At 42.2% G+C, this 53,854-nt stretch carries 43 protein-coding genes and 6 pseudogenes; 29 read left to right on the forward strand and 20 right to left on the reverse strand.

The features are described from left to right. Positions 1-615: pseudogene (locus AACQ83_RS16895) on the forward strand (IS630 family transposase); the annotation flags it as partial. Here AACQ83_RS16895 and AACQ83_RS16900 read toward each other — a convergent pair. Further along, positions 565-1,590, reverse strand: a pseudogene (locus AACQ83_RS16900) (IS630 family transposase). The pseudogenes AACQ83_RS16895 and AACQ83_RS16900 sit on opposite strands and share 51 nt — an antisense overlap. Before the next feature lie 762 nt (positions 1,591-2,352). Here AACQ83_RS16900 and AACQ83_RS16905 point away from each other — a divergent pair. From AACQ83_RS16905 to AACQ83_RS16915, 3 genes are all read left to right on the forward strand, one after another. Next, a complete protein-coding gene (locus AACQ83_RS16905) occupies positions 2,353-3,216 on the forward strand; it encodes a hypothetical protein (RefSeq protein ID WP_112878770.1) in 864 nt (287 codons plus the stop codon). Between the two features lie 59 nt (positions 3,217-3,275). Then, positions 3,276-3,617 carry a hypothetical protein gene (locus tag AACQ83_RS16910; RefSeq protein WP_112878771.1) on the forward strand — a complete coding sequence of 114 codons (342 nt, stop codon included), beginning with the start codon at positions 3,276-3,278 and terminating at the stop codon, positions 3,615-3,617. A gap of 110 nt (positions 3,618-3,727) precedes the next feature. Next, positions 3,728-4,057 (forward strand): hypothetical protein, encoded by a 330-nt coding sequence (locus tag AACQ83_RS16915; protein WP_112878772.1) that lies wholly within the window; start codon positions 3,728-3,730, stop codon positions 4,055-4,057. 273 nt (positions 4,058-4,330) lie between these two features. Here AACQ83_RS16915 and AACQ83_RS16920 read toward each other — a convergent pair whose 3' ends face one another. The 12 genes and pseudogenes from AACQ83_RS16920 to AACQ83_RS16970 form a co-directional block, all read right to left on the reverse strand. Beyond that, the gene (locus tag AACQ83_RS16920; RefSeq protein ID WP_112878773.1) at positions 4,331-5,506 is read right to left on the reverse strand and encodes a hypothetical protein; all 1,176 of its coding nucleotides are present in this window, start codon (positions 5,504-5,506) and stop codon (positions 4,331-4,333) included. A gap of 424 nt (positions 5,507-5,930) precedes the next feature. Then, complete coding sequence (locus AACQ83_RS16925; protein ID WP_192881040.1) at positions 5,931-6,500, reverse strand: hypothetical protein; 570 nt, start codon at positions 6,498-6,500, stop codon at positions 5,931-5,933. Between the two features lie 131 nt (positions 6,501-6,631). Further along, a pseudogene (locus tag AACQ83_RS24700) lies at positions 6,632-6,737 on the reverse strand (IS982 family transposase); the annotation flags it as partial. A 58-nt stretch (positions 6,738-6,795) separates the two neighbouring features. Next, a complete protein-coding gene (gene fecE / locus AACQ83_RS16930) occupies positions 6,796-7,563 on the reverse strand; it encodes a Fe(3+) dicitrate ABC transporter ATP-binding protein FecE (RefSeq protein ID WP_112878774.1) in 768 nt (255 codons plus the stop codon). Next, complete coding sequence (fecD, locus tag AACQ83_RS16935; protein ID WP_112878775.1) at positions 7,564-8,520, reverse strand: Fe(3+) dicitrate ABC transporter permease subunit FecD; 957 nt, start codon at positions 8,518-8,520, stop codon at positions 7,564-7,566. It abuts the gene before it with no gap. Beyond that, on the reverse strand, positions 8,517-9,515 hold the full coding sequence (gene fecC, locus AACQ83_RS16940) for an iron-dicitrate ABC transporter permease FecC (RefSeq protein WP_112878776.1): 999 nt from the start codon (positions 9,513-9,515) through the stop codon (positions 8,517-8,519). Before fecC ends, fecD begins: the two co-directional genes overlap by 4 nt. After that, positions 9,512-10,420, reverse strand: a complete 909-nt coding sequence (locus AACQ83_RS16945) for a Fe(3+) dicitrate ABC transporter substrate-binding protein FecB (protein WP_112878777.1) — start codon at positions 10,418-10,420, stop codon at positions 9,512-9,514. The genes fecC and AACQ83_RS16945 overlap by 4 nt, the downstream gene beginning before the upstream one ends. Before the next feature lie 59 nt (positions 10,421-10,479). Next, positions 10,480-12,840: a TonB-dependent Fe(3+) dicitrate receptor FecA gene (gene fecA / locus AACQ83_RS16950; RefSeq protein ID WP_112878778.1), complete on the reverse strand. Its 2,361-nt coding sequence runs from the start codon at positions 12,838-12,840 to the stop codon at positions 10,480-10,482. An 85-nt stretch (positions 12,841-12,925) separates the two neighbouring features. Further along, positions 12,926-13,891, reverse strand: a complete 966-nt coding sequence (fecR, locus tag AACQ83_RS16955) for a ferric citrate uptake sigma factor regulator FecR (RefSeq protein ID WP_112878779.1) — start codon at positions 13,889-13,891, stop codon at positions 12,926-12,928. A 1-nt stretch (position 13,892) separates the two neighbouring features. Further along, positions 13,893-14,414, reverse strand: coding sequence for a ferric citrate uptake sigma factor FecI (gene fecI / locus AACQ83_RS16960; protein ID WP_112878780.1), 522 nt, complete (start codon positions 14,412-14,414; stop codon positions 13,893-13,895). Positions 14,415-14,958: 544 nt separating this feature from the next. After that, on the reverse strand, positions 14,959-15,348 hold the full coding sequence (locus AACQ83_RS16965; protein WP_158537791.1) for a hypothetical protein: 390 nt from the start codon (positions 15,346-15,348) through the stop codon (positions 14,959-14,961). Between the two features lie 1,473 nt (positions 15,349-16,821). Continuing rightward, positions 16,822-16,997 (reverse strand): annotated as a pseudogene (locus AACQ83_RS16970) (IS256 family transposase); the annotation flags it as partial. Between the two features lie 172 nt (positions 16,998-17,169). On the opposite strand from AACQ83_RS16970, the gene AACQ83_RS16975 reads away from it, so the two are divergent. After that, complete coding sequence (locus AACQ83_RS16975; protein WP_112878782.1) at positions 17,170-17,646, forward strand: very short patch repair endonuclease; 477 nt, start codon at positions 17,170-17,172, stop codon at positions 17,644-17,646. 246 nt (positions 17,647-17,892) lie between these two features. After that, positions 17,893-18,993: a DNA (cytosine-5-)-methyltransferase gene (gene dcm, locus AACQ83_RS16980; RefSeq protein ID WP_074524953.1), complete on the forward strand. Its 1,101-nt coding sequence runs from the start codon at positions 17,893-17,895 to the stop codon at positions 18,991-18,993. 186 nt (positions 18,994-19,179) lie between these two features. Here dcm and AACQ83_RS16985 read toward each other — a convergent pair whose 3' ends face one another. Both AACQ83_RS16985 and AACQ83_RS16990 read right to left on the reverse strand, forming a co-directional pair. Continuing rightward, positions 19,180-20,187, reverse strand: coding sequence for a restriction endonuclease (locus tag AACQ83_RS16985; RefSeq protein WP_112878783.1), 1,008 nt, complete (start codon positions 20,185-20,187; stop codon positions 19,180-19,182). Between the two features lie 107 nt (positions 20,188-20,294). Beyond that, positions 20,295-20,420: pseudogene (locus AACQ83_RS16990) on the reverse strand (IS1595 family transposase); the annotation flags it as partial. 249 nt (positions 20,421-20,669) lie between these two features. Here AACQ83_RS16990 and AACQ83_RS16995 point away from each other — a divergent pair. The 4 genes from AACQ83_RS16995 (at position 20,670) to AACQ83_RS17010 (ending at position 26,359) form a co-directional block, all read left to right on the forward strand. Further along, positions 20,670-21,422 (forward strand): sulfite exporter TauE/SafE family protein, encoded by a 753-nt coding sequence (locus AACQ83_RS16995; RefSeq protein ID WP_112878784.1) that lies wholly within the window; start codon positions 20,670-20,672, stop codon positions 21,420-21,422. A gap of 108 nt (positions 21,423-21,530) precedes the next feature. Next, positions 21,531-22,703, forward strand: a complete 1,173-nt coding sequence (locus tag AACQ83_RS17000) for an MFS transporter (protein WP_112878785.1) — start codon at positions 21,531-21,533, stop codon at positions 22,701-22,703. Between the two features lie 388 nt (positions 22,704-23,091). Continuing rightward, positions 23,092-24,438: an NCS2 family permease gene (locus AACQ83_RS17005; protein WP_112878786.1), complete on the forward strand. Its 1,347-nt coding sequence runs from the start codon at positions 23,092-23,094 to the stop codon at positions 24,436-24,438. 271 nt (positions 24,439-24,709) lie between these two features. Beyond that, the gene (locus AACQ83_RS17010; RefSeq protein ID WP_112878787.1) at positions 24,710-26,359 is read left to right on the forward strand and encodes a Na+/H+ antiporter; all 1,650 of its coding nucleotides are present in this window, start codon (positions 24,710-24,712) and stop codon (positions 26,357-26,359) included. 199 nt (positions 26,360-26,558) lie between these two features. On the opposite strand, the gene metR is transcribed toward AACQ83_RS17010, so the two are convergent. Further along, entirely contained in the window at positions 26,559-27,512 is a 954-nt protein-coding gene (gene metR / locus AACQ83_RS17015; RefSeq protein ID WP_112878788.1) for an HTH-type transcriptional regulator MetR, read from the reverse strand. Positions 27,513-27,620: 108 nt separating this feature from the next. Here metR and metE point away from each other — a divergent pair, with 108 nt between their 5' ends. Next, positions 27,621-29,897 carry a 5-methyltetrahydropteroyltriglutamate--homocysteine S-methyltransferase gene (gene metE / locus AACQ83_RS17020; RefSeq protein ID WP_112878789.1) on the forward strand — a complete coding sequence of 759 codons (2,277 nt, stop codon included), beginning with the start codon at positions 27,621-27,623 and terminating at the stop codon, positions 29,895-29,897. A 266-nt stretch (positions 29,898-30,163) separates the two neighbouring features. Next, positions 30,164-30,997 (forward strand): intradiol ring-cleavage dioxygenase, encoded by an 834-nt coding sequence (locus AACQ83_RS17025; protein ID WP_112878790.1) that lies wholly within the window; start codon positions 30,164-30,166, stop codon positions 30,995-30,997. Between the two features lie 244 nt (positions 30,998-31,241). On the opposite strand, the gene pcp is transcribed toward AACQ83_RS17025, so the two are convergent. Beyond that, positions 31,242-31,898: a pyroglutamyl-peptidase I gene (gene pcp, locus AACQ83_RS17030; protein ID WP_112878791.1), complete on the reverse strand. Its 657-nt coding sequence runs from the start codon at positions 31,896-31,898 to the stop codon at positions 31,242-31,244. A gap of 705 nt (positions 31,899-32,603) precedes the next feature. On the opposite strand from pcp, the gene udp reads away from it, so the two are divergent. From udp to hemB, 11 genes and pseudogenes are all read left to right on the forward strand, one after another. Beyond that, a complete protein-coding gene (gene udp, locus AACQ83_RS17035) occupies positions 32,604-33,359 on the forward strand; it encodes a uridine phosphorylase (RefSeq protein WP_088371272.1) in 756 nt (251 codons plus the stop codon). A gap of 94 nt (positions 33,360-33,453) precedes the next feature. Beyond that, on the forward strand, positions 33,454-34,236 hold the full coding sequence (locus AACQ83_RS17040) for a tyrosine-protein phosphatase (RefSeq protein ID WP_112878792.1): 783 nt from the start codon (positions 33,454-33,456) through the stop codon (positions 34,234-34,236). A 138-nt stretch (positions 34,237-34,374) separates the two neighbouring features. Then, positions 34,375-34,911, forward strand: a complete 537-nt coding sequence (locus AACQ83_RS17045) for a DedA family protein (RefSeq protein WP_370446070.1) — start codon at positions 34,375-34,377, stop codon at positions 34,909-34,911. Between the two features lie 129 nt (positions 34,912-35,040). After that, positions 35,041-36,372: a DNA recombination protein RmuC gene (rmuC, locus tag AACQ83_RS17050; protein WP_240000841.1), complete on the forward strand. Its 1,332-nt coding sequence runs from the start codon at positions 35,041-35,043 to the stop codon at positions 36,370-36,372. A gap of 72 nt (positions 36,373-36,444) precedes the next feature. After that, positions 36,445-37,200, forward strand: a complete 756-nt coding sequence (gene ubiE, locus AACQ83_RS17055) for a bifunctional demethylmenaquinone methyltransferase/2-methoxy-6-polyprenyl-1,4-benzoquinol methylase UbiE (RefSeq protein ID WP_112878794.1) — start codon at positions 36,445-36,447, stop codon at positions 37,198-37,200. A gap of 1 nt (position 37,201) precedes the next feature. Continuing rightward, positions 37,202-37,852: a ubiquinone biosynthesis protein UbiJ gene (gene ubiJ, locus AACQ83_RS17060; RefSeq protein WP_112878795.1), complete on the forward strand. Its 651-nt coding sequence runs from the start codon at positions 37,202-37,204 to the stop codon at positions 37,850-37,852. Further along, positions 37,839-39,479, forward strand: coding sequence for a ubiquinone biosynthesis regulatory protein kinase UbiB (ubiB, locus tag AACQ83_RS17065; RefSeq protein ID WP_112878796.1), 1,641 nt, complete (start codon positions 37,839-37,841; stop codon positions 39,477-39,479). Before ubiJ ends, ubiB begins: the two co-directional genes overlap by 14 nt. A 224-nt stretch (positions 39,480-39,703) precedes the next feature. Further along, complete coding sequence (gene tatA, locus AACQ83_RS17070; RefSeq protein ID WP_011148500.1) at positions 39,704-39,964, forward strand: Sec-independent protein translocase subunit TatA; 261 nt, start codon at positions 39,704-39,706, stop codon at positions 39,962-39,964. A 3-nt stretch (positions 39,965-39,967) separates the two neighbouring features. Further along, positions 39,968-40,259 (forward strand): annotated as a pseudogene (gene tatB / locus AACQ83_RS17075) (Sec-independent protein translocase protein TatB); the annotation flags it as partial. A gap of 134 nt (positions 40,260-40,393) precedes the next feature. After that, entirely contained in the window at positions 40,394-41,176 is a 783-nt protein-coding gene (gene tatC, locus AACQ83_RS17080; protein WP_011148498.1) for a Sec-independent protein translocase subunit TatC, read from the forward strand. Between the two features lie 109 nt (positions 41,177-41,285). Continuing rightward, positions 41,286-42,299: a porphobilinogen synthase gene (gene hemB, locus AACQ83_RS17085; RefSeq protein WP_112878798.1), complete on the forward strand. Its 1,014-nt coding sequence runs from the start codon at positions 41,286-41,288 to the stop codon at positions 42,297-42,299. 49 nt (positions 42,300-42,348) lie between these two features. Here the strand turns inward: hemB and rfaH are convergent, their stop codons facing one another. Continuing rightward, positions 42,349-42,837: a transcription/translation regulatory transformer protein RfaH gene (gene rfaH, locus AACQ83_RS17090; protein WP_112878799.1), complete on the reverse strand. Its 489-nt coding sequence runs from the start codon at positions 42,835-42,837 to the stop codon at positions 42,349-42,351. A 736-nt stretch (positions 42,838-43,573) separates the two neighbouring features. Here rfaH and ubiD point away from each other — a divergent pair. Both ubiD and fre read left to right on the forward strand, forming a co-directional pair. Next, on the forward strand, positions 43,574-45,046 hold the full coding sequence (ubiD, locus tag AACQ83_RS17095; protein WP_112878800.1) for a 4-hydroxy-3-polyprenylbenzoate decarboxylase: 1,473 nt from the start codon (positions 43,574-43,576) through the stop codon (positions 45,044-45,046). Between the two features lie 10 nt (positions 45,047-45,056). After that, on the forward strand, positions 45,057-45,758 hold the full coding sequence (fre, locus tag AACQ83_RS17100) for an NAD(P)H-flavin reductase (RefSeq protein WP_112878801.1): 702 nt from the start codon (positions 45,057-45,059) through the stop codon (positions 45,756-45,758). 83 nt (positions 45,759-45,841) lie between these two features. Here the strand turns inward: fre and fadA are convergent, their stop codons facing one another. Together fadA and fadB are read right to left on the reverse strand one after the other, a co-directional pair. Beyond that, on the reverse strand, positions 45,842-47,008 hold the full coding sequence (gene fadA / locus AACQ83_RS17105) for an acetyl-CoA C-acyltransferase FadA (protein WP_112878802.1): 1,167 nt from the start codon (positions 47,006-47,008) through the stop codon (positions 45,842-45,844). A gap of 11 nt (positions 47,009-47,019) precedes the next feature. After that, positions 47,020-49,206 (reverse strand): fatty acid oxidation complex subunit alpha FadB, encoded by a 2,187-nt coding sequence (gene fadB, locus AACQ83_RS17110; protein ID WP_112878803.1) that lies wholly within the window; start codon positions 49,204-49,206, stop codon positions 47,020-47,022. 273 nt (positions 49,207-49,479) lie between these two features. Between fadB and pepQ the strand changes: the two genes are divergently transcribed. From pepQ to hemG, 4 genes are read left to right on the forward strand one after another with little or no spacing between them, the layout of a single operon-like run. Next, positions 49,480-50,814: a Xaa-Pro dipeptidase gene (pepQ, locus tag AACQ83_RS17115; RefSeq protein WP_112878804.1), complete on the forward strand. Its 1,335-nt coding sequence runs from the start codon at positions 49,480-49,482 to the stop codon at positions 50,812-50,814. Then, a complete protein-coding gene (locus tag AACQ83_RS17120; RefSeq protein WP_112878805.1) occupies positions 50,814-51,425 on the forward strand; it encodes an IMPACT family protein in 612 nt (203 codons plus the stop codon). The genes pepQ and AACQ83_RS17120 overlap by 1 nt, the downstream gene beginning before the upstream one ends. A 37-nt stretch (positions 51,426-51,462) precedes the next feature. After that, entirely contained in the window at positions 51,463-52,914 is a 1,452-nt protein-coding gene (gene trkH / locus AACQ83_RS17125; protein WP_112878806.1) for a Trk system potassium transporter TrkH, read from the forward strand. A 23-nt stretch (positions 52,915-52,937) separates the two neighbouring features. Further along, positions 52,938-53,474 carry a menaquinone-dependent protoporphyrinogen IX dehydrogenase gene (hemG, locus tag AACQ83_RS17130; RefSeq protein ID WP_112878807.1) on the forward strand — a complete coding sequence of 179 codons (537 nt, stop codon included), beginning with the start codon at positions 52,938-52,940 and terminating at the stop codon, positions 53,472-53,474. The last annotated feature ends 380 nt before the right edge of the window (positions 53,475-53,854 follow it).

A 53,854-nucleotide genomic window follows, 5' to 3' on the forward strand; every position in this document is an offset into this window, starting at 1 on the left:
ATGAAAATCTTAAAGTTACAGCGAAAGACGACCCCATCCTCTTTCTTGACGCGGTTCACCCGGCTCAAGGTACTAAACTCGGTTATGGCTGGATGCGAAAAGGCGAGAAAAAAACAGTCAAAACAACAGGAAGCCGAACTCGCCTGAATCTATTGGGCGCACTCAACCTGAATGCCATTGGTCGTACGGTGTTCCAGGAATATCAAACCCTCAATGACTACAACATTTGCTGTTTTTTCAATGAAATAAGAAAGTCTTATCCTGACTACCATCAAAAAATTCATCTTATTGTGGATGGGGCGGGTTACAACAAAGCTCATCTTGTGAAGGATTGGGCTTATGTTAACAATATTGAGTGACATTACCTTCCTCCATACAGCCCAAATTTAAACCCTATAGAGCGATTATGGAAGGTCATGAATGAACATGTTCGAAATAACCGTTCTTTCGCTGATAAACATGAATTTCGAGACAAAGTCTTCAAATTTTTCACCACAACGTTACCTGATATAGCGGACATCGCTGATGTCTAGAATTAACGACCATTTTCAGGTGCTAAAAACTTCAAGATGCAGGGTTCAGAATCTGGAAGTTGTCATTAATACGGCACGATAGCCTCCCGGCCAGTTCCGGTAATATTTCCGTAAAAAAGTGATGTATCGCCTGCCTGAACAAGGCCATCGAGGCGAAATAACGATTATTTCTGACTTTTTCATTCATCACTTTCCACAGCCTTTCTATCGGGTTTAGATTCGGGCTGTAGGGCGGTAAGTAATGAAGCTCAATATTTATCACATAAGCCCAGTCTTTCACCAACTCACTCCGGTGATAACCGGCGCCGTCTAGGATAATATGCACCTTCTGGCTGACCGGATAGGTTTCACGGAGGGCAATGAAAAATTCTGCGATGTGATAACTGTCGATACGATCATATTCGCGTACAACTGTTTTGCTGATATCAGCCAGATTCAGGGCATCCATCAGGTTCAGACGGGTACTGGCTTCCCGTTGTTTTCACCGCGGTTTTCTGGCCCTGGCGCACCAGCCATAAGCGAGTTTCGTCCCCTACATGGGATGAATGCCATCAATGAACAGGATGGGCTCATTGTCTCCGGCTTCCTGTTTCAGTTTCCCGTAGGTTTCCATAAAGGCCCGTTGCTGTTCCGCGTTGAACTTGTGTGGCACGCCGGTCGGTTTTTTATCACTGAACCCATTGTGGTGCAGCCATTTATTTATGCCGGGAACGGTGTAACTGATATCCCACTATTCTTCGACAAGGCGGATAACCGCCTGTGTGGTAGGTAGAAGATTCGCGGTCAGATAAGCGATAAATTCCTGAGTCTGTGTTTCGCGGAGGTGGCTCTGAAAGCCGCCATTTTCGGGCTTCAGTTTGCGGTGATTAAGGTAATCGCTGATATGACGATTAACCGTCGTTTCATGCAGGCGCAGGGCCTGAGCGATCATGACAGAACTCCAACCCTCAGAAGCCAGCAGAACTGCTTTAATGCGATCACACTCCCTCTTATCACGGCAGGTGTGATGAAGGTGTTCGAGTTCGGCTTTCTGTTCATCGGTAATGAATATTTTCATGACGGATACCATGAGCCTTATTTTGGAGAAAATCAAGCATGTTCAATAATCACGGGTATATTGTTGGTAACGTGAATAATACCTATACCCGTTATCTTTCAAGTTGCCTCTTTGTTGGCTGCACTCGCTCACCCCGGTCACATAGTTTGCTATGCTCCCGGGGATTCACTCCCTTGCCGTCGCGATGCATCTTGAAATCCATTGGGTATATATTACAACTCCTTCACTATTTCAATCTGGGTTTATTAAGATTTAATTTTCTAGGATGTTGATATGTACTAATAATTAAGTATAGATGATAAGCGACTATTTCACCTGATGTTTGACTCGTTTTGAAAAATAAATTATCAAATCCTACGGCTGTTTTAGAACAGCATATAAATCGAAGTCCTTGATGACAAAGTCTAATGCCTATATTCAGCTTGTTATAATCATGGTACGCAGAACTGGATACGCTTTTCTGTTTTTCAGCATATAAAGTATGATTTCGATATTTTTTCTAACATCAAATATCAATATGTGAATTATATTCTATATGGTTGTTCAAAATATTCATTAGATAGTGGAACTTAGAAATATGTATTATGAATGTAATTTATCACTATTTATAAAATATTTAATTAAGAAAGGGAAGTAAGAATTTACTCCGATTGTTTGCTTAGTGGTTAAGTGTTTTTATACGGTATCTGGAGTAATAGAAAAACTGAAATTTCATTGCTAATGCATTCGTAGAAAAATCCCTTAGTTAAGGAGTTCTTAATTATGATAACACATAAATTAGCTATATTTATACTGTGTTTATCTCCAGCCGTATGCTTTTCACAGCCTGATAAATTATCTCCAGGCTCATATGAGTTAATTATTGGAGCAAGACCTTCGATGCCTTATTCACCGATTCAGAATTATAATCAAGACTTAACACGGCAAGGTACTGGGCGTGAATTTACTGTTCCTGTGTCTCGTCATCACATAATCCCATTCAATCTATTAAGAGGCTTTTATAACCGTGTTGTTGAAAATAACCGGCTACGTAATATAAGTAGCTTTCTCACAGTATACTCAAATAATTTACGGTTTTATGCTAGTCGTGGCGGTGTTGATTGTAATCAATTAGGTAGCGATATTATTAATGCATCAAATTTAGGTTTGGCCCAAGGTAGTGGATGGATAAGAGGTGGTAGTAATAGATTTACTCCAGGTTTTAGTACATTCGAGCAATTTTATGCGTGGTTACCGGGCAACCTTTTCATTGGGCCAAATAATCGCTCCGATGATCCAGGTCCAGGATTTGAGAGTAACGCAGCGGTTGTTATTGGCGAGGCTAACTTTGACTTAGTTTCCAGGTTGTACAGAAATATGATGAATTATATGTCAACAAATGATGAAAGTTTATTAAATGGAATTGCAGCAGATTTATCAAGGCTAGCTCAAATAAGGGGAGTTTATTCATTACGGCCACAAGATTGGGAATATGTGAATGGTCAATATAGATTAAGGAGAGGGGGGAGAGAAGGTTTCATAGGTGTAGACAATAGTTATGATGATTATCTGGAATCAACGTGCAATGATTTACGTCCCACACTCGATAAAATTAAAGGAAGGTATGCGATTGTAATAGATAATTAAATATAAGAATTAGCTAAATTTTGCAACTATAAAAAGTCTAATGTCTAATAGGATAAAAAATGAAACCGATAAATCTACTTGTTATTACTTCTATTATATCATTTTTACTATGTGCAAAATCTTTTGCTGCGGAAGATCTAGAATGTGGTAGATATCCTAGTAACTATTTAAATAGCGGAACCCTTACAGGAAAACTTGTTAAGTTGATAGATAAGAAGGATTGGACAACCACAAATTATATAATACAAACTGATAGCGGTCAGAGATATTGTGTCCGAGTTGAAGATAGAAAAGATATAATACGAAATACAATTATTTCTAGCGCATACTTATTGGGATTAAGAGTAACTATATCACTTACTAAGGAGCATACTATAACGGGGATAGCAGTCCATAATTAGGAATGTTAAATGTAAATTAAGGAAGGGATTTAAAGAGAGCTTCATAGATACAACCTAAGAGTTAACCAAATTTTACAACTATCAAAAAGCTAGTGCTTAATGGGATAAAAATGAAACCAATAAATCTACTTGTTATTGTTTCTGCTATATCACTTTTACTATGTTCAAAATCTTTTGCTTCGGACGATCTAGAATGTGGTAAAGTGTCTGTAGATAGCGGAACCCTTACAGGGAAATTAGTTAAGTTAATAAGTAAAGATGGCTGGATAACAACAAATTATACATTACAAACTGACAACGGAGAAAAATATTGTGTCCGCGATGATACTCTAGATAATCCGATACGAAATAAAATTGTCTCTGATGCATTTTTCTTAGAATCAAGAATAACCGTATCACTCACTAAATATCATGCCATAACTGGGATAGCGATCCATTAGTAGGTTAGGTATTTCTATATTCACCCTTAAGGATATGATTCCCGCTGAAAAAGATTGCGGTTTTTAACCGTAATCTCAGATTATTGACAAAGTGCTGGTTTTTTATCTGGCATTTTGTTTTAACGAAGCTCCGTTCACCAGACGGAGCTTGCCGCCATGTTGAGAACATTGCCTCCTCAAACTTTCCCACTAGAAACGCTCTCGCTTGACGAACTGATTTAAATTATATTTTTTGTCAATAGCGAGGATTTAAAATCCTCGCAAATAATTACATTAAGATATTTTAGACGGTATGATATTAAATTCTTTCAACTCTTCTTTTAAGAACGGATGACAAATTTTTGCTTTTTTTCTCAACTCTGAATTTAGTTTCTCATCATAACTTCTATCAGCAGGGATGAATTGCAGACTATTTTTATAAGCTTCCAATACATCAACTGGGCATACTAATTTTATATCTCCGAATGCGTACAAAGTTACTCCATCAATCAGGAAGAAGCCATTTTTCTCTAGGGCCCTTATGTTCCATTGTTTATTATTAAAAACTTCTAATGGATAATCGTCTTCATTAATGAGATATGAATGTTCGTTATAATCACTAATGCCGGAAATTTTCATGGTTGCATTTACAATGAAAACGGGAATGGAGGTTATTATCCATGACAATGAAAATAAAGAAAAAATAACTGCATATCCTGTTATGTATACATTTTTTACAATTCCTTCGGATTTATCGCGACTTAGATAAACGGAACCAGGTATAAGAGAAAAAATAACAGTGATTAGAGATGTTGCTACAACATATAACATCAGCACATTATCGCTTACTTCTCCTTTATTAGGTATTTTATTTATAATAAGAGATAATGGATATGAGTAGAAGAGGGTCATAAGAAAAATGGAAGCAGGTATAATAATGTGAAATAAACATGAAAGTTTAATTCTTGTGCGTTTATTTTTATATTGCAGTACGTCTGAAATTAGGTTTCTATTAATTAAATAAGAAACTAGCATGCTGGAACTCAAAACAAAGAATACTGAAATTATAATAATAGTTGCTTCCATATATTCAAATTTATCGGCCAGCCATGCTGAGAAAATTAAAATACCAACCGCAAGTAAAGATATAATAAATGCAATTGTAACGAAATTTTCTCTTATTTTTTTATAGTTATGAAAGTGATTACTTTCTTTCTTAATAATAGAGATGAGTAAAATTGATGGTATAAACATCAAAATTGAAATAAGTATTATGCTGAATAAAAAAGTTGATGCAATGACTATGAAAATATCTTTAAATGTTACGGAGCTAATAAATATATCTAACCGGCCTAACCGGTTAAGGTAAAACCAAATAACAAACAACGCAATGAACCCCATGATGACTGTAGGTGTAATAACTCGTTTGACTAAATTTATTACTTCATTACCTATGTCGTTGCTGCCCATCTTGCATATCCTTCCAGTTAAATAAATAGTAAGTTTTATTGTGGTCACTCAGCTACCACATGGTTATAGTTGAGAGAAATAGATGTGTAAAATATGATTAGACTCTCAATTTTCTTACGGCACTAGTAACACCGAAGAAAGTTTATTACTTCCATATCTTTTCCAAGTCTACATCTTCACTATCCGGTTGCTTTGATCTTTCTAAGACGTCAACTTGCAACACTATTGGCAGGTTAAACGATGTACCAGTTGCGACACAGCAACCTTTAGCCAAGTTAGGGATCATGCTCTTTGACATATTGTCAAGTGTGCTTATTGTATTATCAATCAGCAGGAGGTCACGATCGTTGACCAGTCGATGAATAAAGAAATTATGTATCTGTGATACAATTGTTGGTGAAATATCTGCTGGTCGCTGACTGGATTAAGTCAAAAATACTCCGAATTTACGACCTTCCTTAATGATTTCCTCAAACATCTCAGGGCGATAATCTTTCCAGCTTTCACTTTCGCGACTTGATTGCTGAGAAAGGATGTTATGGGCCTCATCAATAATTAGATGAATTGTTCTGTCTGGAGGGTTAGCAACTTTATCTCTATGAGGATGATAGTAATGTTTGGCAATCAGAAGTGGCAGGGTTTTCTTGATTTCCGGATTGCATTTTCTCAGGGAAATTACCGTTACCGGTTTCGTAATTATTTGATTCTCAGTAATAGTAATAACCTTACGTAAAGCGTTTAATGATGATTCAGTTCGTTTCAATAAAGGTTGTATGAACTCATATTGAACATAACCGTATATTAAATCACATATTAACTGAATATTGCACCGAATTTTAAATTCTTCAAAAGCATCAATCTCAGGTCGTGTTATATTATCAATAATTGAACTTAAAACAGATTGGTAGTTGTTACCTTCAGCATTAAAGTAGCGATCATTAGACTCATTAGTAGTGTTTATATAAAAGCAATTATGTTTTGTATGCCATGTCACTTTCTTAAGTAGATGATATAAATTATCAAGCCTAATTAGCTTGGTGACTTCTCTAATTAAGTCAAGTGAATCGGGTTTGGGCTGAGCACAAGTAAATATAAGTTCATAAGTTTTTTTAATGTAATTTAACCTCAGCTTTGCTTAAGAACAGCAATTATTAGAATCACATAAATTCAAGCTCGGCTTTTTGGGTTGGGCGGTATAAGCAATGAATCCCAACACAACCTCTAACAAAAAGCAGAACATATTAAGCCGTACTGGAGAAGAGAACCAACACGTTACATTAGATTCCTGCTTAACACACCACACACATTGGTTTACCTGAAACTGGTTCGGGGTGAATTTCTGCTTCAATGCTGAATACCCGCTGTAATAATTTCGGTGTCATAACCTCTTCGGGTGAGCCTTGGGCGACAACCTGCCCCTGAGAAAGTAGTACCAGGTGGTCACAGTACCGGCTAGCCTGATTGAGGTCATGAAGTACGGTCACGACCGTTTTTCCTTCGTTGTTCAGCTCACGTAGCAGCTTCATCAATTCCACCTGATGGTTGATGTCAAGATACGTAGTAGGTTCGTCGAGTAGCACCAACGGCGTATCTTGGGCCAAAACCATCGCCAGAAAAGCACGCTGGCGCTGCCCGCCTGAAAGGTCGGCAACGCGTTTATCGGCAAGATGGCTAATCTGCGTTTTTTCCATTGCTTGTTGTACAAGATGACGATCATGAGATGCTAAACGCCCCCAGAACGTAAGCCAGGGGCTGCGTCCGTATGCAACCAGTTCATGGACGGCGATCCCTTCTGGTGTGAGAGGGTGTTGCGGTAAAAGCGCCAGATGTCTGGCGAGCTTGCGTGAGGAAAAGTGCGCTAAAGGTTCACTATCTATTGTTATCTTTCCAGATAATGGTGTTAATAGCCGCGAAAAGCATTTCAGTAATGTTGATTTCCCACAGCCGTTAGGGCCGAGCAACGCCGTGATTTTCCCGGTCGGGAGGGTGAGCGACAGGTCATTCAGAATGCGTTTCTCCTCGTAGCCCGCAGATAACTTTTCCGTAGCCAGTTCCATTTAACGTGTCCTCACTAAAAGCCAGAAGAAATAAGGGGCGCCAATGATGGCGGTCAGTACGCCAGCAGGCAATTCCATTGGTGGAGCTATGGTCCTTGCTAGCAAGTCGGCTAGCAGCAGAACCTGTGCCCCCATAAGCATGGATGCGGGTATAAGCCAGCGATGCCGTCCTCCCACAAGTCTGCGAACGAGATGGGGTACCACGAGGCTAATAAAACCAATCGGCCCGCAAACGGCGACGCCTGTTGCGGCAAGCGCTACTGCCAGCATTAATCCCCAGGATTGTACGTGTAGGAGCGAAACGCCCAGTGTGCTGGCGCTGTCATCACCGAGTGCCAGCAAATCTAAATCGCGACAAAAGCGTAGGCTGAGCGGTATCAGTATCATCAATACCGGCAGGGCTATAGCCACAAACTGCCAGTCGCGTCCCCACAGACTGCCCGTCAGCCACAAAAGCGCATTGTTGATATCTTGTGGGCGTGAGAGCATGAGGTAATCGGTGATGCTTGTCCAGGTAGCTGAAAGTGCCACGCCAACCAGTGCAAGGCGCAGTGGCGAAGAGGGACCGGCAATCGCCCGCAGTAGGATTAGCGCGGCCATTCCACCGCAAAAAGCGAGTAACGGAAGCCACTGTACCGACAGAGAAGGGAAAAGGAGCAGCGTGCTTACCGACGCCAGGCTTGCTGCATGATTTACCCCCAGTACATCGGGGGAGGCCAGTGGATTACGAACAATCCCTTGGACCAAAACGCCGGAAAGCGCCAGTGCAGCGCCTACAGTGATGGCTAGTAAAATACGCGGTAGGCGGTACTGCGTTAGCATAAAGTGGTGTTTGTCACTGGGTTGCCAGCCGCTTATTAACGCGTCCCAGGGAAGTGGTTGCGCCCCCATGCGTAGCGCTAGCACCAGCGTAATTGCCAGCAACATGACCAACAGTGAGATAACCTGACGATTCATGTTCGCCTCCTTGCCAGCCAGACAAAGCAGGGTGCGCCAATCAGCGCCAGTATCGCGCCTGCCGGGAGTTCCCCAGGCCAGGCCAGTGCACGGGCCAGTAAATCGGCAAGTAGCATAAATACTGCTCCCAGCAACATGCACATTGGCAGTGTGCGGCGTAGATCATAGCCAACCCAGAAACGCGCCAGATGGGGCATTAGCAGGCCAATAAACACGATCGGCCCCGCCACACTGACGCAAGCCCCCACCAGAATCAGCACCGCTAGACTGATGAAGATACGTAGGCGCGTTAGATTCACGCCAAGTGTATGGGCACTGACATCGCCAGCGTTGAGCAGATTAAGTGATTTCGCCAGCAACAAAACTACAGGTACAGTGACCACCACGAAAGGGAATAGTTGCCAGAATTCAGGCCAGCGGACATGGGAGACCCCTCCCGCCAGCCAATAGAAAATGCCGTAAGCATGATCTTCGGCAAGCAGTAGCGTAATACGTGTTAGTGCCATACATAAGGCCGATAAGGCAATGCCCGCCAGAATTAGCTGGTTGCGATCGTATTTTTGCTGCCAGCTACCACTTGCGGCCATCACTATCATCCAGCTAATTCCACCGCCACAAGCTGCCACCAAAGAAATAGAATATCCGGCCAGCGCTGCCGGACTGAAAGCGCTGACCAGCGCCATTGCCAGTGCTGCGCCACTGTTAATGCCCAATAAGGAGGGGGAGGCCAGCGGATTATGGGTGAGCGTCTGGAGTAGTGCGCCGGCCAATGCCAGAGCTGCGCCGAGCAGAATAGCAACCAGACTGCGTGGTAGCCGCAGATTGATAACCAGCGCCTCAGGCAATGTCGGTGTATGACCTGGCACCAGCGCCTTAAGTGCGCTAATGGCGGGAATGGGAATAGCGGAGTAGCAAAACAGGCTTAGCCAGAACGCACTCAACAGGGCAACCAGCGGCAATCCCCAGCGCCAGACCGCATGGTGATGGCGTCTCATGGTGTTTCATTAACTGGTTGATGATGGAAGATTTTTACCGCATCACTGCCGATGCGTTCAGCGGCAAATATCCCGCGCATACGAGCCCAAGTATTGCTATCTACCGCTGCTATCTGATGCTTGTGCTGTGCTGTCATCATCTGCCACAGCGTATCTTGCTGCCAGCGCTTCACGATGCTTTCCTGGCGATAGTGGGCGACGATAAGCCAGTCAGGATTGAGTGCCAGTAACTGCTCTAAGTTGAGAGAAGCCATTGCTGCATGATTAACTGGCGCCGGAACTTTCAGCCCTAATGCCGTTAAGACGCTGCCGGTATAGGTATCGCTGGAGTGCAGGTTAAATTGCTGTTCGCGCGAGGTGCCAAAAACCACACTGACGCTTTGTGGCAACTGACTGGCATAGCCTTTCATGCGTTCACGGTGTTCTGCCAGCCGTTGTTGCATCTCACTCTCTTTCCCCATCACTTTGCCGATGATCGCGGCAGATTGCAGGTTTTCTTCGTAGGTTTCGTTGCGGGACTTTAGCAGTAGGACGGGAGCGATGCCCTTGAGTGCCCGATAGATCCCCGCGTGGCGTTGACTGTCTGCAATGATGAGATCAGGTTTTAGCGCGCTGATGGCTTCAAGGCTTGGCTGAGCGCGAGTACCCGTTGATTGCCAGGGTTTAATACGCTGGCGAACATCCGTGAGGATGCGCTGCGGATCATTATCATCGGCAATACCTACCGGGCTGATATTGATGGCGGCCAACGCATCAACAAACGATAATTCCAGCACAACTACGCGCTGGGGAACGGTATTGAGGGTAAAACTGCCCTGCTCATCCTGTACCGTGACCGCAATGGCATGGGGCAGGCTGGCGAAGAAGAGCAAAACGATAAACATTACGTGAATCGGTGCAAGCATAACTTAGCTCCAGAAATAGCAAAGCCGGGCAATGGCCCGGCGAACGGATTAATGTAACGTCAGAATTTTACAGAACCTTGCATATAGAACGTACGTGGCTGCCCGGCGTAGAGGCCTTTGTTATTGTCATCATAGGAGCGGGTGTAATACTCGTGGTCGAAAATGTTTTTCACCCCAAAGGCTAGACTCAGATTGGCCATTTGTGGACCGAAGTCATACGCCACGCGCGTATCCCACAGCATAAAGCCCGGAATGCGGCCGGTGCTTCCATTGGCGCTTTCCTGCACGGTATTAGCGTTATCAGCAAACTGACTGGATTGGGATGTGCTGTTGAGGTTGAAGGTCCAGTTACCCGGTTTGTAATCTATGCCAAATGCACCTTTATGTTTCGGTGAGAACGGCACTTGATTCCCGTAGGTGTTGCCTTCTTCACGAATTTCTGCGTTGACATACGTGTAACTGGCGTAAACCGAAACGTTCTTCAGCTTGGGCGTAAGTTCCGAAAGATCGTAACGTGCCTGAGTTTCCAGCCCTGTGTGTCGGGTTTTCCCACGTGCCGTAACAGTATCATTAGTCTGGTTGGAGTCGTACTGATTGTTGAAGTTAATCAGGAACAGCCCCATTTCCGCTGCCAATGCGCCGTCATCGTAGCGAGTTCCGACTTCCCAAGTTCGCGCCTTTTCAGGTTCTACATTGCCGCTTTTCACAGCCTTACCAATTTGGCTGTATTGTACGGTACCGAATGAGCCTTCCGTATTGGCGTAAAGATTCCAGCTATCAGTAATATGATAAAGAACATTGAGTGCGGGCAGCGGCGCATCGTAACTTACTTCTTGGCGGGTGCCTTTCACATTGTTGTTTTGGAAGGATTTGATATGTTCGAATCGTATTCCAGGCGTGATGGTCCAGTTGCCGATATCAATGCGGTCGTCAATATACCAAGCATGAGCCTCGGTGCCGGAACGAGTATTACGGTCATAAGGGCTTGATGTGCTGGGTAATTCGCCGCTGCGGGTGGCGGTGTAGTAACGCATTTCGTGACTGGCTTCATTCACATAACGGTAGCCAATCCCTACTTCATGGGCTGAAGGACCTAAATTGAAGAGCTGGCTATAGCGTGGTTCGATGCTACGCACCCAATATTCTCGCGGGGAAAGGGTAATGCGCTTGCCCTGCTCAAGATAACCGCTGCGCAAGGTATGAGTGTATAAGCCCTGAATATTGAATTTGTGGTGCTGGTCGGGTTGATACTGATAGCTGAGACTTGCGAGTTGACGGCGGCCCCAGAAGCGGTCATATGGGCGAGTGGATTGCCAGCGATTGGCATCGTAATCGGCGCGTGAAAGGCCACCGGGCATATCCGCACTGCCATCGTAATATTGCAGTAGGCTGTTGAAGGTGTGCGCTTCATTGGGTGCATAGCGGTTTTTGAGCATCACATCGTCAATATGCGTGGCGCTGTGCTCGCGCCAGTCGCTGCCGCGTGTGCCGGAGTAGAGAAGCGCTGTGCCGAAACCGTTATCTGCCGTACCGCCAATCATCAGATTATGGGTCTCTTTTGGATTATTTTGTGAGGATGTGGGGCTAAGTTGTCCTTCCACACTGGTCTCAATACCAAAATCTTGCGGGATAGCGCGGGTCACGAAATTCACCACACCACCTACGCTTTGTGGCCCGTAGCGCACAGCGCCGCCGCCGCGTACCACGTCTATTGCGTCCATATTGCCGAGAGATACTGGCGCTAATGATAGCTGTGGCTGTCCATAAGGCGCGAAGGGTACCGGAACGCCGTCCATCAGAACCGTAGAGCGGCTGGCGAGACGTGGGTTCAGGCCACGAATGCCAAAGTTCATTGCCAGGTCGTGGCTGCCGGTACCATTGTTTTCTGGCGCGTTGACGCCGGGAATGCGGTTCAGCGCTTCACGCATTGTGGTTGCGCCTGTTTTAGCAAAATCTTCCCTGCGGATGACATCACGCGCGCCTGCATGTTCAAACACGTCAGCTTCACGCGCACTACCTAGCCAATCGCCTACCACGGTCAGCACGTCTTTCTGCGCAACAGGAGCGGGTTCGAGTGTGAACGTGTTATTGCCTAATGTTTTCACCTGCAAATCAGTACCGACCAGCAAGGTGCTCAGTCCATCGGTGATGGAGTAATTACCGTGTAGACCGCTACTCTGTTTGCCGCGGGTTAAGCTGGCATCTATTGAAAGGGTAATACCGGCGTGGATGGAGTACTGATTAAGCACTTTATCCAGTTCGCCTGCATTAATGTCATAGTGTACGCTAGCTGGCTCTACAGCAGCATACGTTATCCCTGAGGTTAGGCAGGCCACCGGTAACAGGCTCAAACGAATCGCCATTACCAGCGGTGTTGCTTTGTGAAGCGCGCGCAGTGGCTGTGCACGTAAAGGCATCATAACGTCTCCATAATCATTTTATTGCTGTATTCACTTATGAAGTCGAACGAGGAAACAAAAAAGGACAATCGAAAATGATTATTTTTTACGTTAACGATTGTTCTGCGGGCAGAACATTCACCCAAAAACGGGTAATGTATTGAATCTTAACGGGAAGCGTTTTCTCTATGACGGTTAATATGGTATCGGTATTTTTCATCGGGAAAGTACCACTTAACCGTAGCGAGGCGATGGCCGGGTCGCAGCGTAATATACCGCTTCGATAGCGGGCGAGGGTTGCTATCACTTCACTCAATGGTTTATCGCTGAAGCTTAGTATACCCTGCGTCCACGCGTTGTCTTCGGCGGCTGCCGCGGTCAGTTCATCAAAATTGGTGGCGCTGAATCTTAGGCTTTCGCCCTGATGCACAATACATTTGCGGTCGGCACCGGTCAGTATCACCTCTACGGCATGTTGCTGCACGCTAAGTAGTGTGGTGTTGGCTTCCTGACGAACCGTAAATTGGGTACCTAGCGCAGTCAGTTGTGCATGACGGGTTTGTACACGCAACAGCTTTGCTCCGGTATCATGTCCGGTAGTGATGGCAATTTCGCCATACCAGAGATGTACCAGACGTTGTTGAGGAGTAAAATGGACATCTACGGCACTGTCGGCATTGAGTGTAAGCAGTGTGCCATCGCTCAGCCGATGATGCTGAATATCCCCTTTAGCAGTATGGTAATCGGCTCGCAGACCTTCTCCCACTTCCGAGTACCACAGTTGCCAGCTACCGCCAACCCCCAGTAACAATAGTATGCCTTTCATCACCCTGCGTCGTGACAGATAAGTTTCCTGAAGTACGTGGCTTGCCGCATTACCTGGCACTACAAGCATCTGGTTACGAAGATTTTCCACTTGCTGCCATGCCCACTGATGATCCTGATGCTGCTCGTACCAGCGCTGCCATTTTTCAGTTTGCAGCGGGCTGACCTGATCGCTATTCAGTATCGCATGCCAATGCGATGCTGATTTTAATGCCTGACGGCGAGAATGGGTTAACATGGTGTCCATATCAGAGCCCATTTTCCAGACGAAACAGCAGGCAGTGTTCGGTGGCTTTAGCCATATATTTTTTCACGGAACTGACGGACACATTGAGGCGTGAAGCGATATCGCTGTAGGTCAGATTTTCAAGCTGAGACAATAAAAACGCTTGGCGCGTTTTGTTGCTCAGACCATCGATCATCTGGTCGATTTGCTGGAGTGTTTCAAGTTGACACTGACGGATTTCCGGCGAGAGCATAAGCGCCTCGGGCCGTTGCGCCAGTAGCTCCAGATATGCTTTCTCCAGTGCGTTGCGGCGAAACAGATCGATCATCACCCTTTTGGCGATCGTGCAGAGGAAGGATTTTTGGTCGCGAATAGCTTGTAGCGAGTCGCCGGCCATCACACGCAGGAAGGTATCTTGTGCTACGTCGTCGGCATCAAAGGACGATTGCAGTTTGCGCGTGAGCCAGTTTTTCAGCCAGCCATGATGTGCGCCGTAAAGCGATTCAAGTGTTAGCTCAGCGGAAACAACAATGCGGTCAGACATACCCTATAACATCAAAAGTAAATAATCACGGTATCATCTTAATGTGAGAATAGTTATCATTACAATCATTCCGAAGGTTTTTTATTTCATGTTGATGTGATTTAAGTCGGTGTAGTCGGGAGAGCTGTCTCTGTTTCGTTAATAATGTTGGAGAAAGCGGTTAATGAAGACTGAGCTACGGCCGGAAAAAACTTGAAGTCAGTCATAAAAAAGCGGTAGAGAAAGGCGAAAATCGGTACGAGAAAGCGGATTGATGCACCGAGCCAATTAACCTAAAGAGCGCTTTTTACTTACTCCGTAGATCCCGATTTACTCAGGTTAGACCATGTGGTTTATCGTTTTTCGTGCTATCTGAAAGCAAAGGGTTACAGAAACTTTCACTTATTCAAGTAAAAGTAAATATACCTTATCCTGAACGTGATAAAACAGGTATTAAGAAAAGCCGTTTTTATCTATCAGTGTGGTTTTAGAATCTGGGAAAAGAGTCAAGCGTACTATGAGTAAATAGGTAAAAACTTAAATCATCAAAGGTAAAAAGAAGTGATTAAGAATTTTTTAAAGTGGGTGAAAAATTTGATGCTATATTGGCATTGCAGGAGAAAATATTAGAGAAAACGGGTTTTAAATTGATTAACCAAAGTGGTAAAATAACAGTGTTAACCCAATGACAAGAATATGAAGTTATATCAAAACATTTAACCGCATTAACCGCATTAACCGCATTAACCGCATTAACCGCATTAACCGCATTAACCGCATTAACCGCATTAACCGCATTAACCGCATTAACCGCATTAACCGCATTAACCGCATTAACCGCATTAACCGCATTAACCGCATTAACCGCATTAACCGCATTAACCGCATTAACCGTATTAACCGCATTAACCGCATTAACCGCATTAACCGTATTAAGTGTTGATTTTAATACCATTAGAATACTTGCTGCCCTCTCTGGTTTTAAACCTAAAAAAATAAAATACAGGAAAAAGAAAAAACAAGTATTAACTTAATGAAAATGGGAAGGTTTAAATGAGGGGTGGGAGATGGAAAAAAACTATTATATTTGCATAAACTATGAAAACCATTTATTAAACGAATTTCTAATTACAGGCTCTGAGAATTGATTCACATGTTTATCATCTTTATTAACATGGTTAATTGTCTCTTTTTACCTGCATATTAAATTTTTGTGATTACTCGCTCATTTTTTTCGGTGATTAATTAGATAAGAGTTATAAAAACAGATGCTCCATTAGTGCGAAGTTTTTAAAAGGTACAGGGTAATTAAAAACGGCCTATTTGCCACTATGTTTAATGTATTTATCGGCGATGCTACTTTTCTATTATTTTATATTTAACTAACCGACTATGGCTATTTAAAAATGTAAACATAGTGATGATTTATTTAATTGGTTGATTTTTATAAATAAATATTCATTCGTGGTAATGGTTGATTGTATTTAATCTAAATCCATCAACAAAGAGTTAAAAAGAAACCAATGCGTAAAATAATATTGTCGTAACAGTATTATATTAAAGTATTTTTCGCCATTATTTTATAAAAAAAGCCGTAAAAAATGATGCGATAAAAAAGGGATAAAACGGTTAGTTTGGCAGGGTTTAAACTTTGAAAAAGAAGTGATTATCCGAAAAAACACAAAGGGGGATCTTTATATCATCAGATTATTTACTGGTTAATTTATGTGAAAAAATAAAGGATTGTGCTCTATAAAAACAGCTTTAAATTACCGATAAAATAGTGTCAGTTAAAGATAAAAGCGGGTGGGATTTACATTAAGTAAACGTAAGGTACGATATTTTATGATAATTAATTTTAATAAAAATCGGGCGTTAAAAGTGGTAAAAATAGCTATTAAAGTTTTATGCTAATTAAAATCAGTGGTTGAAAACATGACTTTTAATAATAGTTTAAAACCTGCCCATTTTAAAGCTATCAGTGGAAACGGAGAAATAAAAATTGGTTTGGTTATATTTATGTTTTCGGGGGAAAAGGATAAATGAAAATATGAATCCGTTAATCTGTTTTTCAAGATGAAGCGTTTTAATAACGTTTTCAATCGGAGAATAAATTTCTTCATAAACCAGTTAAATAATCGATGATAAAAAATAAGCATAACAAAATCCCCAGATAAATGATTTAATCGAATATAAATTGGGTTACTTGCAGCGTTATTATATTGCATTTGTTATACAACTCTGTGATACCTTAAATACGTCAGTTTAAACTTGCTTTATCCTGCTTTAATCGTTGAAGAGTCTGTACATTATTCTGTGTAATTGCCACCTGATTATAAGTGGCCGTCCACACACGCAATGAGGATGTCTTGAAGTCCTATTGATACCCAGTGCGAGGAAAACCGCTTTGTTGATAACGGTACCATTGATTAGAGCGGGATTTTGGCGCATTTTTCTCATAGCTAGGATGGTCAGTCAGTTCAGCATTCAGGCCGTTTCGATGGTCAGCTTAGTGAGCATGCGGGAAAACTGATTAAGATCGGCTTCAGTTTTGAGGCCTTTAGTCAATTCGGCAGCGAGAGCTTTAAGTTTCTTTTCGTCCATAATTTGCCTGTCTCCGTTGTCGGAAGGAATATATCAAAAACAGGCAATTACACAATTTAAATTACAGTCTTAAAAAAGAGGTCAGATATTTTTAGATAGTATAAAGGGGAGGTAAATTTAGTTTGTGAAACATGTTATAATTCTATTTGTTTTTGTTAAGGAGGAAAATGGAATGAAAGCGATATCAAAAATTAAACGCTCGCATATCATGAGGTCTATACACTCAAAAAGTACAAAGCCAGAAATCATTGTCGGAAAAATCCTAAACAATCTTGAGATTAATCACCTCTCCCAATGTGAAAAAATATATGGCAAACCAGATTTTGTGTGTGTCGAGCATAAGGCCGCCATACTTGTTAATGGCTGTTTTTGGCACCGTCATTCGTGCCACATGTTTAGGCCGCCAAAATCTACAAGTGAATATTGGACCAAAAAGCTCAAAAATAATATAGAAAGGGATATGCGTGTTATATCTAATTTAAACAATCTTGGTTATAGGGTTCTGGTTGTATGGGAGTGTGCATTGTTAGGGAAGAAAAAACTGGACAGCATTATTTTGCAGGATTGTATTGAAGAGTGGATTTTTACAGGTATTAGAAATTGCGAGATAGACTATCAAGGGATTAAACTTATGCAGTCGTTATGCTAGCAAACCTAAACAGTGAAGATCGAGAAATCATCCCTCTCTCCTTTCTTTGACTCATTAAGCTCTCATTTCACCCTTCATTATGGCGTTTTTTATACGGTTTTGCGCACACTTAAATAAACAAAAAAACCATAAAAACAATAAGATGAAAATAAAAAAATTATTTCCAACTTATGTTGTGCACACATCAGGTTTTGTTTATCATGTATAAAAGATCAGGTTAAGGCCGATGAGAACGAGAGTGAAGAAATGACAACAAGCATTACACCAGAAATTAAAAGTGAGAAAATCCATTTACGGATTACTCCATCTCAAAAGGAAATATGGAAAGCTTTAGCTGAGGCGCAAGGTGTAAGTTTAGCAGCATGGATTGAAAATAAAATATCGATGGCATTAGCATCGAATAGTGATATCTTTCAAAAAGAAAAATATAAATTGGTTTCGCTTTTTGCTGGTTGTGGCGGAATGGATTTAGGCTTCTGTGGCGGTTTTTCTGTCTTGAATAAAGAATATAAAAAAACAAAATTTGAAATTATTTGGGCTAATGAATTCAACCCCAATGCAGTAAAAACATATAAGAAAAACTTTTCTCATGATATCGTTGAAGGCGACATATGGGAACTTATCGATTCAACCCCTACAGAATGTGATGTACTGATAGGAGGTTTCCCCTGCCAAGATATATCTATCAATGGTAAAAGAGCTGGCGTAGACGGAAAGCGCAGCGGTTTATATCTTGCTATGGTCGATGCTGTTAAACGCTCACGACCAAAGATTTTTATTGCTGAAAATGTCAAAGGGCTACTCATGAAGTATAACGAAGAATCTTTAGCCCGTGTTATAAAGGATTTCAGTGAATTGGGTTATAATGTTAGTTATAAACTATATAATTCAGCCAATTTTGGTGTACCCCAAACGAGAGAGCGAGTTTTTATTGTTGGAACATTACATGGAAACCCTTTATTCAAAGAACCTGTTGATATTCTCCATAAAAACGAATGGTTGACTTGTTATGATGCGATTCATGATTTAGAAACCGTTGATGAAGATCGCAATCTTAATCATATTTGGAGTAAGGCTAAAAAAAGCCCAGACCAAGGAAGTAGACGTTTAAAGGAAGATAAGCCATCTCAGACTATAAGAGCGGAATGTCATGGTAATATTCAGTTCCATTATAAATTAGATCGTCGTATTTCGATGCGAGAGGCTGCACGTCTCCAGTCATTTCCTGATAATTTTGTTTTCGAATCGAACTTGAGGGAAACCGAAAGACAGGTTGGAAACGCTGTTCCACCGGTTTTAGCTTGGCATTTAGCGCAAGCTGTTGAAGAATATCTCGATAAATTATAAACAATATATACCCAATGGATTTCAAGATGCATCGCGACGGCAAGGGAGCGAATCCCCGGGAGCATAGAGAACTATGTGACCGGGGTGAGTGAGTGCAGCCAACAAAGAGGCAACTTGAAAGATGACGGGTATATTTAGAATACCATGACTGTTATTTGTTATCAGTCATGGTATTGTTGTAAAGACTCAATATTTAGCAGTTATAAATAGAGTTTCTGATGGTCTCCATCCTACAGCATAGGTATCTGCCAGTTTTAACCAGTACTTAATTCTTTCTTCTTTGGGAAGAATTACTCCCCAATACTCTTCAAATAAGGCATCTTCTAATTCATAAAATGCTCGAAGCATTTCGACCTCTATATCTTTTAATGCCCTTTCTATATAATTGCCACCTCTTTCTGGCGACGATCTCATTGCGACACTTCCAGCAGAAAATAAATCTCTAGCTTGATTACACAATATGCCATAATATGTTAGAAGAAACATTGTCACATCATCGTATTTTCCCGATACTCGGCTAGATTTAACAATCTGTGGACAAAGTACTGCTGATTCTGCTCGATACTTTCGTTTCTCCGGCTGAGAAAGTTTTGTATATAGCCTTACTTCCAATGGTAGAGTTCTTTCATCAGGTTGATCATCAATCCACCAAAGCCTTTCACCGGGCTTTAACCTATTTTTTGCATACTTTCTAATGAAGGGCATTTTTTCTTCCGGACTTAAAATCCTGAAGTCGTTATAGCTTATATTGAGCTTATCGAATAATGGTTCTTTGGCATTAATTTCCACTTCAAATCTTGGAACATGAGACGTTCTTACATGCATGATACATTCTTCATAATGCCCCCATTTAGCTTCTGGTTCTCCGCCAATTTTTCCCAAAAGTAGATATACATAATCTACTCCTTGCTTACGACTCCCTTCGAAAATGCTATTTGCTATTGATCTCCATGTATTATTATCTGAATATTTTACTTCTACACCAAAGTTTCCAATAATTATGTCTGGAAACGCTTGTGCAGGCGGATTCATATCTACAAATAACCCCATGTCCGTTAATATCTCTCCTAAAACCTCTCTGACTCTTTGCTCAAATTTTTTTGAGTTATGATGCTCGTTTGATGATCTCAAGTCTTGAGTGAGTTTTTCTGTTGCCTTAGTTAATAAGGTCTCAAAAATTTGGCGCTCTATCATTTTTCATCTAACATCTTTTCTATCCATATATGCCATTAGATTACAACGACATGTGCCGTGGTCACAAGTTATAATAAAGTGATTAAAAATCAATTAAATAGAGCAAGATACCAAAGAGCTGAAGTCGTTTTGTTGACACCCACTAACTCTGCCGTAGTGCGGGCTGTAGCCCCCGCCACAAAGAGTTCCTGAAGATGTTTTTGCTTGTATTGGCTAATCCGACTTTTTCTCATTTGGATATCCTAGATCAAATTACTTATCTAGGGCAGCCCCAATTATTTATTGTTAGGAAATATTTTAAATTGATTGTAATTTAAACATATTATTTTTCCACAGGACCATACCATCGCCATATGTGCATAAGTACATCTTTAACTGATGTGTCCTATTTTTTGCAGACAGACCTGACAAATGATAGTAAAAACTATTAGTATCGGGAAAACGATCACTTTAGTTTGAGAACTATTTTCAGGGAAGTAGAAATGTTACATGTACTTGCGTGGCCTGATCTGTTTATTTGCATTTTTGTCGTTTTCTTTGCTTATCTGGTTTTTGGTATGGCCGGGTTTGGTTCTGCTCTTGTTGCTAGCCCAGTTCTGGCATTTTATATTCCTGTAGCGAAAATTGTTCCTATGCTCGCGTTGGTAGATTTAACCGCCGCAGTGATTAATATTACCAGAGAGGGTAAAAAATCAGAGTTTAGTGAGCTCAAATTAATGATTCCATTAATGGTTATCGGTAGCTTGATTGGCGCCGCCATTTTATTGATGGCCCGACCTGATGTTTTAGTTCTGGTGTTGGGGTTATTTGTTGTTTTCTATTCAATTTATTCGCTATTTTTCAGTAAAACTTACCGTCAATTCCCCGCTAAAGCCGCTATTCCATTTGGTCTGAGTGGAGGTATTTTCAGTGCGCTATTTGGTAGTGGCGGTTTTCTATATGCAATTTATCTAACTGGGCGGATATCAGATAAGGAAATTTTCAGGATTACTCAGACGACTTTAATTGGTTTCAGTACCCTGACGAGAGTGATTATTTTTGTTGTCATGGGTATTTATCTGGACACCTCATTTTTGTTATTGATACTGGTATTTATTCCAGCCATGTTGTTGGGAATCTATGTTGGTCGCCAAGTGACACTGAAAATCTCCAGAGGAACATTTTTGAAGTTTATCAATATTATTGTACTGGCTTCGGGGTTAATGCTGATATATCGTTATATATTTACTGTTTGAAATAATAACCAATAGGAATTAACGCATTCAATATAATATTATTAATTTGTTGTTTTCAGTTCATTTCATATTTATTCTCTTTGTTTTTGCTGGATAGATATAAATAAAATGAACAGTCGTGATTATAGAAATAATAATTTTTTTGCCATTTTTACTATTACCACGAGTGTCGCTGTTATTGGCATTGTCATTGGTTTGACTATCCCAATGATAGCGTTACGCTTGAATAGCCAAGGTATTGATGAGTTGTACATTGGTTTAATTTCTGCGGCTCCGGCATTGGGGGTTCTTTTGAGTGCTCCGGTCGTCCAGAAAATTGTAGCTCTGGTAGGTAAGAAACACGTCATGATGATTGCAACAGGGGTTTCTGCTGGCAGTTTGCTCCCACTTTTGGGGTCGTTGCCGATGGAGTTGCTTTTTCCTCTGCGGCTAGTTACTGGTGTTGCTAACGGGTTAATGATCTGTCTAGGTGAAACCTGGATTAATGAACTCTCTGAAGAGAATAAACGAGGCAGGGTACTGGCTGTTTATACAACAGTTTTTACTGTCAGTCAGTTGCTTGGCCCTTCTATCATTGCTTTTTATGGTATCGCAGATAAAACGCCGATACTGATTTGTACTCTGATCCATATCTTTTCACTGGTGCTCTTTGTCATGGTAGATCAGAAGAAAGGCGATAAGTTGCCGCAACACAGTAAGCAATCCAATTTCTCTATTGTTCAATTTGTGAAGATTGCACCGGCGATCTGTGGTGGTGTGCTATTTTTTTCCTTTTTCGACGGGACCATTCTTTCTATGTTTCCCATCTACGGGATGAGTTATGGGTATACCGAAGCGGTAGCTGCACTGATGATAAGTGTCATTCTTGCTGGTGATGCAGTGATGCAGCTTCCGTTTGGTTGGCTGGCGGATCATATGAATCGTATGCGCCTATACCAGATTTGTGGTGTAGCAACGCTCGGAGCAAGTGCATTATTGCCGTTTGTTATGACATATCAGTATCTTATCTGGCCTTTGTTGATTGTTTTAGGGGCAACTGCGGGGGCTATCTACACCATTGCATTGGTCCAAATCGGTCAGTATTTTTCAGGAAATGATCTGATAGTGGCTAATGCCGCGGCGGCTATGTTGTGGGGAATTGGGAGTTTGTTTGGACCACTGCTTGCCGGTATAGCGAGTTCAGTGACGCCATCAGGTTTACCTGTTCTGCTTGTCATCATTGCAGCACTGTTTCTGGTTTCAACTATGGATCGGTTTAACCCGCAAGGTGATAAAAGCTGAAGTATTCAGTTGGTAGTTGTACAGGCGTAAAAGCTGGCTGTGAATAGCCGTCAGCATTGAGTGAATCTTATTTATTATCAAGTCGTTAGTAAGTGGAATCCTAAGATTGAAACATTGCGATTAATTATCGTAAAAGGTTTAATCTCCAGAAGTCATTCTTGTGATACTTAGCTAAATAATACTGTTAGCTATTGATTTCGACACGATGATCACTGGATAATCTTTCGCCTCAAATTTTCTCACTGCTTTCTATTCTAAAAGCCAAACGATTGCTTTTGTGATTTATTGAACCGATTGGGGCAATGTTGTTGTGTTATTAAGCAAGGTGATCGTTTTCGTTTGATGAGGAAGTGGAAGAAGTACCATGAACATAATGCAGGGGAACGACATGTTTGGCACTCAGGCACCAGTTAAATGCAAACTGGACAAGTATTTTAAATTGACTGAACGTGGCACAACGGTACGCCGTGAAATTCTGGCAGGGATCACAACTTTCTTGGCGATGGTTTATTCAGTCATCGTTGTACCGGGAATGTTAGGGCAGGCAGGGTTTCCCCATACTGCTGTCTTTATTGCGACTTGTTTAGTTGCCGGTTTTGGTTCTTTGTTAATGGGGCTGTGGGTTAACTTGCCAATGGCAATTGGTTGTGCAATTTCGTTGACTGCATTTACCGCTTTTAGTTTGGTTTTAGGACAGCAAATCACTATTCCGGTTGCACTCGGTGCGGTATTTTTGATGGGATGCTTGTTTACGGTGATTTCTGTTACCGGTATTCGTTCTTGGATTTTACGCAATATACCAATGGGTATTGCGCATGGTGCAGGGATTGGTATTGGGCTGTTTTTGTTACTGATTGCGTCAAACGGTGTTGGTTTGGTCATTAAGAACCCTCTGGAAGGTTTGCCTGTTGCTTTGGGGGCGTTCACCTCTTTTCCGGTTATGATGACTCTGCTTGGGCTGGCTGTTATTTTTGGTCTGGAAAAATTGAAAGTTCCCGGTGGTGTGCTGTTAGTGATCGTGGTGATTTCAGTTATTGGGCTGATTTTTGATCCGGCGGTGAAATATCAAGGGTTCTTTAAGATACCGAGTCTGGGAGATGATGGCCTGTCCTTGATTTTTAGTATGGATATTATGGGGGCTTTGCAGCCGATTGTGTTACCCAGTGTGTTGGCGTTAGTCATGACTGCGGTGTTTGATGCGACCGGTACCATCCGTGCGGTAGCAGGGCAAGGGAACCTGTTGGATAAAGGCGGACAGATTATTAATGGCAGTAAAGCGCTGACTGCCGATTCTGTTAGTAGTATTTTTGCCGGCGCTATCGGTGCTTCTCCGGCTGCGGTATATATCGAATCAGCCGCGGGTACCGCAGCCGGCGGTAAAACAGGTTTAACCGCAACAGTTGTCGGTATCCTGTTCCTGTTAATTTTGTTCTTTTCTCCACTTTCCTATCTTGTACCGGCGTATGCCACCGCGCCGGCGTTGATGTATGTTGGTTTGTTGATGCTGAGTAATGTCAGAAAGCTGGATTTCGATGATTTTGTTGGGGCGATGTCCGGTATGCTTTGCGCGGTCTTTATTGTTCTGACCTGCAATATTGTAACCGGTATTATGTTGGGTTTCAGTTCGCTGGTTGTTGGTCGTATCTGTTCCGGTGAATGGCGCCAATTGAATATCGGTACCGTGGTAATTACGATCGCTTTAGTAGCATTTTATGCTGGTGATTGGGCTATTTGATTGATTAAAAAGTGCGTAATGGGTGTTCACCCCTGCGCACTTTGCCAATTCTTGCGATTACTTTTAAATTCTCAATTATTTCCCCTGTATTTATCTGATTAGTTTACAATATTCCTGTAATTCTTTCGGATACGGCTCCGCGTGTATCTACCTTTTTCGATTGATTCAGTTATTTTAGTATTAAGATTTATTCTCACTGTTTTGTGTTAACGGGAAGAAAAAGAGTTTCAATCTGTATACCAACGGTTCTTAGGCAAATTGTAAGGGCAACATGGAAATATTCTTTACTATTCTGATCTTGATTTTGGTGGTTTCAGTTTCTGGCGTTCTGACTAAAGTGATTCCGTTCCGCATACCTCTGCCGTTAATGCAAATTGCTATGGGAGCATTGCTGGCTTGGCCGCACTTTGGCTTACATGTTACTTTTAATCCTGAGCTATTTCTCGTTCTGCTAATTCCTCCTTTGTTATTCGTTGATGGCTGGAAAATGCCGACCAGAGAGTTTTTCCAGTATGGACGGGAAATTTTCATACTGATGCTGGTATTGGTGCTGGTTACTGTTGTCGGTATTGGTTATCTGATTTACTGGCTGATGCCAGGTATTCCGTTAATTGCTGCTTTTGCCCTTGCTGCTGTGTTATCGCCAACAGATGCGGTGGCTTTATCATCCATTGTTGGAAAAAGGCGTATGCCTAAGCGCATGATGAATGTGATGGAAGGGGAAGCGTTAATGAACGATGCTTCAGGCCTGGTAGCCTTAAAGTTCGCTGTAGCGATAGCGATGGGAACGATGGCATTTTCTGTTACTGGCATGACCATAGAATTCTTCAAGGTTGCTATTGGCGGTTTGTTATCCGGTATTGCAGTAACCTGGCTGTACAGTAAATCCCTGCGTTTAATGAACCGTTGGAGCGGTGGCGATCCAGCAACCCAAATTGTTTTCATGTTGCTGCTGCCGTTTGCTTCTTATCTGATTGCAGAACATATTGGCGTTTCCGGTATCCTTGCTGCGGTTGCCGCGGGTATGACGATCAGTAAATCTGGGGTCATCCGTAATGCTCCGTTGGCAATGCGTTTGCGTGCTGATAGTGTCTGGTCAATGCTGGCGTTCGTATTTAACGGCTTGGTGTTTGTCATGTTGGGCCTGCAATTACCGGGGATCTGGCAAACTTCCGTTATACAGGCAGAAATTGATCCAACCGTTGAAACTTGGATGCTGTTCGCCGCAGTTGCAGTGATTTATGGAGCCCTTTTATTACTGCGTTTCTGCTGGTTATGGCTGATGAAGAATATCAGCAAATTTTTTATGAAAAAAAATCCACTGAATTTTGCGACTTATACCACTCGTGAATTATGGCTGGCATCTTTTGCCGGCGTTCGTGGAGCAATCACACTTGCTGGCGCACTGTCTGTTCCTCTGTTTCTGGCGGATGGTACGCCATTCCCGGCCCGTTATCAGCTTATCTTTATTGCTGCGGGAGTCATTCTGTTCTCGTTGTTAATTGGCGTTCTCTCTTTGCCATTCCTGTTACGGGGAATGCAAACTTCCGATAAGGAGGCAGATATCAGTGAGGTCCGAATGGCGCGGGCAGCTATGGCGGAAGTGGCGATTGTCAGTATGAATAAGATGGAAGAGCGTCTTTCTGCTAGTCCCGAAGAGCAATTGGATGCTGAGGTGATTACTGAAGTTGCTTCCAGGGTAATTGGCTATTTGCGTCGCCGTACTGTAGGGCAGGATGAGATAGAACATAGCCTGCTAGTGGAAGATTTGGAACGTCGTTTTCGTCTGACCGCATTAAGGGCAGAGCGTGGTGAGTTGTATCATCTGCGTGCGACCAGAAAAATAAGTAATGAGACACTTCAAACCTTGCTACATGATTTGGATTTACTGGAAGCTCTATTGGTACAGAAAGAGCATTGATATCCTATAATTTGTGAGTTGTCACGATAATCTTGTGAGTCGCCGTGTTCAGCCTGATCGGTGGATATTTCGCCTGTCAGGTTGATAACTGATTTTATATGTTTACTCGTATCTGGCTGGTGGTATTGGTTTTCCCGCCGTAGATACCGGAACCTCTCGGCAATGATGAATAATATGTTGGTTCCGGTGGAATGGCTGATCAATTTACCATTGGTGGTTGTTGCGTTGTTCTGGGGGCATCAACGTTTAATTTTGCAATTCCTTTTACGAATGGCAGATTATCCATCGCGTGCTGGCGTGCGGAATGGATAAACGCGTCAATCTCAGGCTGATACTGTTCGCCTTCACGAACGGCAGCGTACAGCCTGCTCCATAAACCTTCTCCCAGTGTTTTAGTTACCACTAACTCTTGCCTTTCAAATGTCTCAACAACCCAATGTGGCAGAGCCGCGATTCCCATGCGGGCCGCGACCATTTGGATCAGTAACAGGGTGTTATCCACATTTTTCAACGTAGGGACAACACCCGCCGGTTGCAAGAAACGCCGCCAGATATCGAATCGCTGACGTTGAACGGGATAGATCATCAATGTCTCATCAATTAAATCTTTTGGCTGGATGTGCAGTTTATTGGCCAGAGGATGATCCGGAGCAACAACCAGTTTGACCTCATAATCAAATAGCGGTGTGTAGTGCAAATGACTCTCAGGAAGAATATCTGATGTCAAAACGACATCCAATTCTCGTTGCAGTAATGCAGGTTGTGGATCAAAAGTGACGCCGGATTTGAAATCCACATTGACTTGTGGCCAGGTTTCTCGGAAATGCTTGAGTGCAGGTGTCAGCCATTGAATACAACTATGACATTCAATAGCGATACGCAGATTTGTTTGGCCCGGCTCTTTACATTCGCGCAGTGCATTTTGAACCAGAGGGAGCACTTGTTCTGCTAGTCGTAATAAAACTTCACCCTGTGGCGTGAAACGAAGCGGTTGACTTTTACGAATGAACAACCGGAAGCCAAGACGATGTTCAAGATCGCTGAACTGATGAGACAAAGCGGATTGTGTTTGATGCAGATGATTGGCTGCTGCCGCTAATGAACCACAATGACTCAATGATTGTAATGTTTTTAGATGTTTTATTTCGATCATGAGAAACCTTCAGGATGATAATGAATAAATTGCGCTTGTGGTTTATACCTTACCTGTTGATTATGGATGTGTAAACATCTAGACGGCTAAAAATGACGGGATAATGAAATGACGACTATTAATCACACACTTGGCTTTCCACGTATCGGTTTGAAAAGAGAACTTAAAAAGGCTCAGGAAAACTATTGGGCAGGGAAAATTTCTCAGCAAGAATTATCGGAAACTGGCCGTGAGTTACGTGCCCGTCACTGGGAACAACAAAAGCAGGCTGGTGTTGATTTAGTGCCGGTTGGTGATTTCGCTTGGTATGATCATGTTCTAACCACCAGTTTACTACTCGGTAATGTGCCGCCGCGTCACCAGAATCCAGATGGCACGATTGATCTAGATACACTGTTCCGTATTGCTCGCGGTCGTGCGCCGACGGGTGAACCTGCCGCCGCCGCAGAAATGACTAAATGGTTTAATACTAACTACCATTATATTGTGCCGGAATTTCAGCAAGGGCAGGAATTTAAGCTGAGTTGGACTCAGTTACTAGAAGAAGTGGATGAAGCCTTATCTCTGGGCCATCAAGTGAAACCCGTTTTACTGGGGCCGATAACTTACCTGTGGTTGGGTAAAGTGAAAGGTCAGGGATTTGATCGTCTCTCTTTATTGAAAGATATTCTTCCTGTTTATCAGCAAGTATTAGCTGAGTTAGCTAGACGTGGTATCGAATGGGTTCAGATTGATGAACCTGCGCTGGTACTGGAACTGCCAGCAGAGTGGTTGGCAGCTTATCCGGTTGCTTATCAGGCACTTCAAGGACAGGTTAAACTATTGCTGACTACCTATTTCGATAGCGTTGGTCACAATCTAGAAACGATTAAATCTTTGCCGGTACAAGGGCTACATGTGGATCTGGTTGCTGGTCAGGATGATATCGCGCAACTGAATGAGTCATTGCCGAAAGAGTGGGTGCTTTCCCTTGGTGTGATTAATGGTCGTAATGTATGGCGTGCTGATTTAACCGCTAAGCATCAGCTAATTAAGCCATTGGTAGGTAGCCGTACACTGTGGATCGGTTCTTCCTGTTCTCTTCTGCATAGCCCTATTGATCTGAGTGATGAGACCGCGCTTGATGCAGAGGTGAAAAGCTGGTTTGCGTTCGCATTGCAGAAATGTGAGGAGTTAGCTTTGCTGGCTGCGGCATTGAATCAGCCAGATGGCAGTAAACAAGCAGAATTGGATGCTTACAGTGCGCCAATCCGTGCCCGTCGTGAATCTAAACGGGTAAATAATCAGGCTGTGACTGAGCGTCTTGCTGCAATTAAGCCACAGGACAGTGAGCGTAATCAGCCATACCCGCAGCGTGCGGAAATACAGCGTCAGCGCTATAACTTGCCATTGTGGCCGACAACAACCATTGGATCATTCCCGCAAACGACGGAAATTCGTGGCTTGCGTTTGGATTTCAAAAAAGGCCGGGTAGATGGTGCCAGCTATCGTACTAATATCTGTGAACATATTAAGCAGGCAATTAACGAACAAGAACGTTTAGGATTAGATGTATTGGTTCATGGCGAAGCTGAACGTAACGACATGGTGGAGTACTTCGGTGAACACCTCGATGGTTTTGTCTTTACGCAGAATGGTTGGGTTCAGAGTTATGGGTCCCGCTGCGTGAAGCCACCAGTGATTATTGGTGACGTCAGTCGTCCAGAAGCTATCACGGTAGAATGGGCTAAATATGCTCAATCGCTGACGGAGAAACCTGTCAAAGGGATGTTAACCGGGCCGGTGACAATTCTCTGTTGGTCATTCCCAAGGGAAGATGTCAGTCGTGAGACGATTGCTAAGCAGATTGCATTGGCTCTGCGTGATGAAGTGGACGATTTGCAAGAAGCGGGTATTGGTATCATCCAGATTGATGAGCCCGCATTGCGGGAAGGTTTACCACTGCGCCGGGAAGAGTGGCAGTCCTATCTTGATTGGGCGGTAGAAGCATTTAAATTGAATGCGGCAATTGCTAAAGATGACACACAGATTCACACTCATATGTGTTATTGCGAGTTCAATGACATCATGCCTTCCATCGCAGCATTAGATGCGGACGTGATTACTATTGAAACTTCCCGTTCGGATATGGAGCTGTTGGATTCATTCGAAAACTTCTCTTATCCGAATGAAATCGGGCCGGGTGTTTATGATATTCATTCACCTAACGTACCTAGTGTTGAATGGATTGAAGCTCTGTTACGTAAAGCGGCTGATCGTATTCCGATCGAACGCCTGTGGGTTAACCCGGATTGTGGCTTGAAAACCCGTGGTTGGACCGAAACTCGCCAGTCACTGGCAAATATGGTGCAAGCGGCGAAACGTCTCCGTGAATCAGTGAAATAATTAATCCAATAACCCAATAACCCAATAACCCAATAATTTGCCTGTCACCTTTAGTTGGTGATGGGCATTTTTCAAAAAATAATCTTTCTTTTTGCAATAGCGCGTAGTGATGCGATTTAGCCAGAATCCTTTCTATTACCAAACTTTTAGTAACTTATATATGCCATATTGGTATTTGAAAAAACACATTTTATTAACAAAATAACCATGGAAGTAACAAAAAGGAAGCATTGTAATAGAAACTTAATAATTAAAGAGGGGATTATATGGATGTTAATAAGTTGCAAGGTAAGAAAAGTAGCTCTCGAAGAAATTTTTTAAAAAGTAGTGCCGCTATTACGGCGACTGCGGCGTTTGCTCCGATTGCTCTAGCTCGTACGGAAGCAAAGTTATCCTCACAATATGGAATAGGCGTATGTACGCTTGCGCCAGAGCAGATATCAGGGCCGTATTTCCGCAATGACAAAATTGTAAGAAGGGATATTACCGATTCAGAGTTAGGAATACCTTTTTTATTGAAAATTACTGTTATGGATAAAAAAACATGTAAACCGGTTGAGAGTTTATTTGTTGATATCTGGCATTGTAATAGTCGGGGAAAATATTCTGGTTGGAGTTATATCAGCCCCGATATAGTACCTAATGTTGATGGAGTAGGTTCTAGCAATAGAACTGATGATCAAAATTTTCTAAGAGGAGCTCAACCCTCGGATAAGAATGGGGTAGTTAATTTTACGACTATTTATCCTGGGTTTTATGCTGGTAGAGCGACTCATATTCATATTGCAATCAGAAAATTGAGTACAGATATCACTGACAAAGAGCATTTTGCTTTTGTTGGTCAAATGTATTTTCCAGAAGAGATCAATACAGAGGTTTATAAGTATGATCTGTATTCAAAAAGGAGGGTCATCCGAACCCAAAATCATGAAGATGAATATTTTAAAAATATGAATGGTCATCTTTCAGAAATAAAAGTAATAAAAATAGATGAATCTGATATTAACCGTGGGATACTGGGTGAAATAATTCTATCGATAGACTTGGAAAATATATCTAATTTCATAACTAAAGATGACTTATATTCCCATACGGTATGACCGGTTTTGTTGAATAAACTAAATTTCAATGTAATAACAGTCTAAATTATAAAGTAACCTATGTAAATGGTATGCTGATTAATAATTTAATAAAGTATCAGGTACTTGATATTTACATATGGATATTGTGCAGGCACAGAGAGGATTATCTTTACTGTTTGATTGATATTATCAGTAGATCATATTTTCTGTGCCTGTCATTTTCTCAGAGAAAAACTTTCAGTCCCGCAAGCAGAATGTCAAATTAATGAGTTGTACCTCCATTAATGGCGATATCTTCACTGTTTTTTAATGCTTCATCGATAGCAATTTCCAGCGTTGTTATAACTATTTCTAGGGCCATGCTTGGAGTTCCTGAATACCGAGCTGCTTGCTCAGGCAGATAAGGGATATGGATAAATCCACCGCGTATTTCAGGATTGGTGCATGCCAAATGATGCAACAAGCCGTACATGACGTGATTACAGACAAAAGTGCCTGCGGTTTGTGAAATGGAGGCAGGGACTCCAGCATCACGCAAACCCTTGACTATCGCATTGATCGGTAATGTGGTGAAGTAGGCGGCAGGGCCTGTTGCGACTATGGGGGTATTGATAGGCTGATTACCTTGATTATCAGGAATACCAGCATCATTGATATTAATTGCCACGCGTTCCACGGTAATATTCGGTCTACCGCCTGCCTGCCCTACGCCAATGACCAGAGCAGGCTGTACATCATCAATAGCAGCATACAGACAAGCCAGAGAGACGTCGAACACACATGGAAGCTGACGCGCTTCAACGCGGGCCCCGCATAATTCTCGTCCCTGTAATTGTTTAGCCGCTTCCCAGGATGGATTAATCGTTTCTTTATCGAAAGGTTCGAAACCTGTAATTAAAACTGTTTTTTGTGTCGTCATGGATAGTTCCCTTATATGGAGGAAAGAGTCTAATATATCTAAACAATATGCATCTTATGAAAAGATAACTGTGATATTTATATTTGGTAATTGTTTTATTTTTGTTGAAAATATAATTGTAATATATTGGTGAATAAGCAAGAAAAATTGTTTATTAGTTATAGAAGTAAAATACAGTTAATTTTTTAATATGTTCATCATGAGAAAAAGTTATTTTAAAAATAGTCCAGATTATTGCGTTGTTGATTTATAAATGTTAGGAGAGTATCTTAATAACGACGGTGATTTATATTTGATTAAGTTGATAGTTTATTGTAAATATTTTGTTTTATAACCGGGTTGTGAAACGATAATTTTTTCTTTGTGATGGGATGGATATTAATCTCTATTAACGCTCAGGGAGAAAATATTTCGATGAGATAATCCGCGATATATTTTTCTCGATATGTTTGAAATGTAAATATAAATAAACAATAGATTATTTTTTCCATAATATGAACTCATTCAAGTTAGTTTATGGATGGAAGAGAACGCCCTGTTTTTGTCCGTTTTGTGGTTTTTTTGTGATTTATATCTCAAAATAATGTACGTTTTTCTTTTTTATATTACTTTAAGGTGACATTTATCACTAAAAGATGTCTAAATGATTAATACAGTAGATCTCAACTAATTTCATTATAAATTCTTCTTACTGAGGAGTCTGATATGTCTGATGTATTTCACTTAGGTCTGACCAAAAGCGACCTGCAAGGCGCAACTTTAGCTATTGTTCCCGGTGATCCGAAACGTGTGGAAAAAATCGCAAGATTGATGGATAACCCAGTTCATCTTGCTTCTTTACGTGAATTTACGTCATGGCGGGCAGAAATTGATGGTAAAGCTGTCATTGTGTGCTCTACGGGTATTGGTGGCCCGTCAACCTCTATCGCTGTTGAAGAATTAGCCCAATTGGGTGTGCGTACTTTTTTACGTATCGGCACAACAGGTGCAATTCAGGAAAATATCAATGTTGGTGATGTGTTGGTTACCACCGCTGCTGTTCGTTTGGATGGCGCCAGCCTGCATTTTGCTCCGATGGAATTCCCGGCGGTTGCCGATTTTGAATGTACGACGGCTTTGTACGAGGCAGCAAAAGATTTGGGTGCAACGGTACATGTCGGGGTAACGGCCTCTTCCGATACTTTTTATCCCGGTCAGGAGCGTTATGATACCTATTCTGGCCGAGTTGTGAGCCGTTTCAAAGGTTCAATGGCTGAATGGCAGGCGATGGGGGTCATGAATTATGAAATGGAATCGGCAACTTTATTAACAATGTGTGCAAGCCAAGGGCTGCGTGCGGGTATGGTTGCCGGTGTTATTGTTAACCGTACTCAGCAGGAGATTCCTAATGTTGAATTACTTGAGAAAACAGAAAGTAACGCATTGGGGATTGTAGTAGAAGCTGCTCGCCGTTTGTTGTAAATCATACTTTTTGGGCCGGAGTATTCCGGCTCACTCTTATTTTGACTAGAAATCTGTTAATGTTTTAATACCTAACAACTGATTAAAAATCATCATGATCACAACATCTTTATTGCATCCCTCAGTGCTTCCCCTTAATGGAGGGATTAATTTTCGTGATTTAGGCGGTAAAAAAGTCGCGAGTGGTGGAAAAATCAAATCAGGCTTGCTTTTCCGTTCTGGTTCTCTGGATCGCTTAACAGAACAAGACCAATCTTTCCTGGCAAATAAAAATCTCTTTCAAATCATAGATTATCGTGATGTCAGTGAAATAGCGGATAAACCCGATTTGGTATGGAATGGCGCTAATTATCATCATGCTCCGGCCAATCCCTTATATGATGAAGTGAATGCAAATCTGGAAAAATTGGCGTCAGAGATGTTGGAACAATTTAATCCTCAGGCATTTATGTTCCGTCTTTATGAATTACTGCCTCTAAAAAACTCAGCCTACAAGACATTAGTTAAATTACTGCAACAACCGGAAAAAGGTGGGATAGTCCAGCATTGTGCGGTAGGTAAAGACAGAACCGGTGTAGGTTCTGCGCTGGTATTATTTGCATTGGGGGCTGATTTGGATACGGTAATGGAAGATTATTTAGTGACTCACTCTACTTTGGCTCCTTACCGTGAATATTTGTTAAATGAGCATGCGAAAACCATGAGTGACGATGTGGTTGATAAATTCGCTTATGTTTATTCCGTTAGAGAAGAGTTTTTAATGACGGCATTAAACAGTATTAACCAGCATTATGGCAGTGTAGATATATGGCTGGAGAAAGATCTTGGTCTTGATTTTGCTGCTCGTAAGAAATTACAAGGTTATTTCCTTGAATAAAAAGTTGGTTTAATTCTGGTTAATGCAGCGGTGGTTAAATTGAATGTGGTATACCCGTTATCTTTCAAGTTGCCTTTTTGTTGGCTGCACTCGCGATGCATCTTGAAATCCATAGGGTATATTAATCAATATAGGAATATGAATTTGAGTCTTCATGAAATAGTTGAGTTGGTAATCGCTTTTGTTAAAGCACACGATACTTGGATCATGCCGATTGTTTTCTTACTTGCTTTTGGTGAATCTCTGGCTTTTTTCTCCTTGTTATTACCTGCAACGATCATATTGCTTGGGTTAGGTGCATTAATAGGTGAAAGTGGCCTTAATTTCTGGTCAATTTGGTTGGCAGCCGCGGTAGGGGCCTTTTTGGGCGATTGGGTATCCTATATCGCCGGTGCGCATTTTAAAGGTGATGTTGGTAAAATCTGGCCGATTTCCCGTAAACCACAACTGCTGACACGAGCGCATAATTTTTTTGAGCGCTGGGGTATTTGGAGCATTTTCCTTGGTCGGTTTTTTGGGCCATTCCGTGCAATTGTGCCATTAGTCGCGGGTATTTGTACCATGCGATTGCGTTATTTCCAGATAGCGAATATCTGTTCCGCACTTATCTGGTCTTTTGGCGTATTAGCGCCAGGAGCATTTGGTTTGCAATGGTTAGTGAAATGGGTGAGTTAATTGGGAGCGGCTTCGCAGACTGAACCATCTGTATAAATCATTCTGGACATCTATACAGTGGCAATTTAGTTTATCTGGTCTAAGCATTAGATAGAGGAAGTACCGGTGGGTATCCAGTTGTTATATACGTTGATAGGGACATTTGGCGGTCTTTTGGGGGGTGTTATTCTCGTTTGGTTCTCCGTTCATCAACGTATTCAGCAGCAAGAGCTGGAATTAAGGAAATTGGACAGCCAGCTTGCCGTTGCTAATGAGAAAATTGAACAATCCGCTTATTGGCGGGTTGAATGCGAACAATTGAACCAAGAATTGCGGGCTCAGAGAGAAATCAATAGCGTGCAAGAATCTGAACTGCGGGAAGTGACGACACGTCTGGAAGAGAGTCGCCTTGCGGCTGAAGAGAAACAGCGGTTGCTGATCAATAGTGAACTACGTTTGAATACTCAATTTGAGAATTTGGCTAATCGTATTTTTGAACAAACGGGGCGCCGTACTGATGAACAAAATCGGCAAAGTCTCAATACGCTTTTAGCACCATTTCGTGAACAGCTCGATGGCCTTCATCGGCAAGTACAGGAGAGTTTTGGCCAGGAAGCCCGTGAACGACATACTCTTGCACATGAAATCCGTAACTTACAGCAACTCAATGTCCAGATGGCGCAGGAAGCTATCAATCTGACAAATGCCCTTAAAGGTAATAATAAAATTCAGGGAGATTGGGGAGAAGTTGTATTATCCCGTATTTTGGAAGCTTCTGGTTTACGAGAAGGGCATGAGTTTTGTACTCAGGTGAATATCAAGGTGGAGGGTAACCGCCGTTTCCAACCTGATGTTATTGTTCATTTGCCGCAAGGGAAAGATGTGGTGATTGATGCCAAAATGTCACTGGTCGCTTATGAGCGTTATTTTAACAGTGGTGATCGACATCAGCAGGAGTTAGCCCTTCAAGAGCATATCGACTCGATTAAAGGTCATATTCGTGGTTTGAGCCGCAAAGATTACCAGCAGTTGCCCGGGCTGAAATCGTTGGACTATGTATTGATGTTTATTCCGGTTGAACCCGCTTATCTGGTTGCGCTGAATAAGGCGCCTGAGCTGCTTGATGAAGCATTTAAATACAATATTATGCTAGTTAGTCCATCAACATTGTTGGTTGCTGTGCGTACGATTAATAACTTGTGGCGCTATGAGTATCAAAGCCAAAATGCGCGTTTAATCGCCGATAAGGCTGCCCGTATGTACGATAAAATGCGTTTGTTTGTCGATGACATGCAAGGTTTGGGGCAAAGCTTGGATAAGGCTCAACTTAATTATCGACTGGCAATGAAAAAGTTGACTGAGGGACGTGGCAACCTGATAAGTCAGGCGGAGAGTTTTCGTAATTTAGGTGTTGAGGTGAAACGTCCGATTGATCCTGAATTGGTTGATAAAGCCAGCCAACCATTCTGCGCTAATGATTAATACCAGGATAGGGTTTTATCTGAAAGGCTGATACACTTTTATAACGCTTTGAATAAAAAATGGGCAAATAACATGGTAGACCAAACGAAACAAACCACGCATTTTGGTTTCCGTACTGTAGCAAAGGATGAAAAAGCAGGCATGGTGGCCGAAGTGTTTCATTCTGTTGCAGCGAAATACGATTTAATGAATGATTTAATGTCGTTTGGTATCCATCGTATCTGGAAACGTGTGGCTATTGATGCCAGTGGGGTGCGCAGAGGTCAGAGGATACTTGATTTAGCCGGTGGTACCGGAGATCTGACCGCCAAATTTTCTCGTATAGTTGGTGAAAAAGGCGAAGTTGTTCTTGCTGATATCAATGAATCTATGCTGAAGGTTGGGCGTGAGAAATTACGTGATGTTGGTATTGTTGGTAATGTCAGCTATGTGCAGGCTAATGCGGAAGCGTTGCCTTTCCCTGATAACTATTTTAATTGCATCACTATCTCTTTTGGTTTGCGCAATGTTACTGAAAAAGAAAAGGCCCTGCGTTCTATGTTTCGGGTGTTGAAGCCGGGTGGGCGCTTATTGGTACTTGAATTTTCTAAGCCTTTGTTCGCTCCGTTAAGCAAAGCGTATGATGCTTATTCTTTCCATGTGCTGCCAAAGATTGGTCAGGTTTTTGTGCAGGATGCTGATAGTTATCGTTATCTGGCGGAATCCATCCGTATGCATCCTGATCAGGAAACGCTTAAAACGATGATGGAAGAGGCTAGTTTTGAACAGGTGACTTATACCAATATGACTGGCGGCATTGTTGCACTACACAGAGGTTTTAAATTCTGAGATGGAAAGACCATCACTGAGTACAGTTATTAATTCCACACTTACGCCGGTTTTAACCGCAGTGATGGAAACATCGTTGAATTACCTGTTGTACCGTGAACCCGTGTTAAGGCCAGCCCGTATGCGGCTGGTGGACAAAGTTTTGTCGATAGAATTAAAAGAAATGAATACACCACTCACGTTGGTGTTCAGTGAAAAACAGGTGGACGTATTAAGCCAATGGGGCGAATCTGCCGATTGCACGGTTAAAACTCACTTTTCTGCTTTGCTTAAGCTACGGGATCGCCAACAACTTTCCAAGTTGCTTAATAGCGGTGAAATGGTTATTGAAGGGGATATGCAGGTTGTTCAGCAATGGGCTGCGTTGTTAGATATGGTTGAATGGGATTTGGCCCATTATCTTTCTCCTTATTTCGGGGATATCGCTGCCGAAAGTATTAATCAAATCCTTAAAAAAGGATTTCAGTTTGTTTCAGGTTCACTGGAATGCCAGAAAAATTATCTGGCGGAAGCGTTAACGGAAGAATGGAAACTGGCCCCAAATCAGCTTGAAGTGGCTTATTTCAGTGAAGAGGTTAGCATGTTGGCCAAAGATATTGAGCAAATAGAACAACGATTGGCAGTATTAGAGGGAAAATATGACTCCAGGTGAATTAAGGCGCCTTTATTTGATCATACGGGTTTTTCTTTCTTACGGATTGGATGAACTAATTCCTCGGATTCGCTTAACCTGGCTTCTTCGTTTTGGTCGTTATTTATTGTTTTGGATCCCGAATAGACATAAAGATAAACCACTGGGAGAGAGACTACGACTTGCCTTACAGGAATTAGGGCCAGTTTGGATTAAATTTGGACAGATGCTTTCAACGCGACGTGATCTGTTTCCTCCCGCAATAGCAGATCAATTGGCATTGTTGCAAGACCGAGTTGCCTCTTTTGATGGCGCTCTGGCGCGTCAATATGTTGAAACCGCTTTAGGAGGGGCATTGGAAACCTGGTTTGATGATTTTGAACCTATTGCTCTGGCCTCTGCTTCAATTGCTCAGGTCCATACTGCTCGGTTAAAAGAGAATGGACAGGAAATTGTTATCAAAGTCATCCGCCCTGATATTCTGCCGATTATCAAAGCGGATATCCGGTTAATGTACCGTCTGGCTAATTGGGTACCAATGTTATTACCCGATGGACGTCGTTTACGTCCTCGTGAAGTTGTGCGGGAATACGAGAAGACGTTAATTGATGAACTGAATTTGCTGCGTGAAGCGGCTAATGCAATTCAACTCCGCCGTAATTTCGAAAATAGTTCAACGCTTTATGTACCGGAAATTTATGCTGATTATTGCCGTGAAAATGTTTTGGTAATGGAACGGGTTTATGGTATCCCTGTTTCTGATATTGAAGCATTGGAAGCGCAGAATACCAATATGAAATTGCTGGCTGAACGGGGCGTACAGGTCTTTTTTACACAGGTTTTTCGCGATAGCTTCTTCCATGCCGATATGCATCCGGGAAATATTTTTGTCAGCTATGAACATCCTGAAGATCCGTTTTATATTGGTATTGATTACGGTATTGTTGGTTCTCTTAATAAAGATGATAAACGTTATCTGGCTGAGAATTTTATTGCTTTCTTTAATCGTGATTACCGGAAAGTTGCTGAGCTTCATGTGGATTCAGGCTGGGTTCCTAGTGATACCAATGTTGAAGATTTTGAATTTGCAATCCGTACGGTTTGTGAGCCAATATTTGAGAAGCCACTTGCTGAAATTTCATTTGGTCATGTACTTCTGAATCTATTTAATACTGCACGTCGTTTTAATATGGCAGTGCAGCCTCAGTTAGTTCTTCTACAGAAGACGCTTTTGTATGTAGAAGGATTAGGACGGCAGCTCTATCCACAGCTTGATTTGTGGAAAACAGCAAAACCGTTTCTGGAGGAGTGGTTACATAGCCAGGTTGGATTGCCGGCAGTTATCCGAGCGTTGAAAGAAAAGGCGCCTTATTGGGCAGAAAAGTTGCCAGAACTACCTGAATTAGTGTATGACAGTCTTCAGCAGCATAAACATTTGCAGGTGAGCATTGAGAAGCTATCAAGTCATTTGAAAGGGCAACAGATAAAACAGCGGCAGTCGCAGTATTTGCTTGGTGTTGGTGCGACATTGTTTCTCTGTGGCAGCTTGTTTTTGTTATCTGGCTTAGCAAATATTCCTTGGTTGTTTATAGGCGCGGGTACCGTTTCATGGTTGTTTGGCTGGTGTCGTCTGAATAAAGTTGAGTAAAATTTGTCTTGGGTCAGATTTTTTTTGAAGGTTGGTTATAGTTCGTCGTATGTATACCCTATGGATTTCAAGATGCATCGAGACGGCAAGGGAGTGAATCCCCGGGAGCATAGGTAACGATGTGACCGGGGTGAGCGAGCGCAGCCAACAAAGAGGCAACTTGAAAGATAACGGGTATATAATGAGCTATTAAAATAATTCCTGTTAAATAGAGGTGAATCAGAATGGGTGGTATAAGCATTTGGCAGTTACTCATTATTGCGGTCATTGTGGTGCTGTTGTTCGGCACGAATAAACTCCGTACTTTAGGTTCTGATCTTGGGGCATCTATTAAAGGTTTTAAAAAGGCGATAGGGGATGATAATCAGCCTCAACAGGCTCAAAAAACCAGTAGTGATGCCGATTTTGAGACTAAAAACATTACTGAAAAACAATCTGTAGCTCAATCTGAAACATCTGAGAGCAAAAACAAAGAGCAGGTATAAACCGTGTTTGACATTGGTTTTGGTGAGTTGCTGCTGGTTATGGTCATTGGCTTGGTGGTTTTGGGGCCAGAACGGCTACCGGTGGCAGTAAAAACGGTTGCTGGTTGGATCAGGGCACTGCGCTCTTTAGCTGCTAACGTCCAAAATGAGTTGGCCCAAGAGCTGAAATTGCAGGAGCTCCAAGAAAGCCTGAAAAAAGTTCAAGAAGAAGCGGGGTTGCAGAATTTATCCCCGGAACTAAAAGCTTCGATGGATGAGCTAAAAGAAGCTGCTGAGTCTTTGAAAAAAGCATACCAAAATGAACCTGATGCGGGCAGTATGAACGCATCAGAAATAAATGAGGTGGCACAAAAGCCGGCAGCGTCTCAGGTTGTGGCTTCTGCAACAAAGAAAAAAACTTCTAATTAAGTTAATGGTGAACACTAAAACATGGCTGTTGATGATACCCAACCACTTATCAGTCACCTTATTGAACTGCGTAAGCGAATTCTAAACAGTTTACTTACTGTATTAGTGGTTTTTTTAGCATTGGTTTATTTTTCTAACGACATCTATCAAATGATTTCTGCGCCTTTGATTAAGCAGTTGCCTCAAGGTGCCAGTATGATAGCAACAGATGTCGCTTCTCCCTTTTTTACGCCAATAAAACTAACCATTATGGTGTCAATATTCGTATCTGCACCTATGGTTCTCTATCAAGTATGGGCATTTATTGCTCCTGCGTTATATAAACATGAACGCCGCTTGATGATCCCTTTGCTTGTTTCCAGCAGCCTGTTGTTTTATTTGGGGATGGCATTTGCTTATTTTGTTGTATTTCCGATAGCTTTTGGATTCTTTGCTAAAACGGCGCCTGAAGGAGTGCTGATTGCAACGGATATCAGTAACTACTTGAGCTTTGTCATGGCACTGTTTATGGCCTTTGGTGTCTCTTTTGAAGTACCCGTTGCCATTATTTTATTATGTTGGAGTGGGGTAGTTACACCGGAATCCTTAAAGAAAAAGCGTCCCTATATTTTGGTCGGGGCCTTTGTTGTTGGCATGTTGTTAACGCCGCCGGATGTTTTCTCGCAAACCTTGCTGGCTATTCCTATGTATCTGCTGTTTGAGCTGGGGATTTTGCTCTCTCGTTTTTATACCGGACAGCGGAAATTGGGGGATCGTTCAGAGGAAGATGAGCAGGAAGCGCCAGAAGTGAATACGGAAAAGTGATAATAGTAATCTTAACATGTTGTTCTGTAGTGCTAAGATAATTAGTACGAAGCGATAGCATATTAATTAACCCAGCGCGAGTGTGCTGGGTTTGAGTTAGGAGAGCTATATGAGCTATGCATTTCCAGGAACTTTCCCTGGTCGACGTATGCGCCGGTTGCGCTGTCATGATTTTTCCCGCCGTCTGGTTGCTGAAAACCAATTAACTGTTAATGATTTAATCTATCCTGTATTTGTGATGGAGGGCACTAATCGTCGTCAAGAGGTGCCCTCTATGCCAGGGGTGTATCGTCTGACGATGGATCTTTTGCTGAAAGAAGCTGAAGAGATTGCTCGATTGGGGATTCCTGTATTGTCTCTGTTCCCCGTTATTGAAGCAGATAAAAAATCTCTGGGTGCGGAAGAAGCTTATAACCCTGATGGGTTGATTCAACGTACGGTTCGTGCGTTGAAAAATGCTGTTCCTGAACTAGGGTTGCTAACTGATGTAGCATTAGATCCATTCACTACACATGGTCAGGATGGGATCATCGACCAAGATGGTTATGTAATGAATGATGTCACCAAAGAGATCTTGGTCAAACAGGCATTGTCACATGCAGAAGCTGGTGCTGAGATTGTGGCGCCGAGCGACATGATGGATGGGCGTATTGGTGCAATCCGTGAACTGTTTGAAACGGAAGGACATGTAAATACTCAAATTATGGCTTACTCCGCTAAGTATGCTTCTAGTTATTATGGCCCATTCCGTGATGCAATCGGTTCAAATCGTAATTTGAAAGGGGGCAATAAAAAAACCTATCAGATGGACCCTGCGAATAGTGATGAAGCATTGCAGGAGATTGCACAGGATTTGCAGGAAGGCGCTGACACTGTAATGGTAAAACCAGGTATGCCCTACCTGGATGTTATTCGCAGGGTAAAAGAGACATTTGGTGTACCAACCTTTGCTTATCAAGTATCTGGCGAATATGCCATGCACATGGCTGCTATCCAGAATGGTTGGTTACAAGAACAGGTAATTGTGGAGTCTCTGTTATGCTTCAAGCGCGCTGGAGCAGATGGTGTACTGACCTATTTTGCGAAACAGATTGCTCAACAATTATATGAACAGAAACGTTAATACTTGATTAAAAACGGGCGAATGCAAATTCTGCCCGTTTTTTATTTGGTTAAATTTTCACAAACTGCTTATTGTTAAGTGCCTTAGGTAATTGTTTATTCAGAATATTAAGTAACAGAATAGAACGGGTTTCTCCATCTGGCTCATTGTAGATAGCTTGCAATCCTTCAAAAATACCTTCGGTGATTAATACGGTATCGCCAGCCACAGGTGTATCTGGTGATACATATTCTTGCTCAGTTGCTGATACGATCTCTTTAATCAGTGTTTCCGGTACGATAGCAGGGTGCACGCCAAAACGGACAAAGTGGCTAACACCGCGTGTTGAATTGATAGTTGTAGTATGAATAATTTCAGGGTCAAACTGAACAAACAGATAATTAGGAAAAAGTGGTTCTATATTCACAGTACGTTTACCACGGGTTATTTTTTCAATTCTCGCGGTAGGAGTCAGGCAAGCAACATCCTGTCGTTCCAGATTTTCTATTGCTCGTGAAATTTGCCCACGTTTACAGTAAATGAGGTACCAGTTTTCCATCTTTATTTAACCTTAATCCAATGACTATTAAGCATAGCAAAATAGAAAAGGGCATTACAGGCATTATCTTAGTGATAATTGTTTAATAATGCATATTTATTGTTATGAGTGGGTCCTATGTTTTTCAGTAAAAAAGCGATGAGTAATATTTTGGTAAGTAACAGATAAAGTAATTAATATAAAGTTGGTTGTTATTTGTTCAGAAAATATTAATAAAAGAAAAATATCAGTATTTCTGTTGAGTAATTGCAAAATTTGATAGTCATTGAGTAGTCATATGGGAAATCCGTGGTGATCGATTGGCTGCATCTTGTGCAGTGAACCCAGAGGAGATAGTGATAGTATTATTTCTGTGGTAAGAGTAAAGGTATCGAGATGTTCCAATGCAATATACCCGTCATCTTTCAAGTTGCCTCTTTGTTGGCTGCACTCGCCCACCCCGGTCACATAGTTCTCTATGCTCCCGGGGATTCACTCCCTTGCCGTCGCGATGCATCTTGAAATCCATAGGGTATATGTTCCAACTAAACATCTTACTAGGCAATTTAATGCTCAAATATTAACTTATTAGCCTCCATTTCGTTGTATTTGACTTTAAGGTCGCAAGGTTGAATTAACCTCATTGCTTTTTAGTAACTTATTGGTTTACTTTGTAGTCTTCTGAAAAAAACACAAAAAAGCTGAGTGGGATGGCTTATAATGTTTTCCCCCTTAAAAACCGGCATAAATGAATAGTATGAAATACCGTGACTTAAGAGATTTTCTAACCTTATTGGAGCATAAAGGTGAGTTGAAACGCATCAGTTTTGAAGTTGATCCTTATTTGGAGATGACTGAGATTGCAGATCGTACCCTTCGCGCTGGTGGGCCTGCCTTGTTGTTTGAAAATCCCAAAGGTTATTCGATGCCTGTATTGTGTAATTTGTTCGGTACTGCTGAGCGTGTTGCTATGGGAATGGGGCAGAAAGATGTTAAAGCTTTGCATGATGTGGGTAAGCTGCTAGCTTTTTTGAAAGAACCCGATCCTCCGAAAGGTTTTCGTGATTTACTGGATAAGCTACCGAAATTTAAGCAAGTCCTTAATATGCCAACTAAACGGCTTAATACTGCGCCTTGTCAGGAACATGTTTCGGTTGGTGACGATGTAGATTTAACCCGTATTCCGATTATGCACTGTTGGCCAGAGGATGCTGCGCCGTTGATTACTTGGGGGCTGACAGTCACTCGTGGCCCGAATAAAGAGCGGCAAAATCTTGGTATCTATCGTCAGCAAGTCTTGGGTAAAAATAAACTCATTATGCGCTGGTTATCTCATCGTGGTGGTGCGCTTGATTTTCAGGAATGGTGTCAGGCACATCCAGGAGAACGTTTCCCGGTGGCTGTTGCTTTGGGGGCTGATCCAGCGACAATATTGGGGGCTGTGACGCCAGTTCCTGATACATTATCGGAATATGCATTTGCCGGGTTATTAAGAGGATATAAAACAGAAGTTGTGAAATGTCTTTCAAATAACTTGGAGGTACCAGCAAGTGCTGAGATCGTATTGGAGGGGTATATTGAGCCTGGCGAGTTAGCCCCAGAAGGGCCATATGGTGACCATACGGGCTATTATAATGAAATCGATATGTTCCCGGTGTTCACTGTGACACATATTACTCAGCGCCATGATGCTATTTATCACTCGACTTATACTGGCCGCCCGCCGGATGAACCTGCTGTGTTGGGGGTTGCATTGAATGAGGTGCTGGTACCGATTTTACAAAAACAGTTTCCTGAAATTGTCGATTTTTATCTGCCTCCTGAAGGTTGTTCCTATCGTCTTGCCGTCGTGACTATGAAGAAACAATATCCGGGTCATGCCAAGCGAGTCATGATGGGGGTTTGGTCATATCTACGGCAATTTATGTATACAAAGTTTGTTATCGTTTGTGATGATGATATCAATGCCAGAGACTGGAACGATGTCATTTGGGCAATCACTACGAGGATGGATCCGGCAAGAGATACAGTATTAATGGAGAATACTCCGATAGATTATCTCGATTTTGCATCACCCGTTTCAGGATTGGGTTCGAAAATGGGAATGGATGCAACGAACAAATGGCCGGGAGAGACGCAGAGGGAATGGGGACGTCCTATTGTGATGAGTGAAGAAGTGCGTACCCGCGTCGACAAAATCTGGGATGAATTAGATATTTTAGGACCATAAGAGGGAACGCATGACAACACTGAGCTGCAAAGTAACCTCTGTAGAGGCTATTACTGATACGGTTTATCGGGTACGGTTACTTCCTGATTCTCCGTTCTCATTCCGTGCCGGTCAATATCTGATGGTGGTAATGGGTGAGAGAGATAAGCGTCCGTTTTCAATGGCATCAACACCTTCAGAAAAGGAGTTTATTGAATTACATATTGGTGCTTCTGAATTGAATTTGTATGCAATGGCGGTGATGGATAGAATTCTGGATCAGAAAGTGATCGATATTGATATCCCTCATGGTAAAGCTTGGTTTCGTCAAAGCAGCACTAATCCGCTGTTATTAATTGCAGGCGGTACGGGGTTTTCTTATACCCGTTCTATATTACTGACAGCGTTGGAAGAACAACCTGAACGCCAGATCTCTATGTATTGGGGAGGCAGAGAATCACAACATTTATATGATCTTACTGAATTACAGCTATTTACAGAGCGCTACCCTAATTTGAAGGTTGTTCCGGTTGTTGAACAGTCAGAGAATGGTTGGTGTGGACGTACAGGAACAGTGCTTAAAGCGGTACTAGAGGATTTTGGTAGTTTGGCCAATTATGATATCTACATTGCAGGGCGATTTGAAATGGCAAAAATTGCTCGCGAGCGCTTTTGTGGTGAGCGTGATGCTTCTACTGACAACATGTATGGTGATGCTTTCGAATTCATTTAAAATAATAATAAAAAAACCCGCCCCTGACAGGCGGGAATTACGGCAACAACGACTCAGTTATAATAATTCTTACAGATAAGTTCTTAATCCATTCTTTCTATAATGGTGGCGATACCTTGGCCTAAACCGATACACATGGTTGCCAGGCCAAACTGAACATCGCGGCGTTCCATTAAGTTCAACAATGTTGTTGTGATGCGAGCACCTGAGCAGCCTAGTGGGTGACCAAGAGCAATTGCGCCACCATTCAGGTTAACTTTGTCATCCATACTGTCCAACAAATTCAGGCCTTTCAGGCAGGCAAGTGACTGAGCAGCAAATGCTTCGTTTAGTTCAATCACGCCAATATCACCCAGTTCTAAACCTGCTTTTTTGAGCGCCATTTGTGTAGCAGGGACCGGGCCATATCCCATAATGGAAGGATCGCAACCAACAGCTGCCATAGAACGGATACGGGCGCGAGGTTTCAGTCCCAGATTCTTGGCATAGCTTTCACTGGTTATCAACATTGCAGACGCACCATCGGATAAAGCAGAAGAGCTGCCTGCTGTGACTGAGCCTGTTACTGGATCGAATACAGGGCGCAGGGCGGCTAGATCTTTTAGATTAGCATCCGAACGGATTACCTCATCGTAATCAAACAATTTCAATATGCCATCGGCATCGTGACCATAAATTGCTGATATTTCATTGGAGAATGCGCCTGATTGCGTTGCTTGTGTAGCACGTTGGTGCGAACGAAGCGCAAATTCATCTTGCATTTCACGGCTGATATGGTGAATCTTTGCCAACATTTCAGCGGTTAAGCCCATGACTCCTGCGGCCTTGGCAACACTCAGACTCATTTTAGGATGGAAATCCACGCCATGTGTCATTGGAACGTGACCCATGTGCTCTACACCACCAATCAGTGTGACATTAGCTTCTCCGGTCATGATCATACGAGCGCCATCATGCAGCGCTTGCATTGATGAACCGCACAGCCGGTTAACAGTCACGGCTGGTACAGAGTGAGGGATATCCGCCAGTAAAGCTGCATTACGGGCAATGTTGAAACCTTGCTCTAGAGTTTGCTGTACACAGCCCCAGTAGATGTCATCGATTTCGTGTTGCTGTATTGCCGGATTACGTTTAAATAGCTCTTTCATCAGGTGAGCGGAGAGATCTTCAGCCCGGACCTGACGGAATGCACCACCTTTTGAGCGCCCCATTGGGGTGCGGATGCCATCAATAATGACTACATTTTCCATGTTTCCAGACCTCACGCTGTTTTTCCGGTGCTGACAGCAATCGTTGCTGCTGTAGAGTAGTAACTTTCATTACGTTCAGCTTTGGCTTTCAGACCAGGTGGTACCTGATAAAGAGCACCGAGGTGAGCATAATTTTCAGCCATTTTTACGTAAGCCGCTGTTCCCATTGTTTCCAGATAACGGAAAACACCACCGTGGAATGGAGGGAAACCAAGGCCATAAACCAGAGCCATATCGGCTTCTGCCGGGCTGGCAATGACACCTTCTTCCAGACAACGGACAACTTCGTTGATCATCGGGATCATAGTACGAGCAATGATCTCTTCACCGGAGAAATTACTCTTCTGTTGGCAGATAGTTGCCAGCAGTTGGTCTGTTTGCTCGTCCTGCTCTTTTTTAGGCTTACCTTTCTTATCTTGAGTGTACTTGTAGAAACCAAGGCCGTTTTTCTGCCCGTAACGTTGATTGTCATATAAAACATCAATGGCATCTTTATAATCACGCTGCATACGATCTGGGAACCCTTGGGCCATGACTGATTGAGCATGATGTGCAGTGTCAAGACCAATAACATCAATGAGATAAGCAGGACCCATTGGCCAACCAAATTCTTTCTCCATGATTTTGTCTATTTGGCGGAAATCACCACCATCACGCAATAGCAGACCGAAGCCAAGGAGATAAGGAAGCAGTACCCGGTTTACAAAGAACCCTGGACAGTCGTTAACGACGATCGGAGTTTTACCCATTTTGCTGGCATAGGCGACTACGGTTGAAATTGTCTTTTCAGAAGTTTTTTCACCGCGAATGACTTCAACCAACGGCATGCGGTGTACCGGGTTGAAGAAATGCATACCACAGAAATTTTCCGGGCGTTTTAGGGAATTAGCTAATTCTGAAATTGGAATTGTTGATGTGTTGGAAGCTAGGACACAATCTTCATTAACCAGAGTTTCAGTTTCTGATAGTACAGCCGCTTTGATTTTAGGATTCTCTACTACAGCTTCAACCACGATTTGAGCCTGTTCGATACCGGCATAATTTAAGGTAGGTTGAATAGAAGAGAGGGTTCTCGCCATTTTTATAGCATCTAGACGGCCTCGTTCAAACTGCTTGTTTAGAAGTTTCGCGGCTTCATTCATACCTAATTCAAGGGCTTGCTGGCTGATGTCTTTCATCATGACAGTAATCCCTTTGCGGGCAGATTGATAGGCTATACCACCACCCATAATTCCAGCACCAAGAACTGCGGCATACTCAGGTGTTGTGACTTCTTTCAGATGTTTTTTTGCCAGTCCTTTTACGTACTGGTCATTAAGAAAAATACCCACTAAGGCACGGGCAACATTTGTCTGTGCTAAAGGAATGAAGCTGGCGGTTTCCTGTTTCAATGCTTCATCACGACCAAATGTCGCGGCTTTTTCTATGGATTTAACTGCGGTGATAGGAGCTGGATAATGAGGGCCGGCGACTTTCATCACCATACCTTTTGCCACACTAAAACTCATGCCTCGTTCAATTTCATTGAGTTTCAAAGGCTCTAATTTTGGCTGGCGTGCGGCTTTCCAGTTAAGGTTCCCTGCAATTGCTTGTTCCAGCATTGATACTGCGGAATCAACCAGTTTTTCTTTGGGAACAACAGCATCAATCAAACCGTTTTTCAATGCTTCTTCTGCCCCAATGTCTTTACCTGCGGCAATGATATCCAGTGCATTATCAGTCCCGATCAGGCGTGGAAGGCGAACTGAGCCACCAAAACCAGGCATAATACCAAGTTTGGTTTCTGGCAGTCCAATACGTACATCCGGGGAAGCTACACGGAAATCTGTAGACAGAACACATTCACATCCACCACCAAGAGCATAACCGTTTATTGCTGAAATGGTTGGTACAGGTAAATCTTCTATCCGGTTAAAAATGCTATTTGAAAAGTTAAGCCATTCTTGCAGCTTTTCTACAGGTGAATCGAATAAAGAGAGGAATTCAGTAATATCTGCGCCAACAATAAATGCGGCTTTTTCAGAGCGTAATAAAACGCCTTTCAGTCCCGTTTGTTGCTCTAGGCTGGCAACAGCCTTATCGAGAGAGGCAACGGTTTTAGTATCTAGTTTATTAATTGCGGCTGGGGCATTGAAAACCAGTTCAGCAATGTCATCTTTCAGCCAGCTTACTTGAATTGTTTCACTTTGATAGAGCATGTCGTTCTCCTAAATGAGCGCATACCATCTGGTATGACCAGATGGGTTTGATTGTGGTTATTATGTTAAGTAAATGCAAATGAGTGATTAGTTTTTTGCAAGGGTGATCACAAGTGAGATTTGTATCTCATTGGCAATAATTGTTTTTATATCTTGATAAATAAGGTGTTAGTGGGGGTCGATAAATTGAGAGGATTTTTGGGTGATACCTGCAAATATCAACGGCTGTGATAAGCTAATGGTTTAGCCATAAAATAAAAAAGGTCAATTGAAATGGAAAAGTTGGCATCTCTGTACCACGAACATATCTCTACATTACAGCAACGTACCTGTGAAGCATTGGCCCGTAATCAATTTGGTGCTTTGCTTATTCACTCTGGTGAGTTACAGCGTATTTTTCTTGATGACAGAGACTACCCTTTCAAAGTTAACGCTCACTTCAAAGCTTGGGTACCAGTAACTAAAGTGCCTAATTGCTGGTTGTGGGTAGATGGTATTAATAAACCTAAATTATGGTTTTACTCGCCGGTAGATTATTGGCACAGCGTAGAACCGATGCCGACTAGCTACTGGACTAAAGAAGTTGAAATGATTCATCTGGCAAATGCTGGAGATATCAATTCAGCGTTAAGCACTTATGTGAAACAGAATGTTGCTTACATCGGTTGTTCACCGCAAAGAGCAGAAGAGATTGGTTTCTCTGAACGCAATATTAATCCAAAGTCTGTTCTTGATTATTTGCATTTCCATCGTTCATACAAAACAGATTATGAACTAGTCTGTATGCGTGAAGCGCAAAAAACGGCTATTGTCGGGCACTTGGCAGCTTATGAAGCATTTCAGGCTGGGATGAGTGAATTTGATATTAATATCTCTTATCTTATGGCAACAGGTCATCGTGATACAGATGTGCCTTATAACAATATTATTGCTATGAATGAGAATGCGGCTGTTTTGCATTACACTGCATTGCAGCACAATGCACCTTCGGATATTCGTAGTTTCCTGATTGATGCCGGTGCTGAATATAATGGCTATGCAGCAGATATCACCCGCACTTATTCAGCAAAAAGTAATAATGAATTTGCTTCTCTAATTAAAGATATGGATGCTGAACAAAAAGCGTTAATTAGTACAATTAAAGCAGGAACTCGCTATACCGAATATCATATTCAGATGCATCATCGGATTGCTAAGTTGTTGAAAAAATATGGTATCGTGAAAGATGTCAGTGAAGAAGTCATGGTTGAAAAAGGGCTGACAACGCCATTCTTTCCACATGGCATTGGTCACCCTCTTGGATTACAGGTCCATGATGTGGCAGGGTTTATGCAGGATGATACAGGTACACATTTAGCCGCTCCGGATATGTATCCTTATCTGCGTTGTACCCGTATTCTAGAACCTCGCATGGTGCTGACTATCGAGCCAGGCCTTTATTTCATCGAATCGCTGCTTGCATCTTGGCGTGAAAGTGAGTTCAGCAAACATTTTGACTGGAATAAAATTGGGACGCTTAAACCTTTCGGTGGTATTCGTATTGAAGACAATATTGTGATCCATGAAAATAAAGTGGAAAACATGACTCGGGATCTTCAATTGCCATAATGAAGCCTTATTTGATACCCGCAGCTTCAGTGAGTTTTACTGAAGAGATTAAAAAAAGTCGCTTTATTACCTTGCTGGAGCATACTGACGGGGTGGATGAGGCTAAAGCGTTTATCCAGAAAATCAAAGCTCAGTACCCTGATGCCCGCCATCACTGCTGGGCATTTGTTGCTGGTGCACCGGATGATTCACAACAGTTGGGTTTTTCAGATGATGGGGAACCTTCAGGAACCGCAGGTAGGCCGATACTGTCCCAACTTATGGGAAATAATATCGGTGAAATAACCGCGGTTGTTGTTCGCTATTTTGGTGGAATAAAATTAGGTACCGGTGGGTTGGTAAGGGCATATGGAAGTGGTGCCCAACAGGCGCTGAAATTGCTGGAGACAAAAAATAAGGTTCCACAGAAACTCTGTTCCTTGCAGTGTGAATATGCCCATATCTCTATGATTGAACAGTTATTACAGAAATCATCAGGGCAAATTATTTCCAGTGAGTATGCAGAGAATGTTACTTTGCGAATTTCACTTCCAGCTACCTTAGTGGGGGAAGTCGGTGATAAATTACGTGATCTAAGTCGCGGTGTACTGTATTTAACACCTGATCTGTAAATATTCTCTGTAACTGGATTTCTAAGGAACCAGCTAAATGCATTTTCGTGCCATAACCCGTATTGTTGGGCTGCTTGTCATTCTTTTCTCTGTCACCATGATAATTCCAGGGTTGGTAGCACTTATCTATCGTGATGGCGCTGGGCGTGCATTTAGTCAGACATTTATTTTTGCCTTAATTATCGGTTTGATGCTTTGGATACCAAATCGGGAGCAAAAACATGAATTAAAGCCCCGGGAAGGGTTTCTTATCGTTGCTTTGTTTTGGACAGTACTTGGTAGTGTTGGGGCTTTACCTTTCATTTTTTCTGAACAGCCAAATCTTTCTATTACAGATGCATTTTTTGAATCTTTTTCCGGTTTAACAACAACGGGTGCTACGACACTGATTGGGCTTGATTCCTTGCCTAAAGCGATTCTTTTCTACCGGCAGATGCTGCAATGGTTAGGTGGTATGGGTATTATAGTGCTGGCTGTTGCAATACTGCCTCTACTTGGGGTTGGGGGAATGCAGCTCTATCGGGCTGAAATGCCTGGCCCCTTGAAAGATAATAAAATGCGCCCGAGAATTGCTGAAACGGCAAAAACTTTATGGTTGATTTATGTGTTACTGACAATCGCCTGCTCTTTAGCGTTATGGGCTGCGGGTATGTCAGTTTTTGATGCCATTTCTCACAGTTTTTCAACTATCGCAATTGGTGGATTTTCTACACATGACGCGAGTATTGGTTATTTCAATAGCCCCGCGATAAATACCATTATTGCGATTTTTCTACTGATTTCTGGTTGTAACTTTGGTTTGCACTTCGCGGTATTAACGGGACGTAGCCTGACAGTATATTGGCGGGACCCTGAATTCCGTATGTTTATCTCCATTCAATTAGTGCTTGTTATTATTTGCACTCTGATCTTATGGCATCACGCTATTTATAAGTCGGGGATAGAGACACTAAACCAAGCTTTTTTCCAGGTTGTTTCAATGGCGACAACAGCAGGGTTCAGCACAGATAGTTTTGCTCGTTGGCCATCATTTTTGCCAATACTGCTGTTGTGTTCCGCTTTTATTGGGGGTTGTGCAGGTTCGACGGGAGGAGGACTGAAGGTGATTCGTATCTTACTGCTATTCCTGCAAGGTTCCCGTGAATTGAAGAGATTGGTTCATCCAAATGCGGTTTATACCCTCAAGCTAGGGCGAAGAGCATTACCTGAAAGAATTATTGAAGCTGTTTGGGGATTTTTCTCTGCTTATGCTTTGGTATTTATCATTAGTTTATTATTACTTATCGCAACTGGTGTAGATGAACTTTCTGCGTTTTCTGCAATAGCCGCTACACTAAATAATCTAGGGCCAGGGTTGGGTGTTGTTGCGGATAACTTCACTGCAATGAATCCGGCAGCCAAATGGATATTAGTTATAACGATGTTGTTTGGTCGCTTGGAAGTATTCACTTTATTAGTTTTATTTACACCAACCTTCTGGCGTGAATAGTCTATTGGGAGAGGGATATGGCTATGAATTGTTTATTACTTTATTCCAGTCGGGATGGACAGACTAAGAAAATCATTACCCGCATTGCTGAAAATCTACGCAGATCAGGGAAGGTATGCGAGCTCAGAGATTTAGCAACAGTAAAAACGATCAATTTGGAATCTTATGACAAGATTATGATTGGAGCTTCGATCAGGTATGGTCATTTCAATTCGGCACTGAAAAAGTTTGCAATCTGTCATCAACAACAACTTAATAAAATGCCAACCGCATTTTTTGGCGTAAATTTGACAGCAAGGAAGCCAGAGAAACGTACACCAGAAACGAATGTGTATGTTCGTAAGTTTCTATTTAATACCCCGTGGAAGCCAGATTTGTGTGGTGTTTTTGCTGGTGCATTACTTTATCCTCGTTATCATTGGTTGGATCGGATAATGGTTAAAATAATTATGAAAATGACCGGTGGGGAAACTGATACAACTAAAGAAGTTGAATATACCGACTGGCAGCAAGTTGATCATTTTACCAATGATTTCCTTAAAATAGTGAGTGAAAAATGACTGATTTGTTCTTTTTATCAGTGTTTTGTTGAAAAAATCCGCGAATAAAAGTTTTTTTCAAATAAACGCTTGCCAGCGCCAAAGAACGCCCTATAATGCGCCACCACTGACCGACACAACGCTGATAAACATTGTGAGGTCGGGCAGAGAAAGCGGCAATAAGCGCTTGACTCTGCGGGCGAAAAGCGTAGTATACGCAGCCCGGCTGAACGAGAATGTCACTTTTTATTTCAGCCTGCTCTTTAACAATTAATCAGACAATCTGTGTGGGCACTCACAAGACCGTATCACAAAAAAATACGTTTTAAAGTCTTGAAGAGTGAACAACAGTTAATTCATTACGAAATAATTTAGTAACGTTATTTTGGCAGGATAACGCG

The organism is Photorhabdus sp. S10-54, from assembly GCF_963878145.1.
GTDB lineage: Bacteria > Pseudomonadota > Gammaproteobacteria > Enterobacterales > Enterobacteriaceae > Photorhabdus > Photorhabdus kayaii.

Coding starts and splice junctions, on each gene's coding strand:
- AACQ83_RS16905 (WP_112878770.1), top strand. CDS start 2,353: ATGATAACACATAAATTAGCTATATTTATACTGTGTTTATCTCCAGCC.
- AACQ83_RS16910 (WP_112878771.1), top strand. CDS start 3,276: ATGAAACCGATAAATCTACTTGTTATTACTTCTATTATATCATTTTTA.
- AACQ83_RS16915 (WP_112878772.1), top strand. CDS start 3,728: ATGAAACCAATAAATCTACTTGTTATTGTTTCTGCTATATCACTTTTA.
- AACQ83_RS16920 (WP_112878773.1), bottom strand. CDS start 5,506: ATGGGCAGCAACGACATAGGTAATGAAGTAATAAATTTAGTCAAACGA.
- fecE (WP_112878774.1), bottom strand. CDS start 7,563: ATGGAACTGGCTACGGAAAAGTTATCTGCGGGCTACGAGGAGAAACGC.
- fecD (WP_112878775.1), bottom strand. CDS start 8,520: ATGAATCGTCAGGTTATCTCACTGTTGGTCATGTTGCTGGCAATTACG.
- fecC (WP_112878776.1), bottom strand. CDS start 9,515: ATGAGACGCCATCACCATGCGGTCTGGCGCTGGGGATTGCCGCTGGTT.
- AACQ83_RS16945 (WP_112878777.1), bottom strand. CDS start 10,420: ATGCTTGCACCGATTCACGTAATGTTTATCGTTTTGCTCTTCTTCGCC.
- fecA (WP_112878778.1), bottom strand. CDS start 12,840: ATGATGCCTTTACGTGCACAGCCACTGCGCGCGCTTCACAAAGCAACA.
- fecR (WP_112878779.1), bottom strand. CDS start 13,891: ATGGACACCATGTTAACCCATTCTCGCCGTCAGGCATTAAAATCAGCA.
- fecI (WP_112878780.1), bottom strand. CDS start 14,414: ATGTCTGACCGCATTGTTGTTTCCGCTGAGCTAACACTTGAATCGCTT.
- AACQ83_RS16965 (WP_158537791.1), bottom strand. CDS start 15,348: ATGGTATTAAAATCAACACTTAATACGGTTAATGCGGTTAATGCGGTT.
- AACQ83_RS16975 (WP_112878782.1), top strand. CDS start 17,170: ATGAAAGCGATATCAAAAATTAAACGCTCGCATATCATGAGGTCTATA.
- dcm (WP_074524953.1), top strand. CDS start 17,893: ATGACAACAAGCATTACACCAGAAATTAAAAGTGAGAAAATCCATTTA.
- AACQ83_RS16985 (WP_112878783.1), bottom strand. CDS start 20,187: ATGATAGAGCGCCAAATTTTTGAGACCTTATTAACTAAGGCAACAGAA.
- AACQ83_RS16995 (WP_112878784.1), top strand. CDS start 20,670: ATGTTACATGTACTTGCGTGGCCTGATCTGTTTATTTGCATTTTTGTC.
- AACQ83_RS17000 (WP_112878785.1), top strand. CDS start 21,531: ATGAACAGTCGTGATTATAGAAATAATAATTTTTTTGCCATTTTTACT.
- AACQ83_RS17005 (WP_112878786.1), top strand. CDS start 23,092: ATGTTTGGCACTCAGGCACCAGTTAAATGCAAACTGGACAAGTATTTT.
- AACQ83_RS17010 (WP_112878787.1), top strand. CDS start 24,710: ATGGAAATATTCTTTACTATTCTGATCTTGATTTTGGTGGTTTCAGTT.
- metR (WP_112878788.1), bottom strand. CDS start 27,512: ATGATCGAAATAAAACATCTAAAAACATTACAATCATTGAGTCATTGT.
- metE (WP_112878789.1), top strand. CDS start 27,621: ATGACGACTATTAATCACACACTTGGCTTTCCACGTATCGGTTTGAAA.
- AACQ83_RS17025 (WP_112878790.1), top strand. CDS start 30,164: ATGGATGTTAATAAGTTGCAAGGTAAGAAAAGTAGCTCTCGAAGAAAT.
- pcp (WP_112878791.1), bottom strand. CDS start 31,898: ATGACGACACAAAAAACAGTTTTAATTACAGGTTTCGAACCTTTCGAT.
- udp (WP_088371272.1), top strand. CDS start 32,604: ATGTCTGATGTATTTCACTTAGGTCTGACCAAAAGCGACCTGCAAGGC.
- AACQ83_RS17040 (WP_112878792.1), top strand. CDS start 33,454: ATGATCACAACATCTTTATTGCATCCCTCAGTGCTTCCCCTTAATGGA.
- AACQ83_RS17045 (WP_370446070.1), top strand. CDS start 34,375: ATGAATTTGAGTCTTCATGAAATAGTTGAGTTGGTAATCGCTTTTGTT.
- ubiE (WP_112878794.1), top strand. CDS start 36,445: ATGGTAGACCAAACGAAACAAACCACGCATTTTGGTTTCCGTACTGTA.
- ubiJ (WP_112878795.1), top strand. CDS start 37,202: ATGGAAAGACCATCACTGAGTACAGTTATTAATTCCACACTTACGCCG.
- ubiB (WP_112878796.1), top strand. CDS start 37,839: ATGACTCCAGGTGAATTAAGGCGCCTTTATTTGATCATACGGGTTTTT.
- tatA (WP_011148500.1), top strand. CDS start 39,704: ATGGGTGGTATAAGCATTTGGCAGTTACTCATTATTGCGGTCATTGTG.
- tatC (WP_011148498.1), top strand. CDS start 40,394: ATGGCTGTTGATGATACCCAACCACTTATCAGTCACCTTATTGAACTG.
- hemB (WP_112878798.1), top strand. CDS start 41,286: ATGAGCTATGCATTTCCAGGAACTTTCCCTGGTCGACGTATGCGCCGG.
- rfaH (WP_112878799.1), bottom strand. CDS start 42,837: ATGGAAAACTGGTACCTCATTTACTGTAAACGTGGGCAAATTTCACGA.
- ubiD (WP_112878800.1), top strand. CDS start 43,574: ATGAAATACCGTGACTTAAGAGATTTTCTAACCTTATTGGAGCATAAA.
- fre (WP_112878801.1), top strand. CDS start 45,057: ATGACAACACTGAGCTGCAAAGTAACCTCTGTAGAGGCTATTACTGAT.
- fadA (WP_112878802.1), bottom strand. CDS start 47,008: ATGGAAAATGTAGTCATTATTGATGGCATCCGCACCCCAATGGGGCGC.
- fadB (WP_112878803.1), bottom strand. CDS start 49,206: ATGCTCTATCAAAGTGAAACAATTCAAGTAAGCTGGCTGAAAGATGAC.
- pepQ (WP_112878804.1), top strand. CDS start 49,480: ATGGAAAAGTTGGCATCTCTGTACCACGAACATATCTCTACATTACAG.
- AACQ83_RS17120 (WP_112878805.1), top strand. CDS start 50,814: ATGAAGCCTTATTTGATACCCGCAGCTTCAGTGAGTTTTACTGAAGAG.
- trkH (WP_112878806.1), top strand. CDS start 51,463: ATGCATTTTCGTGCCATAACCCGTATTGTTGGGCTGCTTGTCATTCTT.
- hemG (WP_112878807.1), top strand. CDS start 52,938: ATGAATTGTTTATTACTTTATTCCAGTCGGGATGGACAGACTAAGAAA.